Source organism: Salinicola salarius, assembly GCF_003206135.1.
In the GTDB taxonomy this organism is placed as follows: domain Bacteria; phylum Pseudomonadota; class Gammaproteobacteria; order Pseudomonadales; family Halomonadaceae; genus Salinicola; species Salinicola salarius.
The window spans coordinates 1-56,888 of record NZ_PZJT01000024.1 but is presented as its reverse complement, the minus strand read 5'-3'; the positions used below and the strand labels follow the sequence as shown (position 1 = coordinate 56,888).

54 protein-coding genes, 1 tRNA gene, 1 pseudogene and 1 riboswitch (1 of these 57 running past the window's edge) are annotated in these 56,888 nt (G+C 60.0%); of the genes and pseudogenes, 22 read left to right on the top strand and 34 right to left on the bottom strand.

Annotated features, from left to right (window positions below; translation table 11 throughout):
• The 4 genes from DOM32_RS17115 to rpiB all read right to left on the bottom strand — a co-directional run.
• On the bottom strand, positions 1 to 1,147 hold the 5' portion of the coding sequence (locus DOM32_RS17115) for a sugar ABC transporter ATP-binding protein (protein ID WP_110636846.1). 410 nt of this gene lie to the left of the window's left edge; only the first 1,147 of its 1,557 coding nucleotides appear in the window; it begins with the start codon at positions 1,145 to 1,147; its stop codon lies off the left edge, out of view.
• Entirely contained in the window at positions 1,147 to 1,755 is a 609-nt protein-coding gene (locus DOM32_RS17110; protein WP_244179967.1) for a DUF2291 family protein, read from the bottom strand. The genes DOM32_RS17115 and DOM32_RS17110 overlap by 1 nt, the downstream gene beginning before the upstream one ends.
• Positions 1,756 to 1,898: 143 nt before the next feature.
• Positions 1,899 to 3,011, bottom strand: coding sequence for an MDR/zinc-dependent alcohol dehydrogenase-like family protein (locus tag DOM32_RS17105; RefSeq protein WP_110636840.1), 1,113 nt, complete (start codon positions 3,009 to 3,011; stop codon positions 1,899 to 1,901).
• Positions 3,012 to 3,312: 301 nt separating this feature from the next.
• Positions 3,313 to 3,774, bottom strand: coding sequence for a ribose 5-phosphate isomerase B (gene rpiB / locus DOM32_RS17100; RefSeq protein WP_110636837.1), 462 nt, complete (start codon positions 3,772 to 3,774; stop codon positions 3,313 to 3,315).
• A 346-nt stretch (positions 3,775 to 4,120) separates the two neighbouring features.
• On the opposite strand from rpiB, the gene DOM32_RS17095 reads away from it, so the two are divergent.
• From DOM32_RS17095 to tkt, 3 genes are all read left to right on the top strand, one after another.
• Positions 4,121 to 5,845 carry a dihydroxyacetone kinase family protein gene (locus tag DOM32_RS17095; RefSeq protein WP_110636834.1) on the top strand — a complete coding sequence of 575 codons (1,725 nt, stop codon included), beginning with the start codon at positions 4,121 to 4,123 and terminating at the stop codon, positions 5,843 to 5,845.
• A gap of 69 nt (positions 5,846 to 5,914) precedes the next feature.
• Positions 5,915 to 6,682: a triose-phosphate isomerase family protein gene (locus tag DOM32_RS17090; protein WP_110636832.1), complete on the top strand. Its 768-nt coding sequence runs from the start codon at positions 5,915 to 5,917 to the stop codon at positions 6,680 to 6,682.
• A 74-nt stretch (positions 6,683 to 6,756) separates the two neighbouring features.
• Complete coding sequence (gene tkt / locus DOM32_RS17085; protein WP_110636830.1) at positions 6,757 to 8,751, top strand: transketolase; 1,995 nt, start codon at positions 6,757 to 6,759, stop codon at positions 8,749 to 8,751.
• Positions 8,752 to 8,873: 122 nt separating this feature from the next.
• Here tkt and DOM32_RS17080 read toward each other — a convergent pair whose 3' ends face one another.
• On the bottom strand, positions 8,874 to 9,860 hold the full coding sequence (locus DOM32_RS17080) for a sugar-binding transcriptional regulator (RefSeq protein WP_071231440.1): 987 nt from the start codon (positions 9,858 to 9,860) through the stop codon (positions 8,874 to 8,876).
• A gap of 148 nt (positions 9,861 to 10,008) precedes the next feature.
• Positions 10,009 to 10,176: riboswitch (FMN riboswitch) on the top strand.
• Positions 10,177 to 10,327: 151 nt separating this feature from the next.
• Between DOM32_RS17080 and DOM32_RS17075 the strand changes: the two genes are divergently transcribed.
• Positions 10,328 to 10,825 (top strand): 6,7-dimethyl-8-ribityllumazine synthase, encoded by a 498-nt coding sequence (locus DOM32_RS17075; protein ID WP_071231441.1) that lies wholly within the window; start codon positions 10,328 to 10,330, stop codon positions 10,823 to 10,825.
• Positions 10,826 to 10,897: 72 nt separating this feature from the next.
• Here DOM32_RS17075 and DOM32_RS17070 read toward each other — a convergent pair whose 3' ends face one another.
• The 4 genes from DOM32_RS17070 to DOM32_RS17055 all read right to left on the bottom strand — a co-directional run bounded on the left by DOM32_RS17070 (position 10,898) and on the right by DOM32_RS17055 (position 15,339).
• Complete coding sequence (locus DOM32_RS17070; protein WP_110636828.1) at positions 10,898 to 12,400, bottom strand: tripartite tricarboxylate transporter permease; 1,503 nt, start codon at positions 12,398 to 12,400, stop codon at positions 10,898 to 10,900.
• 32 nt (positions 12,401 to 12,432) lie between these two features.
• Positions 12,433 to 12,876 (bottom strand): tripartite tricarboxylate transporter TctB family protein, encoded by a 444-nt coding sequence (locus DOM32_RS17065; protein WP_110636825.1) that lies wholly within the window; start codon positions 12,874 to 12,876, stop codon positions 12,433 to 12,435.
• Positions 12,877 to 12,970: 94 nt separating this feature from the next.
• Positions 12,971 to 14,023, bottom strand: coding sequence for a type 2 periplasmic-binding domain-containing protein (locus tag DOM32_RS17060; RefSeq protein WP_110636822.1), 1,053 nt, complete (start codon positions 14,021 to 14,023; stop codon positions 12,971 to 12,973).
• A gap of 263 nt (positions 14,024 to 14,286) precedes the next feature.
• Positions 14,287 to 15,339 (bottom strand): class I fructose-bisphosphate aldolase, encoded by a 1,053-nt coding sequence (locus DOM32_RS17055; protein WP_087720179.1) that lies wholly within the window; start codon positions 15,337 to 15,339, stop codon positions 14,287 to 14,289.
• A gap of 522 nt (positions 15,340 to 15,861) precedes the next feature.
• Between DOM32_RS17055 and DOM32_RS17045 the strand changes: the two genes are divergently transcribed.
• From DOM32_RS17045 to DOM32_RS17035, 3 genes are all read left to right on the top strand, one after another.
• Positions 15,862 to 16,245, top strand: coding sequence for a CidA/LrgA family protein (locus DOM32_RS17045; protein WP_110636817.1), 384 nt, complete (start codon positions 15,862 to 15,864; stop codon positions 16,243 to 16,245).
• A complete protein-coding gene (locus DOM32_RS17040; protein WP_110636813.1) occupies positions 16,238 to 16,966 on the top strand; it encodes an LrgB family protein in 729 nt (242 codons plus the stop codon). Before DOM32_RS17045 ends, DOM32_RS17040 begins: the two co-directional genes overlap by 8 nt.
• 164 nt (positions 16,967 to 17,130) lie before the next feature.
• Positions 17,131 to 17,889 (top strand): alpha/beta fold hydrolase, encoded by a 759-nt coding sequence (locus DOM32_RS17035; protein ID WP_110636810.1) that lies wholly within the window; start codon positions 17,131 to 17,133, stop codon positions 17,887 to 17,889.
• 31 nt (positions 17,890 to 17,920) lie between these two features.
• Here the strand turns inward: DOM32_RS17035 and DOM32_RS17030 are convergent, their stop codons facing one another.
• Positions 17,921 to 18,874 carry an aconitase X swivel domain-containing protein gene (locus DOM32_RS17030; RefSeq protein ID WP_157957112.1) on the bottom strand — a complete coding sequence of 318 codons (954 nt, stop codon included), beginning with the start codon at positions 18,872 to 18,874 and terminating at the stop codon, positions 17,921 to 17,923.
• 261 nt (positions 18,875 to 19,135) lie between these two features.
• Here DOM32_RS17030 and DOM32_RS17025 point away from each other — a divergent pair, with 261 nt between their 5' ends.
• From DOM32_RS17025 to DOM32_RS17015, 3 genes are all read left to right on the top strand, one after another.
• On the top strand, positions 19,136 to 20,191 hold the full coding sequence (locus DOM32_RS17025; RefSeq protein WP_110636803.1) for a type I glyceraldehyde-3-phosphate dehydrogenase: 1,056 nt from the start codon (positions 19,136 to 19,138) through the stop codon (positions 20,189 to 20,191).
• Positions 20,192 to 20,335: 144 nt separating this feature from the next.
• Positions 20,336 to 21,514, top strand: coding sequence for a phosphoglycerate kinase (locus DOM32_RS17020; protein ID WP_110636801.1), 1,179 nt, complete (start codon positions 20,336 to 20,338; stop codon positions 21,512 to 21,514).
• A 30-nt stretch (positions 21,515 to 21,544) separates the two neighbouring features.
• Positions 21,545 to 22,465, top strand: coding sequence for a DMT family transporter (locus tag DOM32_RS17015; protein WP_244179966.1), 921 nt, complete (start codon positions 21,545 to 21,547; stop codon positions 22,463 to 22,465).
• 65 nt (positions 22,466 to 22,530) lie between these two features.
• On the opposite strand, the gene DOM32_RS17010 is transcribed toward DOM32_RS17015, so the two are convergent.
• The 6 genes from DOM32_RS17010 to DOM32_RS16990 all read right to left on the bottom strand — a co-directional run bounded on the left by DOM32_RS17010 (position 22,531) and on the right by DOM32_RS16990 (position 26,656).
• Positions 22,531 to 22,620 (bottom strand) — tRNA-Ser (locus DOM32_RS17010).
• A gap of 146 nt (positions 22,621 to 22,766) precedes the next feature.
• The gene (locus DOM32_RS18300) at positions 22,767 to 23,138 is read right to left on the bottom strand and encodes a type 2 periplasmic-binding domain-containing protein (protein WP_208625409.1); all 372 of its coding nucleotides are present in this window, start codon (positions 23,136 to 23,138) and stop codon (positions 22,767 to 22,769) included.
• Positions 23,084 to 23,497, bottom strand: a complete 414-nt coding sequence (locus tag DOM32_RS18295; protein WP_208625408.1) for a transporter substrate-binding domain-containing protein — start codon at positions 23,495 to 23,497, stop codon at positions 23,084 to 23,086. Before DOM32_RS18295 ends, DOM32_RS18300 begins: the two co-directional genes overlap by 55 nt.
• A gap of 202 nt (positions 23,498 to 23,699) precedes the next feature.
• The gene (locus tag DOM32_RS17000; protein WP_110636798.1) at positions 23,700 to 25,211 is read right to left on the bottom strand and encodes a tripartite tricarboxylate transporter permease; all 1,512 of its coding nucleotides are present in this window, start codon (positions 25,209 to 25,211) and stop codon (positions 23,700 to 23,702) included.
• Positions 25,212 to 25,670, bottom strand: coding sequence for a tripartite tricarboxylate transporter TctB family protein (locus DOM32_RS16995; RefSeq protein WP_071230786.1), 459 nt, complete (start codon positions 25,668 to 25,670; stop codon positions 25,212 to 25,214). It abuts the gene before it with no gap.
• Positions 25,667 to 26,656: a Bug family tripartite tricarboxylate transporter substrate binding protein gene (locus DOM32_RS16990; RefSeq protein WP_071230787.1), complete on the bottom strand. Its 990-nt coding sequence runs from the start codon at positions 26,654 to 26,656 to the stop codon at positions 25,667 to 25,669. The genes DOM32_RS16995 and DOM32_RS16990 overlap by 4 nt, the downstream gene beginning before the upstream one ends.
• A 189-nt stretch (positions 26,657 to 26,845) precedes the next feature.
• Between DOM32_RS16990 and DOM32_RS16985 the strand changes: the two genes are divergently transcribed.
• The 5 genes from DOM32_RS16985 (at position 26,846) to DOM32_RS18155 (ending at position 31,815) form a co-directional block, all read left to right on the top strand.
• Positions 26,846 to 27,550 carry a response regulator gene (locus DOM32_RS16985; RefSeq protein ID WP_071230788.1) on the top strand — a complete coding sequence of 235 codons (705 nt, stop codon included), beginning with the start codon at positions 26,846 to 26,848 and terminating at the stop codon, positions 27,548 to 27,550.
• Entirely contained in the window at positions 27,547 to 28,965 is a 1,419-nt protein-coding gene (locus DOM32_RS16980) for a sensor histidine kinase (RefSeq protein ID WP_110636795.1), read from the top strand. Before DOM32_RS16985 ends, DOM32_RS16980 begins: the two co-directional genes overlap by 4 nt.
• A complete protein-coding gene (locus tag DOM32_RS16975; protein WP_244179965.1) occupies positions 28,962 to 30,002 on the top strand; it encodes an ABC transporter substrate-binding protein in 1,041 nt (346 codons plus the stop codon). Before DOM32_RS16980 ends, DOM32_RS16975 begins: the two co-directional genes overlap by 4 nt.
• Positions 30,003 to 30,155: 153 nt before the next feature.
• Entirely contained in the window at positions 30,156 to 31,550 is a 1,395-nt protein-coding gene (gene shiA / locus DOM32_RS16970) for a shikimate transporter (protein ID WP_110636792.1), read from the top strand.
• Positions 31,432 to 31,815 carry a LysR substrate-binding domain-containing protein gene (locus DOM32_RS18155; RefSeq protein WP_338095142.1) on the top strand — a complete coding sequence of 128 codons (384 nt, stop codon included), beginning with the start codon at positions 31,432 to 31,434 and terminating at the stop codon, positions 31,813 to 31,815. The genes shiA and DOM32_RS18155 overlap by 119 nt, the downstream gene beginning before the upstream one ends.
• A 554-nt stretch (positions 31,816 to 32,369) precedes the next feature.
• Here the strand turns inward: DOM32_RS18155 and DOM32_RS16960 are convergent.
• The 6 genes from DOM32_RS16960 to DOM32_RS16935 form a co-directional block, all read right to left on the bottom strand.
• The gene (locus DOM32_RS16960) at positions 32,370 to 33,194 is read right to left on the bottom strand and encodes an alpha/beta fold hydrolase (protein WP_110636790.1); all 825 of its coding nucleotides are present in this window, start codon (positions 33,192 to 33,194) and stop codon (positions 32,370 to 32,372) included.
• Between the two features lie 193 nt (positions 33,195 to 33,387).
• A complete protein-coding gene (gene pcaF, locus DOM32_RS16955) occupies positions 33,388 to 34,593 on the bottom strand; it encodes a 3-oxoadipyl-CoA thiolase (RefSeq protein WP_110636787.1) in 1,206 nt (401 codons plus the stop codon).
• Complete coding sequence (locus DOM32_RS16950; protein WP_110636784.1) at positions 34,590 to 35,399, bottom strand: CoA-transferase subunit beta; 810 nt, start codon at positions 35,397 to 35,399, stop codon at positions 34,590 to 34,592. Before DOM32_RS16950 ends, pcaF begins: the two co-directional genes overlap by 4 nt.
• A complete protein-coding gene (locus DOM32_RS16945) occupies positions 35,396 to 36,214 on the bottom strand; it encodes a CoA transferase subunit A (protein ID WP_110636781.1) in 819 nt (272 codons plus the stop codon). Before DOM32_RS16945 ends, DOM32_RS16950 begins: the two co-directional genes overlap by 4 nt.
• A 699-nt stretch (positions 36,215 to 36,913) precedes the next feature.
• Positions 36,914 to 37,942 (bottom strand): cyclase family protein, encoded by a 1,029-nt coding sequence (locus tag DOM32_RS16940; RefSeq protein ID WP_110636778.1) that lies wholly within the window; start codon positions 37,940 to 37,942, stop codon positions 36,914 to 36,916.
• Positions 37,939 to 38,844, bottom strand: a complete 906-nt coding sequence (locus DOM32_RS16935; RefSeq protein ID WP_110636775.1) for a 3-hydroxyacyl-CoA dehydrogenase NAD-binding domain-containing protein — start codon at positions 38,842 to 38,844, stop codon at positions 37,939 to 37,941. Before DOM32_RS16935 ends, DOM32_RS16940 begins: the two co-directional genes overlap by 4 nt.
• 170 nt (positions 38,845 to 39,014) lie before the next feature.
• On the opposite strand from DOM32_RS16935, the gene DOM32_RS16930 reads away from it, so the two are divergent.
• The 4 genes from DOM32_RS16930 (at position 39,015) to DOM32_RS16915 (ending at position 41,841) form a co-directional block, all read left to right on the top strand.
• Positions 39,015 to 40,349 (top strand): short-chain fatty acid transporter, encoded by a 1,335-nt coding sequence (locus DOM32_RS16930; RefSeq protein ID WP_110636772.1) that lies wholly within the window; start codon positions 39,015 to 39,017, stop codon positions 40,347 to 40,349.
• 26 nt (positions 40,350 to 40,375) lie between these two features.
• Positions 40,376 to 40,672, top strand: a complete 297-nt coding sequence (locus DOM32_RS16925) for a YciI family protein (protein WP_110636769.1) — start codon at positions 40,376 to 40,378, stop codon at positions 40,670 to 40,672.
• A gap of 43 nt (positions 40,673 to 40,715) precedes the next feature.
• A complete protein-coding gene (gene catC, locus DOM32_RS16920; protein ID WP_110636766.1) occupies positions 40,716 to 41,006 on the top strand; it encodes a muconolactone Delta-isomerase in 291 nt (96 codons plus the stop codon).
• Between the two features lie 91 nt (positions 41,007 to 41,097).
• Positions 41,098 to 41,841, top strand: coding sequence for an SDR family NAD(P)-dependent oxidoreductase (locus DOM32_RS16915; RefSeq protein WP_110636763.1), 744 nt, complete (start codon positions 41,098 to 41,100; stop codon positions 41,839 to 41,841).
• On the opposite strand, the pseudogene DOM32_RS16910 reads toward DOM32_RS16915, so the two are convergent.
• The 12 genes and pseudogenes from DOM32_RS16910 to DOM32_RS16860 form a co-directional block, all read right to left on the bottom strand.
• Positions 41,840 to 42,022 (bottom strand): annotated as a pseudogene (locus DOM32_RS16910) (IS3 family transposase); the annotation flags it as partial. The gene DOM32_RS16915 and the pseudogene DOM32_RS16910 overlap by 2 nt on opposite strands.
• A 50-nt stretch (positions 42,023 to 42,072) precedes the next feature.
• Entirely contained in the window at positions 42,073 to 42,558 is a 486-nt protein-coding gene (locus DOM32_RS17955; RefSeq protein WP_208625407.1) for an integrase core domain-containing protein, read from the bottom strand.
• On the bottom strand, positions 42,485 to 42,844 hold the full coding sequence (locus DOM32_RS17950; protein WP_208625406.1) for a hypothetical protein: 360 nt from the start codon (positions 42,842 to 42,844) through the stop codon (positions 42,485 to 42,487). The genes DOM32_RS17955 and DOM32_RS17950 overlap by 74 nt, the downstream gene beginning before the upstream one ends.
• Positions 42,845 to 42,879: 35 nt before the next feature.
• Entirely contained in the window at positions 42,880 to 43,191 is a 312-nt protein-coding gene (locus DOM32_RS16900; RefSeq protein ID WP_110636760.1) for a DUF1153 domain-containing protein, read from the bottom strand.
• Between the two features lie 174 nt (positions 43,192 to 43,365).
• The gene (gene hglS / locus DOM32_RS16895; RefSeq protein ID WP_110636757.1) at positions 43,366 to 44,727 is read right to left on the bottom strand and encodes a 2-oxoadipate dioxygenase/decarboxylase HglS; all 1,362 of its coding nucleotides are present in this window, start codon (positions 44,725 to 44,727) and stop codon (positions 43,366 to 43,368) included.
• A gap of 81 nt (positions 44,728 to 44,808) precedes the next feature.
• Complete coding sequence (locus DOM32_RS16890) at positions 44,809 to 45,825, bottom strand: NAD(P)H-quinone oxidoreductase (protein WP_208625405.1); 1,017 nt, start codon at positions 45,823 to 45,825, stop codon at positions 44,809 to 44,811.
• A complete protein-coding gene (locus DOM32_RS16885; protein WP_110636754.1) occupies positions 45,822 to 47,330 on the bottom strand; it encodes a tripartite tricarboxylate transporter permease in 1,509 nt (502 codons plus the stop codon). Before DOM32_RS16885 ends, DOM32_RS16890 begins: the two co-directional genes overlap by 4 nt.
• A gap of 32 nt (positions 47,331 to 47,362) precedes the next feature.
• Entirely contained in the window at positions 47,363 to 47,863 is a 501-nt protein-coding gene (locus tag DOM32_RS16880; protein ID WP_110636751.1) for a tripartite tricarboxylate transporter TctB family protein, read from the bottom strand.
• A 76-nt stretch (positions 47,864 to 47,939) separates the two neighbouring features.
• Positions 47,940 to 48,926 carry a Bug family tripartite tricarboxylate transporter substrate binding protein gene (locus DOM32_RS16875; RefSeq protein WP_110636748.1) on the bottom strand — a complete coding sequence of 329 codons (987 nt, stop codon included), beginning with the start codon at positions 48,924 to 48,926 and terminating at the stop codon, positions 47,940 to 47,942.
• 297 nt (positions 48,927 to 49,223) lie between these two features.
• On the bottom strand, positions 49,224 to 50,630 hold the full coding sequence (locus tag DOM32_RS17840; protein ID WP_157957111.1) for a hypothetical protein: 1,407 nt from the start codon (positions 50,628 to 50,630) through the stop codon (positions 49,224 to 49,226).
• Between the two features lie 307 nt (positions 50,631 to 50,937).
• Complete coding sequence (locus DOM32_RS16865) at positions 50,938 to 52,092, bottom strand: acyl-CoA dehydrogenase family protein (RefSeq protein ID WP_110636742.1); 1,155 nt, start codon at positions 52,090 to 52,092, stop codon at positions 50,938 to 50,940.
• A 52-nt stretch (positions 52,093 to 52,144) separates the two neighbouring features.
• Positions 52,145 to 52,963 carry an IclR family transcriptional regulator gene (locus DOM32_RS16860; RefSeq protein WP_208625404.1) on the bottom strand — a complete coding sequence of 273 codons (819 nt, stop codon included), beginning with the start codon at positions 52,961 to 52,963 and terminating at the stop codon, positions 52,145 to 52,147.
• A 281-nt stretch (positions 52,964 to 53,244) separates the two neighbouring features.
• Between DOM32_RS16860 and DOM32_RS16855 the strand changes: the two genes are divergently transcribed.
• The 3 genes from DOM32_RS16855 to DOM32_RS16845 are packed head-to-tail and all read left to right on the top strand — an operon-like array spanning position 53,245 to position 56,831.
• Positions 53,245 to 54,036, top strand: a complete 792-nt coding sequence (locus DOM32_RS16855) for an enoyl-CoA hydratase (protein ID WP_110636736.1) — start codon at positions 53,245 to 53,247, stop codon at positions 54,034 to 54,036.
• A complete protein-coding gene (locus DOM32_RS16850) occupies positions 54,036 to 55,565 on the top strand; it encodes a 3-hydroxyacyl-CoA dehydrogenase (protein WP_110636733.1) in 1,530 nt (509 codons plus the stop codon). Before DOM32_RS16855 ends, DOM32_RS16850 begins: the two co-directional genes overlap by 1 nt.
• A gap of 42 nt (positions 55,566 to 55,607) precedes the next feature.
• The gene (locus tag DOM32_RS16845; RefSeq protein WP_110636731.1) at positions 55,608 to 56,831 is read left to right on the top strand and encodes a CaiB/BaiF CoA transferase family protein; all 1,224 of its coding nucleotides are present in this window, start codon (positions 55,608 to 55,610) and stop codon (positions 56,829 to 56,831) included.
• The last annotated feature ends 57 nt before the right edge of the window (positions 56,832 to 56,888 follow it).

Below are 56,888 nucleotides of genomic sequence, written 5' to 3'. Positions count from 1 at the left end.
GGGTGAACGCCTTGATGCTGGCCAGCGACAGGTTCTCGCCCACCGACATGGTCTGCACCAGGCCGTCCCGCTGGCGATCTTCGGGCACCAGCACCAGGCCCTTGGCAATGCGTTCGGCGATGCTCAGGTGCGAAACATCCTCGCCCTCGAGCAGCACCCGCCCGCCGCTCAGCGGCACGCGCCCGGCCACGCACTCGAGCAGCTCGGTCCGCCCCGCGCCCATCAACCCGTAGATACAGACGATCTCGCCGGCGCGAACGTCCAGCGACAGGCGATCGACCACCGACCGCTCCGGCATGGCCGTGTCGGCGACGCTGACATTCTCGAGCGACAGCGCCACCTCGCCCATGGCGTGTCCGGTCGGCGGCGAGCCGAGATCGAAGTTCTCGCCGACCATGTTGCGCACGATCCACTCCAGATCGATGTCCGCGCGCCTGGCGTAGGCGGTCATCACGCCGTCCCGCAGCACCACCGCGTGATCGGTGATGAGCAGCGCCTCTTCCAGATGGTGGGAGATATAGACGATCGACACGCCGCGGCTCTTCAGATCGCGAATGACCCGGAACAGGACTTCGACTTCGGTCGCCGACAGCGCCGAGGTCGGCTCGTCCATGATCAGGATGCGCGAGTCCACCGATAGCGCGCGGGCGATCTCGACGATCTGCTGCTGCCCCAGCCGGAGATCCTCCACCGGCGTCAGCGGGTCGATCGGTTCGTCGAGTTCTTCCATCAGCGCCCGGGTCTGACGCGCCTCTTCGGCATAGTCGATGCCCATCGGCCCTTTCAGCTCGCGACCCATGAAGATGTTGTCGCGAACGCTGAGATTGGGCGCCAGGCTGAGTTCCTGGTGGATGATCGAGATACCCAGGCGCTGGGCATCGGTGGTCGAAGCAAACCGCACCGGCTCGCCTTCCAGCAGGATCTCGCCGGAGGTCGGCTGGATCACGCCGGAGAGGATCTTCATCAGCGTCGACTTGCCGGCGCCGTTCTCGCCGAACAGCGTGGTCACCTGGCCGCGGTAGACGTCGAAGTTGACGGTCTTGAGCGCATGCACGCTGCCGAAAGACTTGGCGACGTCCCGCGCCGAGAGCACGATGTCATCGCCCCGCTCGCTCGCGGCCGTCGGTCGAATCGAAGCGGAAGCCATTACTGCACCTCCATGCTGACCGGCGTGATCAGCCAGTTCTTCGGATTGATCAGCTTGAAGACCCCGGTCACGCCGACGGTCTTGCCGCTCAGGCTGGCCGTGTCGATGTCCGCCAGCACCTCAGCCTTCATCGCCTCGTTGATCGACGCGCCCGCGTTCTGGTATTCGATCTGGTTGGTGAACTCGCCGAACGAGATCTCCCCGGTGGCATCGCGCAGATCGGTGCCGTTGATCGCCGGGCCGGTCTGCACACGGATCGTGATCTCGTCGGGTACGCCCTCGGCCTCGACCGTATAGATGCCCGAGCGGGCTTCACCGAACGTCCCGGTGAAGGTCACCGGCACCACTGGCCCGAAGCTCTCGCCGACGCCATATTTCTGCCCGGCCGCGGTCGAGTCCTCGAGAACGGCGGACGCCAGCTCGCCGGCCTCGACGGCACGCGCCTCGACACTGTCCCGAATCGCCGGGAAGTGCTCTCCGCCATAGGTTTCGGCGGAAAATCCGCCGGCCAGCTCGGCCTCGGTACCGATCTCGACGACCTTGGTATCCCAGGCCATCGCCGCCAGCACCACGACCACGCAGGCGCCAATGGCCAGACGTCCTTTCATCTTCTTCGGCGCCGCAGGCCGACTGGCAACTGTTGCACTCATCACTGCGAGCCCTCTTCTGCGAAATCTCTGCCACGAAACTTCTGCTGCCGCTCGTCTGCGCCGGGCGGCGAAACCGATCGTCGCCCGGCACGAATCACAACTCAGGGAATCAGTACGATCTTGAGTGACTTCGAACCGCTCTTCATGAGCTCGAAGCCTTCCTCGTATTTCTCCAGCGGTAGCTTGTGGGTGACGACGCCCTCGGTGGGGAAGTCGCCGTTGCGGATCCCCTCGATGACCAGCGGGTAGCAGTAGGGACCGAGATGCGAGCCGAGCACGTCGAGCTCCTTGCGGTCGGAGATGATGCTCCAGTCGACGCTGACCGGGTCCTTGAACACGCTGAACTCGACGAAGCGGCCCAGCTTGCGGATCATCGACAGCCCTTGCTCCACCGATTTCGGATGCCCCGTTGCTTCGATGTAGACGTCGCAGCCGTAGCCTTCGGTCATCTCCTTGATGATCGAGACCACATCGTCGCGCTTGGGGTTGAGCGTCAGATCGGCGCCGAACTGCTTCGCCAGCTCCAGACGTTCATCGAACAGGTCGAGCACGATCAATTTCTCGGCGCCCGCCTTCTTGGCTGCCCCTACCATGCCGAGGCCCAAGGTGCCGGCGCCGGAGAGCACCACCACGTCGCCCAGCTCGATCCTGGCGCGCTGCACCGCATGCAGCGAGCAGGCGTAAGGCTCGATCAGGATCGCCTTCTCCAGCGGCAGTTCCTCGGGAACGTGGTAGTTGATCGCCTCCTTGGTGAACTTCATGTACTCGGCCATGCCGCCGTTCACGTTGTTCTGGAAGCCATAGAGATCGTGCTTTTCGCACATCCAGTACTGGCCGCGATTGCAGAAGCGACACTGCCAGCACGGCACGATCTGCTCGGAGATCACGCGGTCGCCGACCGCATACCCCTCGACCTCGTCACCGACCTTCACCACCCGGCCGATGAACTCGTGACCGGGGATCATCGGCGCCTTGATATAGGCCGGCTGCGTCTCGTCGCCCCAGAAGCTGGGCGCGCCATCGTAGGACTTGATATCCCCGGCGCAGATACCGCATCCCTCGACCTTGACCAGGATCTCCTTGGCATCGATGTCGGGAACCGGCACTTCCTCGTAGCGATAGTCGCCGGGGGCATAGGCGACCACCGCCTTCATCGTCTTGGGGATATCGCCGGTGGAAGCCGTTTGCATGGACGTGGCGGTGGACTCGCTCATGGAAGATCTCCCGTGGGTAAACACATGTTCAAACTTAGGTCATATGTTTTTAGCTTTCCTACCCATTGAATATCAATAGCCAAGCCTCTAAGACTTTAGCCAAAACGAATTTTATTATTTTAAAAACAATAGCTTATTAATATTCAGGTAAAATATATAAGACTAAAGTCACTGCTTAAATTTTAACCATGCCAAAACATATCAGGTCTAATTAGCCGATCAAAAAAAGACTAAATCGATCATATGTTCAAAAGAAACTAAAAAGGCGCCAACCGGGCGCCTTACCTCACAACAAACCTGCTCAGCGATGATCGCGCTCGTAAGCCTCGATCCGGTCCACCTTTGGCTGTGATCGCCCACCCGGGTCGAACTCGCTGCTCAGGAACGTCTCGGCAACCGTCTTGGCCAGCTCGATGCCGATCACGCGCGCGCCCATGGTGACGATCTGCGCATCGTTACTCTTGCGCGCCCGCTCTGCCGAGTAGGTGTCGTGCGCCTGGGCCGCCCGGATGCCCGGCACCTTGTTGGCCGAGATCGCCACGCCGATACCCGTGCCACACATCAGGATGCCGCGGTCGAAACGCCCGTCGGCGATGGCTTGCGCCACTTCGAAGGCGATATCCGGATAAAGAACCGGCTGTGCATCGTGGGTTCCGAAGTCCTCGACTTCGTGCCCCAGCGACCTGACATGCTCGATCATCGCCTGCTTCATCTCGTAGGCCGCTTCATCACATCCCAGCGCTACCCGCCATTTCTGAGCCATTGCTCGCCTCCTGTTCAGTCGACGACGCCATCATAGACCCACTCCGCTCATATGAACAAATTTTATTCATATGCTCATCACGGCAGCGCAAAAAGCGGACGAAAAGGCCCTGAATGCCATGGTGGCGAGGGGCGTCATCGCTCCTTGAGCGTATCAAAACCCGCCGCAATGGCGTCCTCATCCCCACCAAAGTCGCATACCTTCGCCTTCTGGCATCGCTATGATGGTCGACATACCGCACACAAACCAAATGTGCATCAAAGGATCAAATACTCAACAGCTGAAAAGTCGAAGCACAGCGGGACTTTCCAGCGCGGCATTTACCCAACCTGTGGGAGCGTCGGTCATGACACGCCTTTACAACGACCCAGTGAATTTCGTCGACGAAGCGACCGAAGGCTTCGTCGCGGCGCACGCGCAACGCGTCTGTCAGGTTCCTGGCGGCGTCATTCGCAGTACGCGCAGCAAGCCGGGCACCGTGGCAGTCGTGATCGGTGGCGGATCGGGACACTACCCCGCTTTCGCCGGGCTGGTCGGCCAGGGCCTGGCCCACGGCGCGGTGATGGGCAACCTGTTCGCCTCGCCGTCGGCGCAGCAGGTCTACAACGTCTGCAAGGCAGCCAACAACGGCGCCGGGGTGCTGCTCAGTTTCGGCAACTACGCCGGTGACGTCCTTCACTTCGGCCAGGCACGGGAACGCCTGATTCGCGAAGGCATTCCCTGCGAGATCGTCGCCGTCATCGACGATGTTTCCAGCGCAGACCAGGAAGAGATTCACAAACGCCGCGGGATCGCCGGTGACCTGACCGTGTTCAAGGTCGCGGCAGCAGCGGCCGAGGCCGGTTATTCCCTCGAGGAGGTGGTTCGCGTCTCGCGCGCGGCCAATTTCCGCACGCGCTCGATGGGCGTGGCATTCGATGGCTGTACGCTGCCGGGGGCGAAGGATGCACTGTTCCATGTGCCAGCGGGCAAGATGGCGGTCGGGCTGGGCATCCACGGCGAGCCGGGCATCAGCGAACAGGATGTACCCACTGCCGATGCGCTGGCGGAACTGCTCGTTTCTCACCTGATGGAAGAGATTCCCGATGGCATCGACAGCGTCAAGGGGGCTCGAGCTTCGGTACTGCTCAACGGCCTGGGGTCGATCAAGTACGAAGAGCTGTTCGTGGTCTATCGTCGGGTCAATCAATTGCTGACGGAAGCCGGCCTGGAGATCGTCGAGCCGGAAGTGGGCGAGCTGGTGACCAGTCTCGACATGGCCGGCGCCTCGCTGACCCTGTTCTGGCTCGACGAGGAACTGGAGCGGCTGTGGAAAGCGCCGGCGGATGCCCCGGCCTATCGCAAGGGCAGTCTCGAAGCCGCGCCACCGATCGATGCTTCCGAGCTGGACATCCCCGATGCCGACGCCATCCCGCCCGCGAGCGAGGTATCGATCGCCGCCGCTCGCTGCCTCTACCAGGCCTTGAGCGCGACGCGCAAGCTCATCGACCAGAAGGCCGAGCAGTTGGGTCGACTCGACGCCATCGCCGGAGACGGTGATCACGGCATCGGCATGCAGCGCGGCGCCGTCGCGGCCGAACTGGCCGCAGAAGACGCCGTCAGCCGCAACGCTGGCGCCGGCACTCTGCTACGCTTGGCGGCAGAAGCCTGGGCGGATCGCGCGGGCGGCACCTCCGGCGCCATCTGGGGCGTCATGCTCAACGCCCTGAGCGTGACGCTCGGCGACGAAGACGAGCCGACCCCGGAGCGCTATGCGCAGGGGATCACCAAGGCCAGAGAAGACGTCATGACCTTCGGCAAGGCCAGGCTCGGCGACAAGACGCTGGTCGATGCGCTGGTACCGTTCAGCGAGACGCTCGAACGAGCCGTCGCTGCCGGCGACGATTTTCCGCAGGCCTGGCGCAAGGCGGTCAACGCCTCGGCCTCCGCGGCCCAGGCCACGGCCGACATGAAACCGAAGATGGGCCGCGCACGGCCGCTGGCCGAGAAGAGTCTCGGTACGCCCGATCCGGGGGCGATCTCGCTGTCCCTGATCGTCGGCGCCATTCAGCCCGTCGTCGATCGGCACTGAACCAGACGCCAGCGCACCGGGCGGCGACGAACCGATCAGCGACGAATCAAGGAGCGACTCGATAACCTCATGGCAAAGCCTCCGATCACGCTGGGCATCAGCTTCAAGATGTATTTCGGCTACGCCCAGACGGTGACCTGGTGCCGCCAGGTCGCCGATAACCTTTCTCGCCACCCGGCCGTTCAGGACGGCCGGGTGGCGCTGTTCGTGCTGCCCAGCTTCCCCGCCCTGCCCCCGGTCCTCGAATGTTTTGCCGGTACGCCCGTCGGTGTCGGCGGCCAAAACCTGTATCAGTCGCCGCACGGTGCTTATACTGGCGAGGTGAGCGGGGCCATGCTGGCCGAAATGGGATGCCGCTACGTCGAGATCGGCCACGCCGAACGGCGACGCCTGTTCGGGGAAGATGCCGATATCATCGCCGCCAAGACCCAGGTGGCTCTGGCGCATGACTTGATACCGGTGCTGTGCATCGGCGAGTCTGACCGTGGCGATCCGTTGGATGCCGTTGCCGACTGCCGTGACCAGATCGATTCGGCGCTGTCGTTGGCGACGCCCGCGCAGCGGTCTCAGCCACTGGTGATCGCCTACGAGCCTCACTGGGCCATCGGTGCAGCACAACCGGCATCGCTTGCGCACATTGCGGCAGTCTGCCAGGGGTTGCGCGAGCATCTGGGCGCGCATCCTTCAGCCAGCGTGATCTATGGCGGCAGTGCCGGCCCCGACCTGTTGACTCGGCTGGCAGGACAGGTCGACGGGCTGTTTCTGGGGCGGTTCGCACATGATCCAGCCGCATTCGAGGCGATCGTGAACGAAGCCTCGCTGCTTAAGTCGAATTGAGCGCCAGATCGCGTCTCGCTCCATCATCCATTTACGACCATCATTCATTGACAACCCAGGGGATCCGAAAGCCAATGCCATCTCGTCGTCAGCTAGCCAACGCTATCCGCGCGCTTTCCATGGACGCCGTGCAGAAGGCCAACTCCGGCCATCCCGGCATGCCGATGGGCATGGCCGATATCGCGGAAGTCCTGTGGAACGACCATCTCAAGCACAACCCGGCCAACCCGGACTGGGAAGATCGCGACCGTTTCATTCTCTCCAACGGTCACGGCTCGATGCTGCACTATTCGCTGCTTCATCTGACCGGTTACGACCTGCCGATGAAGGAGCTCGAAAACTTCCGCCAGCTGGGCTCGAAGACGCCCGGCCACCCGGAGCACGGTTACACCCGCGGCATCGAGACCACTACCGGTCCGCTCGGCCAGGGTCTGGCCAACGGTGTCGGCATGGCCATCGCCGAACGCACGCTGGCCGCGCAGTTCAACCGCGACGGTCACGAGATCGTCGATCACCGCGTATGGGTCTTTGCCGGCGACGGCTGTCTGATGGAAGGCATCAGCCACGAAGCTTGCTCGCTGGCCGGTACGCTCGGCCTGGGCAACCTGGTCGTGTTCTACGATGACAACGGCATCTCCATCGACGGCGAAGTCGAGGGCTGGTTCACCGACGATACCGGCAAGCGCTTCGAGGCCTACCACTGGCACGTGATCCGTGATGTCGACGGCCACGACGCTGAGCAGATCAACAAGGCGATCGAGGAAGCCAAGCGCGTCACCGACAAGCCCACGCTGATCATCTGCAAGACCGTGATCGGCTTCGGCTCGCCCAACAAGGCCGGCAAGGAAGAGAGCCACGGCGCCGCCCTGGGTGAAGACGAAGTCGCGGCCGCGCGCAAGGAACTGGGCTGGGAATACCCCGCGTTCCAGATCCCCGACGAGTACTACCAGGCGTGGGACGCCCGCGACAAGGGCCGCAAGCTCGAAGCGGAATACGACGAGAAGCTGGCCGCCTATGAAAAGGCGCATCCGGAACTCGCCAAGGAGCTCAAGCGCCGCTACAACGGTGAACTGCCGGCCGGCTTCGACGGTGATGCTCTGATCAAGGCTGCTCAGGAAAAGGCCGAGACCACCGCTTCCCGCAAGGCCTCGCTGGGCGTGCTCAACGAGCTGGGGCCGAACCTGCCCGAACTGTTCGGCGGCAGCGCCGACCTGGCACCGTCCAATCTGACCCTGTGGAAAGGCGCCAAGGCGATCACCAAGGAAGACTTCAACGGCGGCTACCTGCACTACGGCGTGCGCGAGTTCGGCATGGGCGCAATCGCCAACGGTATCGCGACCCACGGCGGCTTCATCCCCTATGACGCCACCTTCCTGGTCTTCATGGAGTACATGCACAACGCCGTGCGGATGTCCTCGCTGTCGCACACCCGCATCATCCACGTCTTCACCCACGACTCCATCGGTCTGGGCGAAGATGGCCCGACGCACCAGCCGGTCGAACAGCTGGCCGACCTGCGCAACCTGCCGGGTCTGGCGACCTGGCGCCCGTGCGATGCCACCGAAACCACCGCGGCATGGGTCGAGGGTCTGAAGCGCGAGACCGGGCCGACCGCGCTGATCTTCTCGCGTCAGGATTTGCCGGCGCAGTCGCGTGACGAGGCTCAGCTGAAGAACATTCGCCGCGGCGGCTATGTGCTGAAAGATGCCGAGGGCGGCCAGCCGGAGCTGATCCTGATCGCTACCGGCTCCGAAGTCGGCTTGGCAATGGACGCCGCCAAGGAACTCGAAGGCAAGGGCAAGAAGGTTCGTGTGGTTTCCATGCCGTGCACCAGCGCCTTCGACGAGCAGGACGAGAGCTATCGCGAGTCCGTGCTGCCGCGCTCGGTACGCGCACGACTGGCGGTGGAAGCCGCGATCCCGTCGACCTGGTACAAGTACGTCGGTCTCGACGGCGACGTCATCGGCATGACGACCTACGGCGAATCAGGCAAGGCCGGCGATCTGTTCAAGCACTTCGGCTTCACCGTCGACAACGTCGTCACTCGCGCCGAGAAGCTGCTGGGTTGATCGTCAGCCTCTCGATCGCACGTTGAAGATCGTACGTTGAAGCAAGCAATGAAACGCCCGGCCTTTGGCCGGGCGTTTTTCGTTGGCGAATCCGTTACACGACGGGTCGCGCGTCGTGGCGATCAGGCTGGCTCGTCGTCGACCCGCGTCGCTTCATCCAGGCGCAGAATCGTGTGCGCATTGGTGACGCTGGTCGCCAGCGTATCGATCACGCCGGTGCGCAGCGCCCCGAGAATGCCGGCGGCCTTGGTGTTCTCGGCGGCGATGGCGATGACATCGGGGATCCGCGCCAGATCGGTGATCGTCAGGCCGATCACGCGGCCCTGCATCGGCGTCAGCGACGGACGGCCGTAGATATCGATGAAGTCGTAACCCATCATGTCGCCGACGGTACCGGAAAGCCGCGCCTCGGCGGTCTCCTGTGGCGTGAACCAGCCCATGCGCACCATGTTGCTGTTCTCGCTGAGATCGCCGATGCCGATCAGGGCGAGATCGGCGCGCCGGGCACGATCCAGCGTCTGACGAATGGTCGGGTTCTCGTACATCGCATCGCGCAGTTCGAGATTCTGCACCAGGGCCGGGGCGTAGAGCGTTTCGCTGTCGCCGCCGAACTTGATCGCCAGCCGTCGGCAGATATGGTCCGGGTTCATGTACTCCCCGGCCCGCACCGATCCCCCGATGGCGCAGACGAAGGAACACTGGCGCTGGCCCTGCTCGAAGACGTTGTCCGCCACCGCGCCGACGTTGCGACCCATGCCGACGGCGACGATCGCCCCGTCGCTCAACTGCCGCGAGAGATGGTCGGCCACCAGGCTGGCCACGTTGGCCCGCTGGACGTCGGCATCGGCGTGATCGAGGGCGATCAAGGCGCGCTTGATGCCGAAACGCCGCTTGAGCGCCTGCTCGATTTCCGCGCTGACCGCCGGATGCTGGCGAACCCGAACGTCGACGATCCCTTCGGCCTGCGCGCGCTTGAGCAACCGCCCCGCCTTGACGCGAGAGATCCCCAGCCGATTGGCGATGACCTCCTGCGTTTCCCCCTCGGTGTAATAGAGGGTGGCAATTTCCGTCATCAGGGCGATATCGGCGTTTTCGTTGCGCTCGTTCATGCACGCTTCCATGTTTTGAGAAAATCGAATTCTGAAAGGTCGAATCCGGCTCGGCTTGGCCGCCTCACGATACCACAAGCGTCCTCGACTCCGGCTTTCTCGCGGGCCAGGAACGGCGTAGACTATCGACGGATTGCGGTTCGCCGCAATCGGTTCTCAGGGCGGGGTGAAAGTCCCCACCGGCGGTAATGATGCGGCGTGAAAAGACACGCCAGCCTCTCAGCCCGCGAGCGCTTGATGGCTAGCGCCATCAAGGTCAGCAGATTCGGTGAGATTCCGAAGCCGACGGTCACAGTCCGGATGAAAGAGAACGGTTCCACTTGCTACGACGACTCGGTCAGCCTTGCGTGGCTATCGGTGATTTTCACCAATTCACGCCCATGCCAACCGCCTCCCGTGATTTCCAAGCGGATCCGCAGCCCTGATTCTGGTTAACGTGACCTCGGTCATCTGAATAGGAAACGACCATGAATCAGCCCTATCCGCCGCAGCTCTCCTCCCAGACGCTGTCGCAACGCATCGCCTTCATTCGCGCCGACTGGCACGGCGATATCGTCGGCAACTGCCACAGTGCCTTCTTGGATGCCGTCGCCGAGCGCGGTTTCTCCGTGGAACAGGTCGATACCTTCACCGTTCCCGGTGTGTTCGAGATCCCGCTGCAGGCCAAACTGCTGGCCAAGAGCGGCCGTTACGCCGCCATCGTCGCCTCCGGGTTCGTCGTCGACGGCGGCATCTATCGTCACGACTTCGTCTCCACCGCGGTGATCGACGCACTGATGTCGCTGCAGATCGAGCAGGAAGTGCCGGTGCTCTCCGCCGTGCTGACGCCGCATCACTTCCATGAGCACGAGGCGCATGCCGCCTTCTTCCAGCAGCACTTCCTGACCAAGGGGCGCGAAGCGGCCGAGGCGTGTCTGACGACGATGGAAAACCTCAATCAGGTGCGCAAGCTCAGCGCCGATTGATCGTTCGTCATCCCGATGAAAAGCGCCCACGCCATCCTCGATGGCGTGGGCGCTTTGCGTTGCAGGTCTGGCTCAGCTTTCGACGGTCGGCTGCCGGCGATTGCGTAGACGCAGATAGATCGCGAAGGCCAGCGAGATGGCGATCAGCACCCACAGGAACATGGCGATCGGGCTCTTGGTGAAGAAGATCGACAGGTTGCCGTAGGACTCGATGCTCTTGACGAAGTAGACCTCCGCCGACTTGCCCAGGATGAAGCCGATGATCAGCGGCACCGTCTCCAGGCCGATCTTGTGAGCGACCCAGCCGAAGATCCCGAAGATCAGCAGTGTCCAGACATCGAACATGATGCCGTAATTGATCGCGTAGGCGCCGACCACGCACATCATGATGATCAGCGGATAGAGGATGTACTTCGGCACCTCGATCACCTTGGCGATGTGGCGGATCGCGAAGTACATGATGCCGAACATCAGCACGTTGGCCGCCAGCAGGGCGATGATCATCAGATACCAGGTATCGATATTGTTGCCGATGAACAGCGGACCGACCTGAATGCCCTGCAGCGTGAAGGCGCCGATCAGGATCGCGGTGGTGGAATCCCCCGGGATGCCCAGCGAGAGCAGCGGCACCAGCGCGCCCCCGGTCAAGGCGTTGTTGGAAGATTCCGAAGAGACGATCCCCTGCGGCGCGCCCTTGCCCATCTGGGAGGAGTCTCGCGAGAAGTTCTTCTCCTGGCTGTAGGCCAGCACCGAAGCGGCGCTGCCGCCGACGCCCGGCAGGATCCCGACGAAGGTGCCGATGCTCGACGAGCGCACCAGGTTGAGCAGTTGCCCCTTGAACACGTTGAACTTGAACTTGGCGCCACCCTTGAGCGAAATCGGCCCCTGGCCGGTCTCGTCCTTGAAGCCTTTCTCGGCATCCAGCAGCACGGTGGTCAGGCCGAAGATACCGATCAGCACCGGCAGCAGCGAGAAGCCGTCGATCAGGTAGTACTCCATGAAATCGAACATCAGGCGGGTTTCGCCGTTGCCGCCCTCGGTAATCGAATAGGTACCGATCAGGCTGAGCCAGACACCGAGCACGCCGCTGAAGACACCCATCAGCATGTTGGAGCAGAGCGAGGCGATCACCGTCAGCGCCAGCAGAATGATCAGGAACTTCTCGACGTAGGAGAACTTGATCGCGAAGTCCGCCAGCACCGGCGCGAAGAAGAACAGCACCGCGGCGCTGAACAGACCGCCGAAGACCGAAGCGACGATACCGATCTTGAGCGCGCGCTCGCCTTCACCGCGCTTGGCCATCGGGTAGCCGTCGAAGGTGGTCGTGATCGACGAGGGCGTACCGGGAATGTTGATCAGCACGGCGGGGACCATCCCGCCCGAAATGCCGCCGACGTAGAGCCCCAGCAGCAGCGCGATGCCATTCTCGAGCCCGAAGGCATAGGTCAGCGGCAGACAGACGGCCACCGCCATGGTGGCGGTCATGCCGGGAATCGCGCCGAAGATGATACCGATCAGGGTTCCCGCGGCGATCAGCCCGAAGAACATCGGCGTGAGGTGAGACAGGATATCCATGAGACGAGTCTCCGATGGTCAGGCTAAGAAGATCAGGGCAAGGTGATGCGGAACAGCTGTGCCAACACGTACCAGGCCAGCGCCGGCGCGATCAGCGCATTCAGTACGAGAATCACGAACAGGCGCCGCGTCAGATGTTCGACGTACAGAAGCGACAGCAGGAACACGAACACCACCGACATGATCAGGAAGCTGTAGCCGGTGTTGGGAAACACGTCGCTCAGCACGCTCATCAAGTAGAAGTAGGCCGTCGTCAACGCCAGCGTGCCGAAGAAGCGCTTGTGGTCGAATTCGCCCTCGCGCCCTGCCAGCACACGGCCGGCACGCTTCAGGCCGGGCACCAGCAGTCGATAGCGGGTGATCACGATCATCGCCAGCAGGATGACCAGGATCCAGGTGACGATACGGGGAAAGAAGAGATGCGATTGGTCGAAGTCGATGCTGACATCGAGCAGCGACAGCCATTGGCTTTCCATGGAAAGCGGCTCCTGCGCCGGGCGTCACCGGCGGCATCAGTGGTGGAAACGAATCGTGCCGGCCGACGTTCGCCGGGGCCGGCACGCGGCAGGATCAGCCCTTCAGGTCGCTGATGATGGTCTTGTATTCGTCGTTCTTCTCTTCCAGATAGCTGGCCGCTTCCTGGGTAGGCTTGTAGTCGGGCACGAAGAACGAACGCTTCAGCTGCTCCTGGAGCTCGTCCCCCTCGTACACGTCGGCCAGGGCATTGTCGATGCAGTCGATCGCGGCAGGATCCATGTCCTTGTTGTACAGCAGGAAGAACTCCTTATCGAAGGTGAAGTCCTGATCCTCGCTCATCGGCACGCTGGCGTTCGGCGTCACGTACTGCAGCAACTGCTCGCGCGTGGTATCGCCCATGCCCTCTTCGTTGGTCTGGGCAATGGTCTTCTCGCGAGCCGTGATCCAGACGAAGCGCATCGCCTTCTGGTCGTCGGCGGGCAGCTGAGTGTACTGCTCGTTGGCCTGGACCGAACCGTTGATCACGTCCACCGCCCCGTCGAACAGCAGCTGGTTCTTGTCCGCCTGGGAGCCGGTGTTGACGGCAACGATGTTGCTCTCCTTGCCCGGATACTGCATCCGCACAGCATTTTTCAATGCGGTAAAGCCGATCTCGGAAACACCGCCCGGCTGAATGGCGACCTTCACCTGCTTGCCGTTACCGGCCGCCTCGATGATGTCGCTCATCGACTGGTACGGCGAGCTTTTCGGTACCAGGTAAGCGTTGCCCGGGTTGATGGCGATGGTCGGCCCGACGACGAACTTGCTGAAGATGTCGGGATAGCCGTTCACGCCGTAGAGATGACCCAGATAGGAGCCGTCATGGAAGATCATGATCGTGTTGCCGTGGCGGCTACGCTCCAGCGCCTGGAAGCCGGGCATGACACCGACGGCGTCGACCTTGGCGTTGATGTCGAGCTGCTCGGCCAATTGGTCGACCACCATGCTGGACACCTGATAGGTATCACCGCCGGTCGACGTCGAACCGATCACGACGCGCAGGTTGCCCGGCAGCGGACAGTCCTCGGCGGCCTGGGCGGAAGCCGATACGCCGATGGCGGCACTGGTCAGCACGGCCAGACAGGTCTTACCCAAAATCGCTTTCATGATGCGTCTCCCTCATACCGTTGTCCCACATGCGAGGCGCAACCCGATGCGCCGCCCCCGGTGGGAACCAAATGATAGCGTTATCATCGAACACGCCTTGCACGGTAGAGAAAGCGACTTTGTCAGACAATTCAACTTAAGTCTCCCGACCAAAGTCGCAACCGCTCGATTTTGGCAACTTGCTGATATCGGGGCGAAAAAGAGCCCGGCTCACGGCCGGGCTTCTGCAACGATTGGCGAACGTCTAACGTTCGACGCGCCTGTCAGGCGATCGTCACGTCCTTGGAGAGGTAGACGTCCTGGACGGCGTTGAGCAGCTCGATACCTTCCTTCAGCGGCTTCTGGAACGCCTTGCGACCGGAGATCAGACCCATGCCGCCGGCACGTTTGTTGATGACGGCGGTACGCACGGCTTCGCCCATATCGGAATGGCCCTTGGAGCCACCGCCGGAGTTGATCAGCCCAGCGCGTCCCATGAACGAGTTGGCCACCTGATAGCGGGCCAGATCGACCGGATGATCGCTGGTCAGTTCGCTGTAGACCTTGTCGTGGGTATGGCCGAAACCGATCGCCTTGTAGCCGCCGTTGTTCTCCGGCAGCTTCTGCTTGACGATATCCGCCTTGATGGTCGCCGCCAGATGCACCGCCTGGCTGGTAAGGTCAGAGGAGACGTGGTAGTCGGTGCCGTCTTTCTTGAACTCCGGATTGCGCAGGTACGACCACAGCACGGTAACCATGCCCAGCTCGTGTGCGCGCTCGAACGCCTCGCTGACTTCCTGGATCTGGCGACGGCTATCTTCGGAGCCGAAGTAGATCGTGGCGCCGACCGCGATGCAGCCCATGTCGTGGGCCTGTTCGATCTGCGCGAACATGGTCTGCTCGTACATCGCCGGCAGCGTCAGGCTCTCGTTGTGGTTGAGCTTGAGCATCATCGGGATCTTGTGCGCATAGCGCCGCGCGACGGACGAAAGCACGCCCAGGGTGGAACAGACGCAGTTGCAGCCGCCCTGCAGCGCCAGTTCGACGATGTTCTTGGGATCGAAGTACATCGGGTTGGGCGCGAAGGAGGCACCAGCCGAATGCTCGATACCCTGATCGACCGGCAGGATGCTGAGATAGCCCGTGCCACCCAGACGACCAGTATTGAACAGCGTCTGCAGGTTACGCATCACGTGCGGGCTGCGGTCGGTATCGGAGAATACGCGGTCGACGAAATCGGGTCCCGGGAGATACAGGTCTTCTTTCTTGAAACCCGTACAGGTATAGCTGAGAAGGCTGTCGGCTTCCTTGCCCAGTAACTTGGCAATATCGGTCATGTTGCTTTTCCTCTGTCCTCAAGATGGGTCATCCGGGGAATCTCGACCTGGGCCGTTTCCCTTTCTACAAAGATGGCTACCCGATAATGGCTACCTGGCGTTGCCGTGCCGCGTACCGTCCGGAAAGGCTGGCGCCAGCCGATGACGTCGCACGACCGGCCCTTCGGGACCCGATCAGGCGCGCATTCACCGCCCCCACGCACAACCGTTTCACGCCGCCCAGCTCGAACTGCAGCCCCCTCTCCAGCCGCGGCGATCATCGATTAGCTGTAGAACGTCGCCAAGAATAAGCGACAATGCGTCGCAGTTCACGTACATGCACCGTTTCTGCATCGCCTGTCTCTTCTGTCGGACGCCTGACGGGGCCTCCCAGACTGTCACATTTCGTATCCGGGCGATGGCTGAAAATCGTCATGGGAAAGTCTTGAGCCATCGCCGCAGATCACGTCTATCGCATCAACCTGTGGGGAACGTTGCGCCTTTGGTATGATGCTAACCTTTCAGCGATCCGGGGTTTCAGCGATGTCCGTTCTGCGCGGCTTTCTGTGGCTGCTTGCCTTTCTGTTGCTGGGGCAGACCCTCGTGCAGCTACTTCACATTCCGATGCCCAGCGGTGTAATAGGCATGCTGCTGTTGACGCTTTGGTTCGGCTATCGCGGTCGCATGAATCCGGATGTCGTGCATGTCAGCCAACCGCTGATCGCCATGCTGGCACTGCTGATCATGCCCGGTGTCGTCGAGATATTCTTTGTCGCCGATCAATTTGCGGACCAATGGGCCGCGATTCTGACCGCCCTGATCGCCGGCACGCTGCTCAGCGTGTTGTCGAGCCTGCTGCTGATGCGCCGTTACCTCCCCGCCGACGACGAGCCGGCCAACCCTCTCGGAAGCATCGACCATGAATGACTGGCTCGCGCGTCTTTCGCAGTTGCCGCAACAGTGGTTCGAGTCGCCAATCGCAGCGATCGCGCTCACCCTCGGCGCCTACTTCTTCGGCATTCGCCTGTTCAAGCTGATGCGCCGGCCCAGCTGGTGTCCACCGATGCTGATCGCGGCGATCGTGATTGCCATGGTCGTCGCCTCGTTGCCCATCGGCATCGACGACTACAACCGGGGCGCCAGCTGGCTGATGCTGCTGCTGGGCCCGGCCACCGTCGCGCTGGCCGTCCCGCTCTACCAGCAGCTGCCGCAGATACGCGCATTATGGAAGCCGATTCTGATGACGCTCCCGCTGTCGGCGACGCTGGCCGCCTGCTACGCGGTCATCATCGCCGCCATCATGGGCGCACCCAAGGACGTGCTCGCCTCGCTGGCACCCAAGTCGGTGACCTCGCCCATCGCGCTCGGGCTGGCCGAAGAACTCGGCGGCTCACGGGCGCTGCTGATGGGAGCGCTGCTGACGACAGGCATTACCGCCATCTTCGGGGTGGAATGGCTGAGCCGAATCCTGCGTATTCGTGACCCACGGCTGATCGGCCTGGCGCTGGGCATCAACGGGCACGCCCTGGGCACCGTACGCGCGTTCGAGCTTGGCACGGTCGCTGGTGCCTTCGCCTCGCTGGGCATGAGCCTGACCGGCGCCTTTACCGCCATCGTGCTGCCGCTCGTCTGGCATCTTTTCTACTAGAAGACGTTTTCTGTCTATTGAAGCCGTTTTCGCAGGCATTTCTGCCGAATGGCTTCTCCATCGAACGGCGTGCCATACCGCGCCCGCCCCTGACAGCGGCGCAGATCGCGCTACGCTGGTAGCAGTTCGTCGAACGTTTCGATGACCTCGACAGGAGAGACCCGATGACGATAGCCAGTGACAGCGGTCAGGGAGACCCGACGCTGGTGCTCATACACTTCTTCGGCAGTTCCCATCACGAGTGGGAGGCGGTGCTGCCGCTGCTCGACGACCGATACCGGGTCGTCACGCTGGACATGCCGGGCTTCGGCCGCGCCAGCGAGGTGGCCGGGTTCGACGTCGCCTCGATGACACGGCACGTCGAGCAGTGCATCGATGCCGCCGCGCTCGACGATGTGATTCTGGTCGGCCACTCGTTCTCCGGGCGCATCGCGATGACCGTCGCTGCCAATCGCCCGACATGGCTACGCGCGCTGATCCTGATCGCGCCGTCGCCGCCGGGGCCGCAGTCGATCGGCGAGGATGAGCATCGGTTCCAGCTGGAGTTCGACTTCAGCGAAGCTCAGGCGCGCCAGTTCATCGACGGCGCCAGCGAGGTGTCACTCGCACCGACGCTCTACCAGCAGGCGGTGGAAGATGCCATCAACGCCAACCCGGCCGCGTGGCGCGCCTGGCCGACGACGACCTATGCCGAGGACTGGCGCGACACCGTCGGCAAGCTGCCCTATCCGGCCTGGGTACTGGTCGGCGATCGGGACCCGTCGTTGCCACCGGAAACCCAGCGTTCCGAAGTGATGCCGCACCTCCCGCAAGGCAGGCTCGAGGTCTTTCCTGGCTACGGCCACCTGCTTCCCATGGAGATGCCGGAAACCCTGGCCGAACAGCTCAACGCGATTGCCGCCCAGATCGGCTCGAGTCGATGAGCTTCACTAGACGAGCTCAAGTCGGTTGGCGCTAGCCGCCGAACGGCAGATCTGAACCTGGCCGGCCATCGGGTAGCGCCGGTGCCCGGCCCGTTACCGCGATGCAGAGACCGAGCAGCCAAGGCCATGGCGGGCGTTCCCCGCTCGGCTCTGCCGTGGACACGGGCGATGCACCCAGTCTCCGAGACAGCTCGATGAGCCGCGTCGACGCCCCCGGTATCGAAGCCGGGTCGGAAGGCGCCGATATACCTACCGTTCCTCCCCAGCCGGCCAGCCGCTCGGCGAATTCCAAGCCTGCCGGGCCGGTGTAGATGCAGCCATCGACATGTACCCGAGTCACATCGAGCAGTCCGAGCGCGCCCTGCAGACGCGCCATGCGCAACACGATTCGCATCGCAGCCTGGGCCGCCGGGCCCTTCTCGCCATCGAGACAGCGCCGATCCGCCGGCGAGAGCGGGAACCCGTCGTTGGCAGCGATCGCCGGTGCCGGCTCGTGCCCCAATTCCCCGCCGGCCGTCACGCTGGCCAGGCCCGCCAGGCGCGGGCCGCTCAATACCAGCCGCCTGCCCCGATGGAGCGTGATGAGATGCGCCGCCTGCGCCATGGCGAAACGCGCGTCGTCCAGCACCACGATCGGCACCGCCAGCGACAAGACTTCCTCGGCGACGATGGCGCCCAGGGCGATGATGTCATCGACCCGGTTGAGCACGATCACCGCCGGCGCCTGCCCGGCATGGATGGCCTCCAGCAGCACCACGCTGCCGGTACACGACCCCCGCCCGTGGGGAATGACCAGCGCTCGCCCGGCGATGCCTTCGCCGCACAGCGGGTGGTGGCGATCGATGATTTCGCCTCGGTCCGGGTCCACGCCGCCCCACAGGCTGAGCGGCGTCGAACTGGCCAGTACCACCCCGCTGCCCTCGCCCTCGACCAGACATTCAGTGGCGGAAATATAGAACGACAACGACTCGAGATGGCGCCTCATGACGAATGGGCCCGAGAATGCGACGCCGAACCCGACAATCTCGGCAGCGCCTTCGCAACGATAGACATCGGAGATATCACCCAGCAACGCGGAACGTCACATCAAACTATGGGGCAGCCCTGGCGTCGTCCAGCAGTTTGCCCAATTCGATCGATTTTCCCGTCCAGCGTGCCTCAGGCTCGAATTCTGCCCACCACGACCGAATGCGCTAAGATGCTCCCATTCGCTCTTCCCAGGGTTATCAGGATTCACGATTCGCCCATGACCTACCGCGTCGCCATCAACGGCTACGGCCGCATCGGCCAGAGCGTGCTGCGTGCGCTGATCGAACGCCCCGACCTGCCGCTGGAAATCGTTGCCATCAACGAGCTTTCCGATCTGGAGACGATCGCCTACCTGACTCGCTACGACACGACTCATGGACGCTTTCCCGGTCAGGTAGAAGCACGTGATGGCTGCCTGGTCATCAACGGCCGCACCATTCGGGTACTCAACGCTGCCGAACCGGAAGCGCTGCCGTGGGGCGAGCTCGGTATCGACCTGCTGCTGGAGTGTTCCGGCAGCTTCAAGGATCGCGCCACTGCCGAGCGGCATCTCCAGGCCGGCGCGGCGCGGCTGCTGTTTTCCCAGCCGGCGGAGACCGACGTCGACACCACGGTTGTCTATGGCGTCAACCACGCAGCGATCGACCGCGACATGCGCATCGTTTCGGCGGCCTCGTGTACCACCAACTGCCTGATACCGATCCTCGACGTGCTGGAAGCCAGTTTTGGCGTATCCCACGGCGTCACCACCACCATCCATTCGGCGATGAACGACCAGCCGGTGATCGACGCCTACCACAACAGCGACCTGCGCCTGACACGCTCGGCCATGCACTCGATCATCCCGGTGGATTCCGGCCTGGCCCGCGGCATCAGCCGGTTGATGCCGCACCTGGCGGATCGTTTCGAATGTCTTCACGTACGCGTGCCGACCATCAACGTCTCGGCCATGGACATGGCGATCTCGCTCGAGCGCGAGACCGACGCCGCTGCCATCAACGCCTGCCTGGCCGCCGCCAGTCGCGAACGCTACCTGGGGCTGCTCGGCATGACCTACGAACCGATGGCCTCGGTCGACTTCAACCACGATCCGCGCTCGGGTATCGTGGATGCCACCCAGACCCGCGTGGCCGGCGGCCGCCTGCTCAAGCTGTTGTGCTGGTTCGACAACGAGTGGGGCTTCGCCAATCGGATGCTCGACGTCGCCCGCCACTGGCTCGAACTGCCATCTTCCATTGCCGAACCCGTCACCTCCTCAGGAGAGGATATTTAAGAAACAGGCGAACGAAGACGAGACAAGGCGAAACCGGATGAAACAGCGGAGTTTACGAGCAGTAAATGAGCATGTTGAAGAGGGTTTCAACGCCGTATCGGCGAGTGCAGCCCTTTATTAAATACCCTCTAAGGAAAGGATCTCATGACCGTACTCAAGATGACCGACCTGGATCTCTCCGGCAAACGCGTACTGATCCGCGAAGATCTCAACGTACCCGTCAAGGACGGCAAGGTCACCAGCGATGCGCGCATCCGCGCCAGCCTGCCGACCATCAAGGCCGCGCTCGACGCTGGCGCCAGCGTCATGCTGATGAGCCACCTGGGGCGGCCCACCGAAGGCGAGCCGGCGGACGAGTTCACGTTGGCGCCGGTGGCCGAGCATCTCGCCGAGCTACTCGGCAAGCCGGTGCGCCTGGAAAAGGACTACCTCGACGGCAACGTCGAGATCGCCGCCGGTGAAGTCGTGCTGCTCGAGAACGTGCGCTACAACCCGGGCGAGAAGAAGGACGACGAAGCGCTCGCCAAGGCGTATGCCGCGCTTTGCGATGTCTACGTGATGGACGCCTTCGGCACCGCCCACCGCGCCCAGGCCTCCACCCATGGCGTGATCCGGTTCGCGCCGCAGTCCTGCGCCGGCCCGCTGCTGGCCAACGAGCTCGACGCGCTGGAAAAGGCGCTCAGCGCGCCCAAGCGTCCGATGGCCGCCATCGTCGGCGGCTCCAAGGTGTCGACCAAGCTCGACGTGCTCTATTCGCTGTCGGAAAAGTGCGATCAGCTGATCGTCGGCGGCGGTATCGCCAACACCTTCATCGCCGCGGCCGGCTACGGCGTGGGCAAATCGCTCTATGAAGCCGACCTGGTCGACAAGGCCAAGGAGCTGATGGACAAGGTCGAGATCCCGCTGCCCACCGACGTCGTCGTCGCCACCGAGTTTTCCGAATCCGCCGAAGCGACGGTCAAGCCGGTCGATCAGGTCGGCGACGACGAGATGATCCTGGATATCGGCCCGGAGACCGCCAGGCATCTCGCCAGCCTGCTGGAAAACGCCGGCACCATCCTCTGGAACGGGCCGGTCGGCGTGTTCGAGATCGACCAGTTCGGCAAAGGCACCGAAGTCTTGTCGAAGGCGATTGCCGCAAGCCAGGCGTTTTCCATTGCCGGCGGCGGCGACACCCTCGCCGCGATCGACAAGTACGGCATCGCCGATCAGGTCTCCTACATCTCCACCGGCGGCGGCGCCTTCCTGGAGTACGTCGAAGGCAAGACCCTGCCCGCCGTGGCAGCACTGGAGAAAGTCGCGCAGGGAAAGACCTCTAGCTGACTTCCCACTCACGACAGACAAGGAATTAGCGTGCCAAGGAAGGCGACGTCGTTCTCTCTCGACATCGCCAGCCGTGTCTCTCCGGCACGGCTGGCAGCGCTGGGCGTTCTGCTGGCCGGCGGGCTCTGGGGTATCTACTGGTATCCCATTCGCCGCATCGAGGCGCTTCAGCTCGGCGGCGTCTGGGGATCGCTGATCATCGCCGCCACGGCGTGCGTGGTGCTCTCCCCCTGGGCGCTGGCCCAGCGTCGCCGGCTCGCCCGTTCTTCCGCGCTGGGGCTCGCCTCGGTCACGTTGGGCGGAGCGGCGTTCATGCTCTACTCCATCGGCCTGGTTCATGGCCAGGTCGCCGTGGTCATTCTGCTGTTCTACCTGACCCCGGTCTGGAGCACGCTAATCGAACGGCTATGGTGGCGCTGGCCGCTCACCGGCCGACGCGTGGCCGTCATCCTCGTGGGGCTGATCGGCCTGGGGCTGGTGCTCGGCGCCAACGGCTCCCCGCTGCCGCACGGCATCGGTGACTGGCTGGGGCTGGCCTCGGGACTGATGTGGGCAGTCGCTTCCAGCGGCATGCGCTCCCACAACACCCTCGGCCCCGGAGAAGGCAGCTTTCTGTTCGCGGTCGGTGCGCTGGTCGCCGCCGTGCTGCTGGCGCCCTTCCTCTCTCCCTGGCCCGGCTTGCCGCCGCTGGAAACCGGATGGCGCGTAGCAGGCTGGATCCTCGCCGCGGCGATTCTGTGGTGGTCGGCATCGCTGGCTCTCATCGTCTGGGCAGCCGGCCATCTGCCCCCGGCCCGGCTGGGTATCCTGATGATGAGCGAAGTGCTCGTCGGCGTCTTCTCGGCGGCGCTGTTCGCTGACGAACCGCTGGCGACGATCCAGATTGTCGGCGCCGTTCTGGTGATTGCCGCCGCGGTCCTGGAAGTGCTGCCGGCGAGAGCAAGCGGCTGAAGGTTAGCCATGCGTGTCGTCCAGCAACGAAAAAGCCGGCTACATGAGCCGGCTTTCATCATTCGTGGCGGAGAGGGAGGGATTTGAACCCTCGATACCCGCGAAGGTATGCCGCATTTCGAGTGCGGTGCATTCGACCACTCTGCCACCTCTCCTTGGCGAGACTCGCGCCGAGCCTAGTGCCCCACGCTCATAGCGTCGGCTATCGGCTCACGATCATCCCGCGGCGGAAAAATAACAGAAAAGAATCGAAACGTTAACGTCGTGACCTGAATATTTCCGCTTTTCGACGACTGCCGGCTCAGTCCGCCGCCTGCGTCTCGTCCTGGCCGCTTTCCGACAGCGCACGCTTCACCAGGCCCTCCCGCTTCATGCGGGCCAGGAAGTCCTCGACGTAACGCGTGACCGCATCCGACGCCTGTGTCTTGGGTATCGCCATGCACTGCTCGATCGCCGTGAAGCGACCGGGCAGGACACGATAGCCCGGGTTCGACGCGGCGTAGGCCGCGAGCGGCTGACGAACGCCGGCTGCGGCATCCAGTTGGCTCTCGACGAACAGCTCGATGGCCGCGGCTGAGGTTGCCGCGCGAACCAGGCTCGCATGCTGCAACGCGCGGGTCAGGTAAAGGTCGTAGGCCGCGCCCTTGCCCACCGCGATACGGACGTCATCCACGTCCAGCTCGTCGATATCCTGAACGGTGAAGATTCCGGTACCAGATAGGTGCCTTCGATGATCACGTAGGGGGCGGTGAAATGAATCTTCTCCGCACGAACCGGATCGCGGGCGAGAAAGCCGATCCGCCAGGCGTCGTCGTCGATAGCGGCGAACACGTCGCCGGCGCCGTCGAAAGTGGCGAATTCGATCGCCACATCGAGCTCCGATGCCAACGCCCGCGCCAGCGCAACCGAGACGCCGGCAGGCTCGCCGTCCTTACCCCGCTGCGCGAGTACGATATTGCCGTAGTTGATGGCGACACGCAGTCGCCCATGCGGTGCCAGCGCTTCGATTACTGCAGACTTGTCATCACTCATCGGTTGCTCCCAGTGATCAGCATCGCCACAAGTTGGGCTATTCGGACTATAGCCGGAGTCGGTGCCAGCACGGGCACTGAATCTCGTGACATCGGCTTCTTGAGGCGCTCTCCGACGGCAACGCCTCCGGCTCAACGACGACGGCCCCGCCAGAGCGGGGCCGTCGACGCAGCACGTCATTCGATTGATCTCGATCACGGTATCAGGAAGGCTTAGCCGCCGGCAGGAACTTCGCCTTGAGCTTGCCGGCAAACATCGGTACCAGCACGACCAGCGCGGCGGCGATCCATAGCCCGATGGAGAGGCCGGACTGGAACAGGATGCCGACGTCGCCTCCGCTGATCGACAGCGCCCGACGCAGGTTCTCTTCCATCAGCCCGCCGAGCACGAAGCCGAGCACCACCGGCGCCAGCGAGAAGCCGAACTTGCGAAGCAGGTAGCCGAACACACCGATAACCAGCATCAGGTAGATAGCCATCAAATCGGAATGCAGCTGGTAGACGCCGACGAAGGCGAGAATCGCCACGCTCGGCACCAGCAGCCAGCGCGGTACTTGCAATACGCGGGCGAATACGCCGGCCAGCGGCAGGTTCAGCAGCAGCAGCATGACATTGCCGATATAGAGCGAGGCGATCAGACCGCCCACCACCACCGGCTGCTCGCGGAACATCATTGGGCCCGGATTGATGTTGTAGAGCATCAGCGCGCCAAGCAGGATCGCGGTGGTGCCGGAGCCGGGAATGCCCAGCGTTAGCATGGGCACGAACGAGCCGGCGGCGGAGGCGTTGTTGGCCGCTTCCGGCGCGGCCAGGCCGCGCATGTTGCCGGTGCCGAAGCTGTTGTCGTGATCGCTGATGCGCTTTTCGGTGGTATAGGCCACGGCGCTGGCGACGGAGGCGCCGGTGCCCGGCAGCACGCCGATGACAAAGCCGATCACGCTGGAGCGCAGGATCGCCCACTTGCAGTACAGCACTTCGCTCATCTTGACCATGACACGGCCGATCGGCGCCATCTCGCCTTCCTGGTCGTGACGGAAGGCGTGCTCGAGCATCAGCAGGATCTCGCTGACCGCGAACAGGCCGATGATCATCACCACGAAATCGATGCCGTCGTAGAGCTCGGGCATGTCGAAGGTGAAGCGCAGCACGCCGGTGCCGGAGTCGACGCCGACGGTAGAGATCAATACCCCGAGTACGGCGCCGATCAACGTCTTGATCGGATCCTTGCCCATCATCGCGGACATCGAGGCGAAGGCGAAGATCATCAGTGCGAAGAATTCGGCAGGGCCGAACTTGACGGCAACGACCGCCAGCAGCGGCGCGAACAGCGTCAGACCGACGATGGCGATAGTCGCCCCGATGAACGAACTGACCGCCGACAGACCCAGGGCCGGCCCGGCGAGGCCCTTCTTGGCCAGCGGATGGCCGTCCAGCGTGGTCATGACCGCGCCGGCGTCGCCGGGCACGTTGAGCAGAATGCTCGACATGCGCCCGCCATATTCGGAACCGGTATAGATACCGGCCAGCAGGATGAGTGCGGATTCGGCCGGCAGCCCCAGCGTGTAGGCCAGCGGCATCAGGATGGCGATACCGTTGATCGGCCCGATGCCCGGCAGGGCGCCGAACAGCGTGCCGAGCAGCGCGCCCAGGAAGGCCAGCCCCAGATTGAGCGGGGTCAGGGCGACACCGAAGCCCTGGATCAGAAAATCGAACATTCAGTTGCTCCCCAGCAGCGGCTCGATCCAGCTACCGGTCGGCAGCGAGATTCCCAATCCGTAGGTGAATAGCAGATAGCTGCCGAGCGCCAGCAGCAATCCGCCGATGATCGCTTTCATCGGCGTGGCGCCGAACAGCCAGGCGATGACGATGCTGACCAGAGCGGTCGTCACCAGGTAACCCAGATTGATGAACAGCGCCGCATAGATGCCGAGCACTGCCATGGTGATGACCAGGCGCAACAGCAACGCGCCGCTCGGCCATTGGCCGCTGGCGCCGGGACGGATGAAAAGCACGATCGCCAGAACCGCCAGAAGACCCGACAGCAGCAGCGGAAATGCTTTCGGCCCGACCGGGTCGTAGCTGAACGGCACCTGTAGCTGCCAGGCCTGGACGGCGATGAACGCCGCCAGACCGAGCAACAGCAAACTCAGGATTCGGTCGGCGGCGAGTCTCATTTCGTCAAACCCACTTCTTTGGACAGTTGCTGGAAGTCGGCGACCTGCTGCTTCACGTACTGATGGAAGTCGTCACCGAACTTGGACATCGGGAACAGCCCGCGACCCTCGCGCAACGCCTTGAAGCTCTCGGTGTCGTTCAGCTCGCGCAGGCGATCGGCCCACTGCTGATAGGCTTCGTCGCTGACGTTCGGCCCCATGTAGTAACCGCGCCAGATCGGCCATTCGACATCGTAGCCCTGCTCCTTGGCGGTGGGGATGTCCGCGTAGGGGCCGCCCATGCGTTCTTCGGAGAGCGCCGCCAGAATGCGGATCTCGCCGCTGTCGAGCTGCGGTTTCAGCTCGGCCAGGTCGCCGGTGAACACCTGGATGTGCTCGCCCAGCAGTGCCGCCAGCGCTTCACCGCCGCCCTCGAAGGAGACGTAGCGCAGCTTGCGCGGATCGACATCGTCGGCCTTGGCCATCAGCGCCGCTTTCATCCAGTCCTGGCTGCCGACGGTACCGCCGGCACCGATCACCACGCCGGACGGGTCCTGCTTCAGCGCTTTCATCAGCTCATCGAGGTTGTTCCACGGCGCATCCTTGCGGACCACGATCGCGCCGTAGTCGACACCCAGCGCACCCAGCCAGCGAACGTCGTCGACCTTGTGCTCGAGACCGAACTTGCCCAGCGCCAGGTTGAGCGCAGCGCCGGTGCTTGCGGCCACGATCAGGTTGGGATCGTCGTCGCGCACGCCGGTGACATGGTTATAAGCCACGGCGCCGATACCGCCCGGCATGTAGCTGACCATCATCGGCTCGTCGATCAGCTTGGCGTCCTGCAGGCCGTTGGCCGCCAGACGACAGGTCAAATCGTAACCGCCACCCGGCTTGGCTGGTGCGATACACTCGGGCGGCTTGGCCTGGGCCTGAACGGCGCCGGCCAGCAGCGCGCCGCCGGTCACGGCGGCAACCAGCCAGCGAGAGAGGAATCGAGAGTTGGGCATGCTGTGCGTCTCCTACCTGGGTTGTTATGCTCGCAAAATCTCGTGGCGGGCACCGGACTCGGGCCGGTTTTGCCTACCGACGGCGCGATGCTAGAGCGCTAACCTTTCATCAACCTGTCATCTAGGCCTTTGTCGTATAGGACATTAGTCGTACAAGACATGGCTAGCAGATGGCCTCGAGAAACCGCCATGCACCTGCTCGTGATCGAAGACGATCCGCTGCTGTCACGCTCGCTGAGCCAGGCAATGACTCGCCACGGTTACACTGTCGATGCACTATCACGCGTCGACGACGCCATCCAGGCGCTACGCCAGGGCCGCTTCGACCTGGTTCTGCTCGATCTCGGCCTGCCCGATGGCAGCGGTCTCGGCGTGCTCGAATGGTTACGCGCCCACGCCGACCCCACGCCGGTAATGATTCTGACCGCGCGGGATGCGCTGGAGGATCGAGTCCGCGGGCTGGATCTCGGTGCCGACGACTATCTCGCCAAGCCGTTCTCGATCACCGAGCTGGAAGCGCGGGTTCGCGCCCTGCTGCGTCGCAGCCAGCAGCGGCTGGACAACAGCGTGCGCTTCGGCGGTTTGAAACTGGACACCCGCTCTGCCAGTGCCTGGCTGAACGAGACCTCGCTGGATCTGCCACGACGGGAATTCAGCCTGCTGGAGGCGCTGATGCTCAACGCCGGGCGAATCGTGCAGCGCGAGGCGCTGGAGAACCGGCTGTTCGGCTTCGAGGCGGTGGGCGCCAACGCGCTCGATGTCTATGTCAGCCGGCTGCGCAAGCGCCTGGCGGGCTCCGGCCTGTCGATTCGTACACTGCGCGGTCTGGGCTATCGACTGGAAGAGACAGCGGACAAACATGAGCCTGGCGCACCGAAGGAACGCCCCGAGTGATACCGCCGCAGACATCGCTCAAGCGGCGCCTGGCGCTATGGCTCATCGCCATCGTCGCGGGGTTGGGGACGCTGCTGCTGATCGAGGCCTATACCAGCGCGCGCAAGGCCGCCGATCGAGCCATGGACGGTCAACTGGAAGCCGCCAGCCTGACCATCGCCGAATCGCTGCAATGGCCGGAGGGTAAGCCAACCCTGGAAATGCCCGCCTCGGCGCTGCAGATCCTCGCCACCCGCTGGCAGGAACGGGTGTTCTACTGGCTGCAGGCGGATAACGGCCTTTCCATCACCCAGAATGCCGATCTGCCGATCACCGCCTCGATGCAGGTCGAGGCCAGGCGCCAGCCGGTCTATCTCGACGCCGTCTACGACGGCCAGCCGATTCGTCTCAGCGGTCGCGAGGTGGATTCCGCCGGCTGGGACACCCAGGAGCCGGTGCAGCTGTGGGTAGGCCATACCCGTCACGGTCGCGACCTGCTGGCGCAGGAACTGTTCCGCAAGAGCGCCACCCGCTTTGCCGCGATGGTGCTGATCACTGCCGCACTGGTAGCGATCGCCATGCATACCATGCTGGCGCCGCTGCGTCGTCTGCGCCAGGCACTTCGCGATCGGCGGGCCGACGACATCAGCCCGCTCAGGCTCGGCGTGCCGAAGGAGATGCACGAACTGGTCGAGACCCTCAACCGGCTGTTCGCCGACCAGCGTCATCATCGCGATGCGCTGCTGCGCTTCATCGCCGACGCCTCGCATCAGCTCAAGACCCCGCTGGCCGGGCTGCAGAGCACCAGCGAACTGGCGCTCTCCAGCCGCGAGCCGGCCATCTGGCACCAGGCGCTCGAAGCCGTCCACGACAGCGCCGAACGCACCAGCCGCCTCGCCGGCCAGATGTTGAGCCTGACTCGACTTCAGCACCTGGGGCCGGGGCATGAGCGTCAACCGCTGGCGCTGGATCGGCTGATGCGCGAGGTCGCCACCGACTGGGCCGATCGCCAGGACAGCCGCGATCACGATCTCGGCCTGGTCATCGACATGCCCACCCCGGTATGGGTCGAAGGGGAAAGCTGGGCACTGCACGAACTGCTTAACAACCTGATCGACAATGCCTGCCGCTACACGCCGCCCGGCAGCGAAATCACGCTGGGACTCGCCCACGACGACGGCGACGACGAGCAGGTCACGCTCACGCTCGAAGATAACGGCCCCGGCGTCGATGCCGAGTCGCTCGGCCGGCTGACCCAGCCGTTCGAACGCGGCCGGCGCCAGGATACGTGTGGCTCCGGGCTGGGGCTCGCCATTGCCGAATCCATCGCCGTGCGCCATGCCGGCCAGCTAGCGGTCTCCAACCGGCAGCCGCGAGGATTCCGGGTCACCTTGACGCTGGCCCGCTGTCGGCCACCCGAGGAGAGCAGGACATGAAACGATGTCTGCAGGTGATGCTCGGCCTTGCTCTGTGGCTGGGTCTTGTCGGCACTGGCACCGCCCGGGCCGCCGAAAAGCTGATCATCGAAGCCGCGCTGGATCGCCAGATCGTCGATCCGGTACTCGACGCCTTCGCCGCCGAGAATCCGCAGATCGATCTCGACTATCGCGACCGCTCGACGCTGGAGGTCGACCGACGTGCCCGGGACCGTGAATCGCCGCCGGACGTGGTCATCAGTTCCGCCATGCCGTGGCAACTGGCGCTCAGCAACGAAGGCATGGCCCAGCCCCTCGACGCGCCGGAAGTCGACCAGTGGCCGGCGTGGGCGAAATGGCGAAACGAGGTGTTCGGCTTCACCTTCGAGCCGGTGGTGATGGCCTATCGCCTCGAGCTCGCCTCGCACATGCCGCCACCGGAAACCCATCGCGACCTGCTCGATCTGCTGACCCATTATCGTCACTGGCTCGATGGTCGCGTGGTGAGCTACTCGCCTCGAGAAAGCGGCGTCGGCTACACCCTGTTCCAGCAGGATGCCCGCTATACGCCCCGCGCCTGGGATCTGATCGCCGCCATGGGAGCGGCCAACATCAATCTCGAAACCACCACCCAGCGCATGCTGGCCGGGCTCAGCGAGGGCCGCTACTGGCTCGGCTACAATCTGCTGGGTTCCTATGCGATGCTCTGGGCGCAGACCCATCCCGACATCATCGTCCAGGTCCCCAACGACTACTCGCTGGTGCTGATGCGGATGGCATTCGTCCACCGTGACGCGCCACACCCGGCCGCCGCCAGACGCTTCGTCCGCTTCCTTCTGAGCCGGCGCGGCCAGCACATCCTGGCCGGCCAGACGCCGCTGTTCAGCGTGCGCGACGATGTCATCGGCCCCTACACCGCCCAGCGGCTGCGCGATCAGGTCGGCGACCATCTCTACCCGATTCCGATCAACGCCACGCTGCTGGCGTTCGTCGACCCGCTGCGTCGCGATGCGTTCCTGCGCCGCTGGGACCGCGAGATCCAGATCCTTTCAGAATGAGGGATGTCGGAATGGGCGATACCGATATGGCGACGGCTCCCGAATTGCCCCTGTGCCCGTCGTCGCAATGCCGTAAGATACGGCGCCGCCACATCGATACAGCGACCGAAGCAGTCGCCTCGATGCCAAGACACCGAAGACCGAGAGTTCCGGATGAGCGTAACCGCAGCGACCACCGCCCCCGCCCAGTCGACAAACCAGGCCAAACGCGCCGCCATCGGCAGCTTCGTCGGTGCCGTCGTCGACTGGTATGATTTTCTGCTCTACGGCATCGTCGCCGCGCTGGTCTTCAATTCGCAGTTCTTCCCCAACGTCAGCCCCGCCGCCGGCACGCTGGCCGCGCTGGCCACCTTTGGCGTCGGCTTTCTGTTTCGCCCCCTGGGCGGCCTGGTCTTCGGCCACTTCGGCGATCGCCTGGGACGCAAGCGCATGCTGATCCTGACCGTGATCCTCATGGGTGGCGCGACGGCACTGATCGGGCTGCTGCCGACCTACGCGCAGATCGGCGTCTGGGCACCGATTCTGCTGGTCACGCTGCGTGCGATCCAGGGTTTCGCGGTGGGCGGCGAATGGGGCGGTGCGGCGCTGATGGCAGTGGAAAGCGCACCACCTGGCCGTCGCGCGTTCTACTCCAGCGGCGTGCAGGTGGGCTACGGCGTGGGCCTGATCCTGGCCACCGGTAGCGTCTCGCTGCTCAGCTACGAATTGAGCGACGCCGATTTCACGGCCTGGGGCTGGCGCCTGCCGTTTCTGTTCAGCGTGGTGCTGGTGCTGGTTGCGCTGAAGATCCGCTCGAGCCTCGAAGAGTCGCCGGAGTTCGTCGAAGCGGTCGAGCGCAACGACCGGAAGCCGGTCAGACCACCGATACTCGAAGCACTCAAACGCCACCCCGGCGCCTTCGTGACGATCATCGCCATGCGCCTGGCCGAACTGTTCACGATGTATATCGTGACCACCTTCGCGCTGAGCTACTCCACCGGCTATCTCGATCTGTCGCGGGATCTGTTTCTGCATATCGGTCTGCTGGTCGGCGCGATCAGCTGCGTCACCATCCCGCTGTTCGCCTGGCTGGCCGACACGCTGGGGCGTCGGCGCGTCTATATCACCGGCGCCATCGTCGGCGTGCTGGCCGCCTTTCCGTTCTTCATGGCGTTGCAGGCCGGCTCGATTCTGTGGATCGTGATCTTCGCCGTAGCACTGGCCAATCTCGCCCACGACATGGTGGTCAGCGTGCAGCAGCCAATCTTCGCCGAGCTGTTCGGCGCCGCCTATCGTTACAGCGGCGCCGGGGTCGGCTATCAGGTCGCCAGCGTGGTTGGCGGCGGCTTCACTCCGTTCATCGCCGCCGCTCTAGTCGACCTCTACGACGGCAGCTGGGTCCCGGTTGCCGTCTATCTGGCCGCCGGCTGTCTGGTTTCTGCCGTAGCTGTTGTTGGAATTGACGACCGTCAATCAGGTCCAGGCGCTCAAGGCGGGGAGAATCGATATCGGTTTCGGCCGTATACGTCTGGACGATCCCGATATCGCGCAGAAGGTACTGTTCGATGAGCCAACCGTCGCTGCATTGCCGGCACATCATCCCTTGGTGGGTACCATCCCGACACTGGCTCAGTTAGCCGAGTATCCTAATGATCATCTATCCGGCATCGCCTCGTCCAAGCTATGCCGATGCCGTGTTCAGCCTGTTCAGACTCAGAGGTTTGAAAGTCAAGGTCATTCAGGAAACCAACGAACTATAGACCGCAATCGGTCTGGTCGCCTCGGATCTTGGTTTCAGTCTGGTGCCGGAGCAGGTCATGCGCATGCAGCGTGACGAAGTTACCTATGTACGGCTAGCGTAGCGCAACATCACCTCACCGATCATCTGCAGCCGTCGTCGTGAACCTGTGACCCCGGCGATGCAAATGACCAACGATATATTGCGGGAGCTGGTAGAAAATCAAGCGAAGGGACGTTACCCATGACGTGAGACACGCCATAGTGTTTAAAACACCCTCGTATTGCCATCCGTCCAGATTAGCTGGCGATACCGACACTGCAGGACATTTTTATCCCCGCCCGAGCTGATCACAGCCACGATATTGGCTCCTGACCGGCATCACGCGCTCGCCGCTCGAGCCATCGCTGATAGCGCAGAATGGGCCATTTCATCAAGTGACACATCGACTCAGCCTTTGTAATCCATGCGCTACGACAAAGTTTCACAGGGCAGCCTCGCCTATCCATAAAATGTCTCAGGCCAGCCGCATGCCCGTCTGCTAGTAAGAGCGGCCGAATAATAAAGGAATGACAGTGGCGCATTCCAAGTGCACCACCATATCCAATATCCGCTTTCAGAATTTCGAAACCGGACGTGCGATCGATACCCTATTCGCTGACGTCCTGACCTTCGACATCATCACGCCCTGCCCAGTGCCTCAAAAGTGCCGCGACGAAGCGTGCCGGCGCTTCGATAGAGGGCACATGCGCCACCCCTTCGAAGATCTCGAGCGGCGCCTGATCGCACTCCTGCGCCAATGCCTCGAGCGTGGCCGGCGGCGTGGCCGCATCCTCAAGACCACCGAGCAAGAGGATAGACACACGCTTGCCATGCAGGCGTCCTGTGAACGTGTCCCGCCCCAGCATCTCACACAGCCGGGCGTAGGACTCGGCATCGCCGCGTCCCATCTGAACGCACCATCCGTCCTGCAGCGCCGGTTCGGCTTCGATCCGGGCTGGCGCAAACCAGCGAGGCACGATCTCCCTTGTCATGGCTGCGAGCCCTTCGGTACGCACGCGGCCGGCTCGGGTATTCCACAATTCAGCGTTTCCGATCACCACACCGGTGTTGGTCAACGTGGCGGTCAGCAGACGTTCGCCATGCGCGGCGATCAGTTGCTGGCCGATCACCCCACCGATCGAGGTGCCGACGAAGTGGAAGCGTTCGGCACCGGCGATATCGGCCAGCGCCAGCGCTTCAGCGGCCAGATCGGCCGGCGTTATCGCGCCGCCCTCCGTCGGCCAAGCCTGACTAGCCCCGTGTCCCGGCAGATCCCAGGTCAGCACACGATAATGCGGCAGCAGTTGCGATAATATCTCGTCCCATACTGTCTGTGTCATCCCGAGCGGGTGAGCGAAAACGACTAGCGGGTTGGCCTCGGCACCTAGCAATCGGTAAGCAACGGTACGCTTTTCAATGTTGGCAAAAGGCATTGTCACGTTCCTTGAGAAGTCAGTGTGTGCGGTCAAGCAAAGTGTTTCCACATAATGCCGAAGGCAGACACGATAGCGGTAAGTATTACAGCCAGCACGAATGCGCTGGGCAGATAGCTTGGACAATGCGTACGGAAAATTGAGTGACCGCTTCTATCGTAAATACCTTATCCATGCAATGTTTCGACGTCGATCACACTCGTTCGATGACGATGGCGATCCCTTGTCCAACGCCAATGCACATGGTGCAAAGCGCGAAGCGTTGATTATTACGGACCAACTCATTGGCCGCAGAAGCGACGATACGCGCCCCGGACATGCCCAACGGGTGCCCTAGCGCGATGGCGCCGCCGTTGGGGTTGAGCCTCGGGTCATCATCGTCAATACCGAGTTCGCGGGCGCAGGCGAGCACCTGAGCGGCGAATGCCTCGTTGAGTTCGATCACATCCATCTGCTCGAGGGTCATGCCGAGCTTGCCGAGCAACTTACGCGTTGCCGGCACAGGGCCGATTCCCATGATCCGGGGCTCGACACCGGCCGTGGCCATACCGTGAATGCGCGCGACAGGTTCCAAGCCGAACCGCTCGACGGCTGCCTGGCTGGCGACGAACATCGCCGCTGCACCGTCGTTGACGCCGGAAGCGTTGCCGGCGGTCACGGTGCCGTTTTCACGGAACGGCGTCGGCAACCTGGACAGCTTCTCCAGCGTGGTGTCCGGGCGTGGATGCTCATCGGTATCAAAGATAATCGGTTCCTGCTTACGCCGAGGTATCTCGATCGGCACGATGCCGTCGCCGAGCCGTCCGCTCTCCTGGGCAGCTTTGGTCAGTTGCTGCGAACGGTAGGCGTAGCGGTCCTGATCCTCTCGCGAAATGTCGAACTGCTCAGCGACGTTCTCGGCGGTTTCCGGCATCGAGTGAGTGCCGTAGCGTTTATCCATCAGCGGATTGACGAAACGCCAGCCGATCGTGGTGTCCTCCATCTGCTGACTGCGCGAATAGGGCGACTGCGCCTTGCCGATGACGTAGGGCGCCCGCGACATCGACTCGACGCCGCCGGTCAGGATCAGGTCGGCTTCGCCAGCCCGGATCGCCCGCGCCGCCGTACCGATGGCATCCATGCTCGAGCCGCACAGCCGATTGCTGGTCGAGCCAGGCACGGAAGTCGGCAGGCCGGCCAGCAGCGCCGCCATACGGGCCACGCTGCGATTGTCTTCTCCAGCTTGGTTGGCACAGCCCAGAATCACGTCATCGATCGCCTCTGGATCCACCTGTGGATGCTGGGCCAAAACGGCTTCGAACAAGCGCGCGGCGAGATCATCGGGACGCACACTGGCGAGCGCGCCACCAAAGCGGCCCACCGGCGAGCGCAACGGCCGACATAGAAAGACGTCGTTCATGCTTTGCTCCCTCTGTCAGTTTGATCGGCGGCCTGACCACCCGCGTGGTGGCGATCGGTGCGCGCCTTGAGCTCGCGCAGGATCGTCAATTCGTTATCATCCGGCTCCGGGGTCGACTCGAGAACTTCGGCGAAGCGAATCTCCCAGCCGGTCGCCTCCCGCACCTGCTCGCGGGTGACGCCCGGATGCAACGAGATCACCACCAGATCCTTGGTCTCAGCATCCGGCTTCATCACACATAGATCGGTAATGACACGAGTCGGACCGCGGCCAATGTTGGGCACGCCGTCACGCGCAGTCCCGTCACGCCCGAATCCGACCGTGGTGACAAAATCCACCGCCTCGACGAAGGTGCGCGTCGAGTGTTTTACGGTGATGAACACCTCGCGGGCATTGGTTGCGATCTCCGGCGCTCCGCCACCGCCCGGCAAGCGCACCTTGGGCTCGCGGTAGTCGCCAATCAGAGTAGTGTTGAGATTGCAGTAACGGTCGATCTGCGCCGTGCCGAGAAAACCGACATCGACATGGCCGCCCTGCAGCCAGTAGCGGAACATCTCCGGCACCGAGACCGTGGTCAGCGCGGTCTCGCACAGCTCGCCATCACCAATTGAAAGCGGCAATACGTCCGGCTTGGTCTGCAAAGTGCCGGACTCGTAGATCAGCACGACTTCCGGTGCGTGGGTCAGGCGAGCGAGATTGGCCGCCTCACTGGGCAGGCCGATGCCCACGAAACAGGTAGAGCCGTTGCTCAGCGCTCGGGACGCGGTCACGGTCATCATCTCGGCAGCGGTATAACGGTCACTCATGTGTCGTCTCCCTGAGTGAAGACATTGTCTTGAAGCCACACATCGAAAGCGTCGCGGTCACGGGCGATGGCATCCCAAGCTTTGTAGAAGGCGTTGTCGCGGGGATAGTAACCATGGGCATAGGATGGATAGGCTCCGTGCTTGGTCACCGAGATAGCATCGATCGCCCAGGCCGGAATCACGCAGGCGTTGGGACCCGCGGCGAGATCATCGACGACCTCTTCGACCGTGACAATGCTACGACCGGCTGCCAGCACGACTTCCTTCTGCACACCGACAATTCCTTCGACCAGCACGTTGCCTCGTCGATCGGCGCGCTGAGCGTGGACGATGCCCACGTCAGGCCGGATCGACGGCACCGCCGCCAGACGCTCCCCGCTGAACGGACATTCGATGAACTTGATCTGTGAATTGACCTTGGGCAGATCGCTACCGACATAACCACGCAACACCGCCAGGGGCAGCCCAGCAGCGCCAGCTTCGAAGGCGCAGGCCATGGCAGCGTGACTATGCTCGAAGATCTCGACTGGATAGGGATAGCCCTTCTCGACCGCATCGCGCAGCCGATGCAACGAACCGACACCAGGATTCCCACCCCAAGAAAAAATCAGGCGCTTGGCGCAACCGGCACCGATCATCTGGTCATAGAGCAGATCCGGCGTCATCCGGATCAGCGTGAGATCACGCTTCCTCTGGCGAATCACCTCGTGGCCAGCGGCAAAGGGAATCAGATGGGTAAACCCTTCCATGGCAAGGGTCGCGCCATCTTCGACATAACGCGCGACGGCGTCGTGCAGAGAAAGAAATTCAGCCATGTAAGTTCGACTCTCGACAATGTTCGCAAGGCGAACATGGGTTTGTGATACGAACAATATTATCGCTTTGACATCGGTTGGTCAAACGAAGAGAGTGATTAGCAGCTCCTCATCAAATAATCAGAGGAAACAAAAATCATTAAAAAAACAACAACTTAACTAAGGTCGTTAAATTATCAGCTGTTACCTCAAACGGATAAATTACGACCAAGGTATAAAGGCGTAACGTGGTTTTAGCATCCCGAATCACTAGTGCCATGTCATACAGTCAGTGAAGAAAGATGCCGGCACTAATGTAAGTCCCATTACCCATCCTTTGACAAACAGGCTTATCAGCGAGAGCGTCTATTTAAGATCAGAAAGAGTAAGGTCAGGCCCATTCATGCCGATCACAGCTGCTCGCCTGCCGATGTCCGAATGATGGGATCCCAATATCATATTCGTATGCGGTGCCGCCGCCCTGTCGAGTAGCTGCGTCATTCGCGCCACGTCAACATCGGGAAATCGAGGCAGCGACGACAGACGCAGCCCTGAAAACAACTGCCTGAAGATCGTCAGGTTGGGCATCAATGATGCCTATGATAAGCAGATAAATTTTTGATATTTATGGCAACTGTATGCGACAGCACCGGTATCGCGTCCCAGATCGATACGCTACAAACTCTTGTCGGTGCTTCCTCGTTACGGGTCCTATTCCATTTATACGGTTGCCAACGGGGTCACAGGTGAACCAATGGCTCCCGGTAGACGCAGCGGTGGTGCCGTTAGCAAGAACCGGTTTCGCTCGCGGTTATGCAGCCACTCCGCTAAGTCTTTCAGATACCACAGTTCTGCCAGCGGCAAGCCTAGCTTGAAAAGACAGTGATGATGTAATGGAAGTTTGGAACAACAATCCGGTTCCAGTTCGCGATCCAAATCTTCCACCGCATAGTTATCTGCACAGATCGCCGCGATGCCGCTCTCGGTGATCCACTTCAGCAGGTCCGAATCGCTGCCATCGAGTACCGCCCCTGTATTTTTCAGCACGTCAGGCTGCGGCATGCCCTGCATATCCAATAACGTTTCGGCGAACCCAGTTCGCAATACCAGCATATCGCCGCGTTCCACTACCACGCCCAATTGCTCCAGCGCCCCCATCAAATTCCTGTGCCCTACCACTGTTCTGGCCGTGCCGAAGACCTGTACCAGGTCCACCAACACAGCCCGCCCCTGCATACCATGCACTGCCAGCGTCTCGATCCCCAGACGCTCGGCATAGGAGCCGTGCCGCTGGTTCAATGCCCTGCTCAGATTGAGCACATCCTGCTCTGCCAAGTAGCCATTGTAATAGCGGCGCTCCGGCGTGCCATCGTCATCTCCATCGAACAGAGCCCCCACATGGGCAAGGGAGTCCCACTGAGTAGAGTACTGCAGAGACAACTGGACTTGGTCATCACTGATAACGTCACAAAGCGTGGGGCTTTGAGTGGCCAGGGGAAAGTTTATATATTGGTCGTCACCTAGAGCCGTCGGAGTCAGCTTTGGCGGCGAGCGACGGGGGTTTAGCACACTGCCTCCGGGGATATCCAAGGGTAACGACAAGCAAAATGTCACTCCCTCTTGCACTTCCTTGATGCCTTTGAGCACTTGTTCAGGCCCGATCAGGTTGACCCGCCCCAGTTGATCTTCAGGGCCGAACTCGCCCCAATTACTACCTTCGGGACGCTTCATCCAGCGCGGCTGGTTCATGGTTCGCCTCCACTTGAGTGTTGAGTAGCTATTTCAATAATGCGTTGCAGGCTTTTCCGCTCCTGAGCCTGGTGTCGCGCACGCGATTCATCGGTCCAGTAGTAGAAGCCTCGCCCCACCTTGGCTCCCAAGCGCCCTTGGGCAACATGCTCTTCGAGGAGAGCCGCAGGCTCCTGACGTGCATCAATATCTGGATAGAGGTAACGAGCGATATTCAGATGGGTATCCAGCCCATTGAGATCGCGTTGACATAACGGGCCGTTGAGCGCCATGCGTATGCCAATAGAGTATTGCACGATATCGTCTAGCGCTGCGGTCTCCACCACCCCTTTCTCCAACAAGGAGAGGCATTCGCGCATCACCGCGTGCTGGATCCGGTTGGCAACAAAACCGGGCACGCAAGTGTTCAACACGGCAGGCCGTTTACCCAGCCGCCTCAGCCAACGGCAAGTCTGCTCTACGACCGGCGCCTCGGTATGACTGCCGGGGACCACTTCCACGACAGGAACGATGTCCGCCGGGTTAAAGAAGTGCGTTCCCACGAACCGCTGCGGAATACGCATGGCGCTGCTGATATCGTCGATCGGAATACCTGAAGTATTGGTCATGATGACGGTGGATTCAGCTACACCGTCCTCAATTTGTGCCAATACCTTCTGCTTGACCGTCACATTCTCGGTCACGCTCTCGATCACGAAATCGGGGTTCTTCTTCACCTTCAATTCCGTGGTGAAGCTAACAGCGGCAGCATTCGCCCCCATGCGCAAACGGCTAGTTTCCAGAACTTGCGGATTGGTATCTACCACGGTGACTTTGACGCCATGCACCGCCATAAGTTTGGCCAAGGTAGCCCCCATCGTACCGGCTCCCACTACGACGGCTTGCAAAGAATCTTCCTGCATCAGCTTTCCTTCCTTTCGTTCGTTCTAGACAACACTTTTACCGAAACTAGACAAACGTCGTATTGAATAAAAACATTCGCGGGTTAACCATCTGGCCACCAAACGAACTAAAGTACGCATAACGTACATAATAGACAATGACATGCATGCCGACAATGAGGCCGCTTCCTATGAATGCGCTGGCAAATTTCTTCACCCGGCTCGTTAACCGTTACATGCCCGACCCCCTAGTCATCGCCATCCTCCTGACCGTCCTCACAATGCTTCTGGCGGTGCTCTTGCAGGATACTAGCCCATTGAATGCAGTACGCTATTGGGGCGATGGCTTCTGGGACTTGCTGGCTTTCAGCATGCAGATGACGGTCATCCTTCTGGCGGGCTACATTCTGGCCAAGACGCCATTGGTGGATGGCGCCCTCAATCGCCTCGCCGCGCGCGTCAAGACACCGTTCATGGCTATTGTCGTTGCTACCCTGGTGGGCGGCATCGGCAGTTGGTTGAATTGGGGCTTTGGACTGGTAATCGGCGGCATCGTTGCCCAGAAGCTGGCGCTCAACGTGAAAGGGTTGCATTACCCGCTGGTGATCGCCGCTGCATACTCGGGTTTCGCCCTTTACGGCATCGGCCTGTCCGGAAGTGTGCCACTTCTGATCGCCACCGAAGGACATTTCCTCGAGGACGCAATCGGACTAATCCCGTTGAGCGAAACTATCTTCTCGCCCATTCTCTTGATCACCAGCGCTCTCATTCTGCTCACTTTGCCCTTCTTTAATGCTTGGCTGCATCCCAAGCAGGAAAAAGACATCGTTGAAATCGACCCAAGTACCGTCGCCAAGCCCTCCGCAGCTCCTCTTGTCGGAGACGACAAGATCACCATTGCCGAGCGCCTGAATCGTAGCAAAGTGGTGGGTATCGGCATCGGCCTGCTAGGCATGCTGTATATCGCTTTATACATTTTTGATGGTGGCTCGCTGAATCTCAACACCGTCAACTTTGCCTTCCTGTTCCTGGGTATCTTGCTGTTTGCCTCGCCGGCCAACTACTTGGCCGCATTGGCGGACGGGATTCGCATCGTCTCGGGGATTGTCGTCCAATACCCTTTCTATGCCGGGATCATGGGGATTCTGGTGGGGTCGGGCCTAGTGGTTTCATTCGCCACTATCTTCGTTGATATCTCCAGCGCGCAAACCCTTCCTCTCTGGTCATTCATCAGCGGCGCCATCATCAACCTGCTGGCACCGTCCGGTGGCGGCCAGTGGGCGGTTCAGGGCCCGGTCATGGTGCAAGCCGCAACGGAAATCGGGGCTTCCCAGGCAGCCACGGCACTAGCGGTACAGGTCGGTGACCAGTGGAGCAACATGATCCAGCCGTTCTGGATCCTCCCGGTACTGGCCATCTCCGGCTTGAAGTTGCGCGACGTGATGGGCTACATGGTGTTGATTCTGATCTATCTGGGAATCATCTACGCCAGCGCCATGCTGATCTGGGGTTACCTCGGCGCCTGACAAAGTTTACCAACAGAGATTTGCACATGCCTTTTCTGATCGAAACCTTCGACAAGCCCGACCGCCACGCCCTGCGCTTGGAGGTACGCCAAGATCATTTGGATTATCTGAATGCCAACGTGAATATCTTGCTGGCTTGTGGCGCCAAGCTTTCCGATGATGGCAAGACGGCTTCCGGCGGCATCTACCTAGTCGATCTAGACAACCGCGAAGAGGCCGAACGCTTCATCGAGGCCGATCCATTCCATCAGGCGGCGTTATTCACCGAGGTCAAGATCGTGCGCTGGCGGCAAGCCTACCTGAATCGGAAGAACACTCTGTAGCGCAAGTACAATCTCGTAGCGCAAATACAATGGGGAAATCGCAATGTTGTTTCATGTAGAAATGACGGTGAAGCTGCCGCCGGACATGCCGCCCGAGCAAGCGGCTGACATCAAGGCGAAAGAGAAAGCCTACTCGCAGGAGCTGCAACGGCAGGGCAAATGGCGTCATCTTTGGCGGATCGCCGGTAGCTACGCCAACGTCAGTATCTTTGACGTCACTGGCAATGCCGAACTTCAGGATCTCATCAGTGGCTTACCCCTGTTTCCCTACATGGATATTCAGGTGAAGCCACTATGTCGTCATCCTTCCTCTATCCACGAGGACGATTCCTAAGAGTCCTACCAATTGCCTCGTCGTGTTTATCGAAGAGCGATTGCCTACCATACATATGTTCAACCGGCATTGAGCCATCGAGGATACCTGAATGAGCCAAGACGCTGCGCAAAGCCAAACTTCTCGACGCCACTGCGCCGTGGTTACTGGAGGAGCAAGGAATATCGGCCAGGCCATCGCACTTCGACTCCAGCAGGATGGCTATCAAGTCATCGTGGTGGATATCGTCGAGCCGGGAGCGGACTCGCTGAAAGCGGAGGCACGTCAGGTGGACCTTGCCGATGCCGACGCCACCCGGCAGGCAATGGAGGAGATCGCCGCGCATTATACGGTAACCCGGTTAGTCAATAACGTGGGTATCGTCGCCCCGGCACTGCTTGAGGAGGCAAGGCTCAAGGACTTCGACAAGTTGATGCACCTGAACGTACGCTCGGCGCTGGTCTGCACCCAAGCGCTACTGCCCAGTATGAAGGCTTCCGGCATGGGTCGTATAGTGCTGAATACCAGCCGTGTGGTACTGGGCAAGGAGGCGCGCACTATTTACAGCGCCACCAAAGGAGCACTGCAATCCATGGCCAGAACTTGGGCGCTGGAGTTGGCAGAGTACGGCATTACCGTCAACTGTGTCGCACCTGGCCCCATAGCCACTAGTGCCTTTTGGCAGAACAACCCACCCGACTCCGAACGCGCTCGTCACATCATCGATAATATTCCGCTAGGTCGCATGGGCCAGCCTGAGGATGTAGCGCAAGCCGTTAGCTTTTACTGCGACGAGCGCAGCAGCTTTATTACCGGCCAGACCCTCTTCGTATGTGGCGGCGTCACGGTCGGCTAGCAATGTAGTGCCATTCGATTCGATGCTCGGCACCCCAGCGTGGGGAAGTCAGTTCGGTACCATTGTCCGATACGATCATGCCGGGCTTTACCCTCTGTTCGAGAAACGCTGTCAATTCACGCGCGACTCGTCGCCCGGATATCAAGGTTTCCGGGATCATGGCGAGGCATTGACCTGCCACCGAACTTTCATCCAGCGACTATTGTAATGACCCCCTGGTTTCTGCACACCCTACGCAGCTAATGCGGGGTGTGCCCTGGGTGCCACATAGTCCAGCGACTGATGTGGCCGCTCTTCGTTGTAGTATCGGATCCAACGGTCGATCACGGCCCTGGCTTGGCCCAGCGACTCGAAGCGATGGAGCCAGATGCACTCCTCCTTCAAGGATCGGAAGAAGCGCTCCACGAGCCCGTTCTGTTCCGGTGTATACGGCATCGTGAACTCCTGGATGAGACCATAGGCCTTCACCGTGCCCTTGTAGTGCCGGCTGCTGAAGACCAGGCCGTTGTCGGAGCGTAGTGCCAGCGGTTGCTGAACACGTCCCAGTGCCCCCAATCGATAGATCAGCGCTTCCTCCAGCGCGGCCTCAGCGGTCTTGCTGCTGTCCGATAATCGCCAGCCGAGGATCTCTCGCGTACAGCAATCAATGATCCGCCAGACTAGCCCGCCGATCCTTGCCGCACCACACGTGCGTAAGATCCGTTGCCCAGCGTTCATCAGGCCGTGACGCGACAGACGGAAGGCTCTTGGCACGCGGGCGGAAGCCCTGTGGCCGCTTGCGCACCTGCCAGTCTTTCAACTGCAGGATGCGCTGTATTGGCTTGCGGTTCTCACCCAGAACACAAGCCAGGCGGCCATAGCCATAGGTGGGGAACCGCTCCAGGGTCAGCTTCACCCGTGCCGCCAGATCGACATTGATGATACGCTGCCGCAGCTTGGGCCGGTAATACAGGCTCCGCCGGGGGAACCCCAGCCAGCGGCAGAGCTTGACGAGCGATACCACATGGCCTTCCTCGGCCAGTTGCGCCTGCAGCGACCTTATGAATTCTCGTCCTCGTCGAGCAGGCGCTTGAATTTTTTTAGCGCATAGATCTGCAGATGAGCTTCGCCCAGTGCCTCCTTGGTCTCTCGGAGCTCGGACTCGTACTGCTCACGGATGTCCTTGGGGCGGGCCTTGAACCCGTTCTCCATGCTGCGCTGGGCTTCATCGATCCAGCCCTCGATCTCGGAGACAGTGAGATCGTACTGGCGAGCCACCTCAGCAGCCGTGGTCTTGCCCTTGAAGATATCCATGACCACGGCGGCCTTGCGCTTCGCGGTCCATCGCTTGATGGAGTTGTCGTCGCTCATCCTGTCCCCCTGATGGCTGCACTATAACCCTGTGCAGTTCTGGAGGGGGTCACTTCATGCCGATAATCTGCTCTTCCGTGAATCTTGCTCGTTTCATCGTCCGTCCTCCGGTTAGATCGGACTCTAATCGACGATGGAGGAAAAATCCCGTGGCAGGTCAGGTGTGGCCGATGCTCAACCCAACGCCACTTTTAATTGAGCCAATGCGCGCTCGAGCGATGCCTGCTGGCGACGTTCATAGAGCTCAATTTCATCTATTACAGTCTCGCCAAGCGCCTGTTCAAAAAGGTCTTGTCTAGACCGACTGACATATTGATCGCGCATCCCATCGTTCAAATTCGACTGGAAGATGCCTGCTGCGCTGACCGGAAGGAAGTCTTCGTAGGTCATTGGCGTAGCGATCAGGACACCCTGTTCGATCAATGCCTCGATCCGGTCGAAACCGGCTTCCTCTAACGTTTTGGCACCCGGCACAGCACGATAATGAAAAAAAGCCAAGCCATCTCGGCGCAGTGTCGCTTCATCGTCGGGAATAGCAGCGAAGACCTCACGCAAGTGTTCCTGGTGGGCCTCGTTATCGTCGCCCCCCTCACATGAAGCGGCTAGTATATGGTCATAAAGTTCTCTGCCCTTGCGAGTCAATGCCACGCCGCGCTGTTCAATTTCCCCGAACCGAGCAGCATGTCGCCCTTGGGATTCGTCGGCGAAGAAGATCGATTCCTCCAGCGCCTTGAAACTCGTCTGTCGAAGCAGGATCGGGCAGCACCGCCACGGAGGACCTTCGATGATAGCCTTGGGCGTGATGCCAGTAGCTGGCATACGCCGCTGCACTTCATCAATATCCAGTGTGCGCGGGGTAAGATGGTTAATATGTGGGCCACGAAAGCAGACCACATCAGCAACCAGGCGGTGCTCAGCATGTAATTTTTCATAGGTGGCTAGATCAACGGTCGCATCGCGATGCCAGCGAAAGGTCTCCAGCGCCTCCGCAACGAAGCATTTGGCCTCTGATTCGGTTAGCCCGCCCTTCGCCTCGTACCGCTCTATCAGCGCCATTGCCTGCGAAGTGACAATCTTACGCGAGGCTATGATGTTGGCTGCTCGCTCACGCAGCTCGGTATCGGCGATCAGCTCCAAGCGCAACAGCGAAGTAAATAGGCGAAAAGGATTTCGGCGTAAGGCCTCATCGTCGACGGGGCGAAATGCGGTAGAATGTACCGGTACACCGGCCATAGAAAGGTCGTAGTAGCCTACCGGGAACATGCCCATTACGGCGAACATACGTCGAAGCAGTGCCAGCTCTTCTGCGCTGCCCACACGGATCGCGCCATGTCTTTCGATTCCGAGTCGCTCAAGTTCTCCATCTTCAGCCATTGCCTTCTGTTGGGCCGGGTGGCGCTCAAGCGTGGCACGGTTAACCTGCTCGACTAGCTCCAGCAGAGTGCCGTACTGAGGCACTTCCTCCCGATACATGTCAGAAATCGCACGTGAGAAGCAATCCCGAATCCGGTCAGGGCTGAGAAAAGAATCGTTCATATGGAGTACCTCGCTACAGATAAAAAGGATCAGGTCAGTTGCCTCACGACATCGGCAGCAGCCTGATAACGATCGCCTAGATTAATCCCAGCTCAGCATGATCTTTCCCTTATGCTTGCCCGCTTCCATCATTTGGTGCGCCTCGACAATACTCTCCGCCGACAAGACAGTCTCTATAATCGGTTTAATGGTTCGGCTGGCCAGCAATGGCCAGACTTCAGTGTGCAGTTCCCTGGCGATCGCCCCTTTAAAGGAAGCACCCTGCGGGCGCAGAGTAGAGCCAGTCATAGTCACGCGGCGGCGCAGGATGTCAGACAGTGGAATAGTTGCCTCCTTCCCACGCTGCAACGCAATGATCACAATCCGCCCATCGTCGGCAACGCAGGCCAGCTCGCGCGGCAGATAATCACCGCCCACCATATCGAGGATCACATCTACACCACGACCGTCAGTCAACGACATAACCTCGGAGGCAAAATCCAACTCGCGATAGTTGAGCGCTCGTTCGGCGCCCAGTGATTCGCAGAAATTGCATTTTTCACGCGAACCCGCCGTGGCGAAAACGCGATGCCCCCGCTGTGCCGCCAACTGGATAGCCACCGTGCCGATACCGCTACTGCCACCTTGTACTAGCAAGCTCTCATCCTGACCGAGCGGTCCCTGGCCTAAGGCGGCGCGTTGAAAGACATTGCTCCATACCGTGAAGTAGGTCTCGGGTAAAGCCGCTGCCTCGACATCATCAAAACCCTCAGGATAGGGTAGACACTGCACCAATGGGACAGCGCAATACTCAGCGTAACCACCTCCCTGCAGCAAAGCACAGACCCGATCACCTAGTGCCAGACCAAAAGGGTTGTAGGTGTGGTCGAGGTCGCCCGCAACAATTTTGCCAGCCACCTCGAGTCCCGGAATGTCGGTGACGTTGGGAGGTACCGGGTAATTGCCTCGACGCTGGAAAATATCGGGTCGATTAATGCCGAAGGAGGCAACTTGAATCAACACCTCTCCCTTACCGTGCGTCGGTACGGGACGTCGCGTCAGGCGCAGTACCTCTGGTTCGCCCGACGCTATAATCTCGATAGCACGCATAGTGCTCATGGCGCCTCCTGGGAGGTGTTGTCACCGTGCGAAGAGTGACGACGCGAGGAGACAAAGCGATAGAGAGCTAGCAGAATCGACCCTACAGTCAGTGCGATGAAGAACCAAGTGATAGGTCCACGAACGAAGACCGACAAGTCATTCTGACCGATCAATAATGAGCGCCTTAAATTGTCCTCGAACATTGGCCCAAGGATAAAGCCAATAAGGAAGGGAGCCGCCGGAATCGCAGCACGATTGAAAACATATCCCATGACACCGAATCCCAGCATCAGCCAAACATCGAAGATATTGTTATTCACGGCATAAGCACCGTAGGCGCAAAACATCAATACGATAGGAAAGAGAATTTCCTTAGGAATCTCAGCAATAAGTGAGAAGTATTTAATGGCTCCATTGCCGACAATCAATAGCACTAGCGAGCTGCACATGATACCCATGAACAGCGCGTAGATTAAGGGTAAGTTCTCTTGAAACAGAACAGGGCCGGGCGTTAAACCATGAACCATAAAGGCCCCCAAGATAATCGCAGTGATCACGTCCCCAGGAATGCCCAACGACAACAGCGGGATCAAGGTGGCACCGGCCACACCGTTATTCCCAGCTTCTGAGGCGGCCACCCCTTCCACCTCACCCTTGCCGAAATTTTCTCGGCGTGGAGAACGTCGGCGAGCATCACTATAGGAGATGAAAGCGGCTGCGGTGGCCCCGGTACCGGGAATAGCTCCGATAATCACTCCGATCAGGCTGCCACGCACTATGCATTTCATGGAGCGCTTGAGTTCGGCAAGTGATAGCCCAGCCCCACTAGCCTTAGCCCGAACATGTGGGACCGCCTTCTTGCGATAGAACTCGATTATCTCAGGTATCGCGAACAGCCCAATCAATAACGGAATAAACGAGATGGAGTCCATCAAATTGTAGTTTCCGAAGGTTAGACGCTGCGAACCAAAAACTTCATCCAGCCCCACCAGCGAGAGCAGAATTCCCATCAGCGCCGCCAACAGCCCCTTTATCATCGACCCACTAGCAAGCGAAATGATAATGGTCAGCGAAAAACAGATCAGCCAGAAAAACTCCGGAGCACCGAAGTTAAGGGCAATTTTAGCTAAATAAGCCGCAAAGAATATCAATGCGATATTAGATATAAAATCGGCAATAACCGAAGAATACAGCGCTGTCTTTAGCGCTTTCTTGGCGTGCCCCTGCTGAGCCATCGGATAACCGTCAAGCAATGTGCATGCCGATGCAGGCGACCCCGGAGTGCGAATCAGAATAGCGGTAATCGATCCCCCGTACATACCGCCTTTATAGATGCCGACTAGTAGCAGAATAGCGGCGACCGGTTCCATCGAAAATGTGAACGGCAGCGCCAGCGCTACTGCCATGGTGGCTGTCAGACCGGGTATAGATCCAACGACGACACCAATCACGACCCCCAGCGCAATAGCTAGAAAGTTCTCGTAATGAAAAACAAGCTGAAGAGCTTCCGAAACTATTTCCATACGTCACCTAGAACCAAGTTAAATGATATGTCTCAAAAAGGCACTACAGGAAGTGGCACATTCATGAGATTGACGAATATTAAGGTAACGACTATCGGAAAGGCGATGGCCAAACTGTAGGGCCAGTAAGCACGTATCGGGTGGGCGGCAAAAAGAATTAGCGTAGCCAGAATGCCAGAAATTACAGCACCCAACGTCTCAAATAGTACTGAGTAGACCAAGAGTGCCACGATCATCAGAGCGAAACGAGGGTGGGACCCTTTTACAATGCGCCGCCCATCCTCTTTAGCAGTATTATCAATCAGCATACCCTGTACAATCAACAAAATGGATAAGCCAAACATTAACCATCCCACTATGCGCGGCAGCCAACGCGGTGACATCATAGGATTCTGAAGTATGGGCGGTTCACCGATATAATTGGGAATCAAACAGAACAACAGCACAACAGAGGCGATCAGTAGAATACCGCCTGTAAGGATATCGCCGGAGTCTCGAAACGGCAGACCTCGCTTTTGGATAGGAGTCGACATTTCTATCACCTCTATGTAACGGGAAAGGCGAGGATGAATCCTCCTCGCCTCACTAGCATCGCTGGGTTGCGATGACTTACTGGCTAATGCCCGCTTGGTCCGCCACCGTCTGCCATCGTTTCACGTCCTCGGCAACGAACTGCTTAAACTCATCGCCAGCGACCTGGCCAGGTTTGGCACCCAACTGATCAGCGAAATCAAGGAATTCCTTCCGTTGCATTACGCGCTCAAGAGCTGATTGCATAGCTTCCTGCGCCTCCAGAGGGAAGGATTTATCAGCGATCAGGCCGAACCAGGCGGTAGTGACAAACTGGTCAAGGTTGTAATCGCCTATTTCGCGAAGAGTCGGCACGTTCGGCAGATCCTTGGAGCGCTCAGCAGAGGTTACTGCTAGCGCTTTCAAGTCACCTGACTTGATGTGTGAGAGTACGGTCGGCATGTTTTCGAAGGAAACGTCGACATCGCCGCTCAACAACGCTGGTAAAGCTGCGCCGCTGCCAGCGAAGGGAACTGCCGTCATGTTGGTCTCGGTCAATGATTTAAAGAGCTCGCCGGACATGTGGATTGAGCTCCCTACACCGCTGTGACTGAATGTCATGTTTTGCTTCTTGGCCGCCTTAATAAAGTCAGTAACACTGTCATAAGGACTGTCAGCTGGAACTACCATCACATTGGGGATATCGATAAGTTTTTGCAGGAAAACAAAGTCTTCAACTGGATCATACGTCAAGTTGGGATAGATTGCCGCGCCGATGGTGTGTCCCGGCGAAGCCATCAGAATGGTGTGATCAGCATCACGACCGCCACGCGCTAAACGCGCGGTCGCTACGGTAGAACCCGCGCCGGGTCGATTCTCTACGATGATATTGGTGTCGAGCTCGCTCTGCAGTAGATCAGCCACGCGGCGCGAAAGTACATCGGTAGTGCCTCCAGGCGCATAGGGTACGACCAAGCGGATATCTTCGGTCGGCCACTCGCTAGCGAGGGCCGACGACACGAAAACGCCAAGGGCAAGCCCACTGCTACAAATTGCCCAACATGCTGCTTTTAAAATGCTTTTCATACGCCACCTTGATTTGACCAATCATTTTGTCCGCTTGGCGAACTTTAATTCGCAAACACAAACAGAGTACAGCGATCCGTCTCATTACAGAACCCGACTTTGGTCTCAACGGGGCGATGTCAAAATCTTGTTAGTGAATGCGATCCAAGTCTGTCCTTGGGATGGATACCTATACCGCGGCACGTCGGGGCATAATTGATACTCTTCACGTATAATGCTCTGCTCTCGCTCTCTCGGTTCCCGCTGCTGCGCTTGAACCAGCCCGAGGCCGAGCGACGTATAACCAACACCCTCTGCTCAGCCCACCAACCGAAGCAGCAAGACGGCCATCGCCAGCGAGATTGTCAAGAATGCTCCATTCCAACTCAGGCAGATCTGCCTCGCTGTCATGCCCGTGAAACGCGACATGATCATCATCGCCGCAGTGAACGGAGAGGACATCATGGTCAAAGACCAGCCCGCTAACATCGCTGCCGCCAGTAGAGGCAGCGAGAGTTCGGCTGGCCCTGCCTGGGCCACCATACTGGTCAAGAAAGTCACACTGATGATGGGGTTTACTCCCAACTGGGCCAGCAACACGATAAGCATCATTGCTAGTACTGGCAGCCAATTGCCTATGTACACCAGTATTTCTGCAATATCTCTCAACTGGGCGGGATTCAGTAGTGCTACGCTCAGATACCCCAGATAAGCTCCTGAGCCCAGTGCCACAATCTCGTTGCCAATGCCTTCGAATACATCTGGTAGGCGACGGCCTAGTATTATGCTAGCCGGTATCACGCCCACCCACCCCAGCGCACGACACTGCCACATCAGCCACAGCCAAGCCCCCATTGGTACTGCTATCAGCACCGCCTGCGGCAGGCGCAAGGAGAGCCAGACGGAAATCGCGAACACTAAGGAGATCAAAGCCAGAAGCAACAAGCTTAATATTACCAGCGGCATTAGCGATGGCTGAGCGGTGGATAAACCGTGGGAGGCCGACTGTGGCACCGACAGCTGATCACAGGCCCAGCCGAGCAGGAATAAGCCAATCGCAGTTACCAACACATAAGGAAATAGCTCCGCCCAAGTAAGTGGGTGGAGATTTCCTAGCACAACGGCCACCCCAATCCCCAGCGGTGATACCAGCGGAGCCAGCGTAAAGCCCCGCAGAGTGGCAAGCAGCATGCGACGGCGGCGCGCTTCTTGTAGCCATGTTCGGCCTTGGGCCGAAGCTAATGTGTTTGCCTTGTCTATCATCGTTATAAATAAAGTCAACACGCCGAAGTTGAGTACGATGCCGAATAGAGTGGAGCCCAAGGAGAGTAAGGGATAACGCCAAGCAGGAGGTTGCTTCAGTAGACTCTGCCCGCAGCGACGAATCAGGCGGGAGCGATAGGCAGGTAGCCGCAGCAGCGCCAATGCAGTCATGAAAGCAGCCAAAAAAGTGAAACTATTAGTAGCTTCATATAATTTGGCCCAGGGAGACGCTAGCTGCATTAATGTTAATAGTGTCGCTCCCACACACACCAGCGCTAGCAGACGTGCCATAGGACTGAAGCGCGGCCAACCCAATATCAGAAAGCCTACTAGCAGCAAATTAGATATATAACCCGCGACGTCTGAGCCGGCAAGCTCTCGCCATACAACCAAGACAGACAATGCGGCAAGTAGCCAACTGGACCACATGTTCATGGCAGGCAGGACTTTTGTGAATATCATAATCCAGCCACCCTCTGCTGATGTAGCTCAGTGGATTTTAGAAACATATCGAATGAGTTTATATGGGTCGACGTTGCCACATTAGTCACAATTGACACGCTTAGCCCTAGGCACTGTCTGAAAAGTACTGCGCTCGCCCATGCGGCGTTAAAAATCGGCTCAAAATGCTTATTTACACCCTGTAAACTCCGCATTTTCGCCGATTTTTGCCTTGCCTGGCCTTCGCTCGTCGACTTTTCAGACAGCACCTAAGATGTTGGTTGCGTGGCCAGTTGGAGTCCGCAGTTATGGTTGGCAGTCAATTGAGTTATGCCTCCGCCTCTCGGATCATATTACGAGAGATGATCACCTGTTGGATTTGGGTAGTACCTTCATAAAGCCGGAAAAGACGTACATCGCGATAGAATCGCTCAACGGCATATTCGCTAATATAGCCAGCGCCGCCATGGATCTGAACCCCCTTGTCGGCGACTCGACTACACATTTCAGTGGCGAACATCTTGGCACAGGAGGCCTCGGTGCTAACGTCCAAACCTTCGTCACGTTTACGCGCTGCATCCAGTACCATGCATTTGGCAGCATAGATTTCAGCCTTAGAATCAGCCAGCATGCCTTGAATCAACTGGAAGTCAGAAATGGTGCGACCAAATTGCTTTCTTTCCATGGCGTACCGTAGGGAGTCCTCCAGCACGCGTTCGGCGGCTCCTACAGCTATGGCAGCTATGTGTAGACGCCCCTTGTCAAGCACCTTCATAGCAGTTTTGAACCCGACTCCTTCTTTCTCACCTATCAAAGCACTGGCCGGGACACGCACATTATCGAAGATTACATCAGCTGTGTGTGCGCCTTTCTGGCCCATTTTTTTGTCCCGTTTGCCAATGGTGATTCCTTTTACATCGGAGTCTACAATAAATGCGCTTATACCCTTGGCACCTTTGATATCGGGATTGGTACGCGCCATGACGGTAAAAATTCCAGCATGTGGGGCGTTGGTGATGTAGCGCTTGGTGCCGTTAATAATATAATCATTCCCATCCCTGACGGCGGTGGTTCTCAGTGACGCCGCATCGGATCCTGAATCGGGTTCCGTTAGACAGAAAGCGCCGAGAATATCGCCGCTCGCCAATCTAGGCAGATAGGTAGATTTTTGCACATCAGTACCGTCCAGCAGAATGCCGATAGAGCCGATGCCATTATTTGTACCGATGAAGGAACGGAACGCTGGGGACGTGTGACCCAGTTCAAAGGCAATATTGACCTCTTCTTCCATGGTAACGCCGAGTCCACCAAACTCCTCAGGAATGGTGAGTCCAAAGAGTCCCATATCACGCATCTGAGATACGATATCCTCAGGGATCTCATCTGTCTCGGAAACCTCCTCCTCTCGGGGAATGAGGGCTTCATTGATGAAGCTTCGAATGGAATCCAGAAGGATCTGCATTGTTTCCTGGTCGCGAATCATAATCTTTCCTCGCTGATTTTATTTTTGATTACTACCTAGTATATCTCGTAGTTCACGAGATCTGCGTTTCTATATCATTGACCATCTGTACCAGTCTTGGGCCGATGGACTCTTCAAGCTTTTCGCGGGAAATCTGAAATTCTGGACCCCCACAGTTGAATGACAGTATGCCCAGTTGCGGATGGCTAAGAGGGACTGCAACCGCATTCACTTTTCGTTGCCACTCGCCGATCGAAAGACAATAACCATAGTCTGCGTAATCCCTAAAGGCACGCTCCAGCGCTCTGCGTATGCTTGGCCACTCCTTTGGGCTGCTCTCCTTGATATGTTCCATTATCACCTCGGCTTCATCTCGAGGCATGGCTGCTAGGCAAGCTCGTCCCGCTGAACTCTGATGAATAGGGAGACGTGTCCCTATCTGGCGGCGAATGGTCGAACGTAGGGCGCTCTGTACCACGTCCAAGTAGACCATATCGAGACGGTCTCGGGCGGACATGGATACGGTTGCGCCTACCTCGTTAGCGAGGTTGATCATCAATGGCTGTGCAACCGAGCGAATCGGCAGATTGGATATCATGGAGTAGCCAAAGGACATAACGCCTACATCCAGTTGATATTTCCCGCGTGGTAGAGGGCGTAGATAGCCTAGTCTAGCTAGCGTGTGCGTCAGCCTGCTCACGGTAGGACGCGGAAGCCCCGTCTTTCTTGCCAGATCGAGATTGCTAAGCATGCTGTCACGCGGGGTGAAGCAACGTAGCAGCTCCAGCCCTCTTGCCAGCGATGTCACGAACTGTCGGTCTTTCTCCTGTTCTTCCTCTGTATGGATTAGGTCCACCACGATCTGGAAGTCGCCACTGTCTCTTTTTTTCACCGAGCCTCGCTCCGGCCGCAAGTAACTGGGGAAAGAGTTTGCGTGCATTGCTCTGAAAATGTCAATCCGTCGAACGAAAAGCCCGCACTGCAGACATAATAATATTTTTTGTACTTTCGTAGCATGCCATGGCTACTGCTTGCTCCTCTTTGCCTTGAGATGAATAGAGGGGTTGCTCCGGGACCTAGGGTTTCATTGACAGTCTTTCAGGAAAGTGTGTAATTTAATGATATAGCAAAATAAAAGTCCGTATAGCGGACATATTAACAATTAGGTGCTACATGAATGAAAAGCAACAGCTAGCCGAGGCTTACCTGGCGTCACTAGTCGATGGTGTAGCCGTGGTTCGAATCGATCGACCAGAGGCCAAGAATGCGCTCAATGCTGCGATCAGGCGTCAGTTAGCCGAACATTTCTCGTCTCTGGCTCACCGAGATGAGGTGAGGGCCATTGTGCTGACGGGCGGCGAGCACGTCTTCGTGGCTGGGGCCGACGTCAAGGAGTTCGCTACGGTGTCCCCTGCCGAGATGCATCAGCGCCACAATGAGCGCTTTTGGGAGCCTATTGCGCTTTGCCCCAAGCCGGTAATCGCCGCGGTGAACGGATTCGCCTTGGGCGGTGGCTGCGAACTTGCCATGCACTGCGACATTATCGTGGCGGGAGAGACGGCTCGATTCGGTCAGCCTGAGGTCAAACTGGGCCTAATGCCCGGGGCTGGCGGGACGCAGCGCCTCGTTCGGGCGGTAGGCAAGTTCCAGGCCATGCGCATGCTGATGACCGGGTGCCTGGTTTCGGCGCCTGAGGCTCTACGTATGGGGCTAGTCAGTGAAGTTGTGGCAGACGACCAGACCTTGGAGCGCGCCAAGGCACTGGCCCACGAGATTGCGTCTCTACCCTCGCTGGCGCTGGAACAGATCAAGGAGACGGTACTCGCGGGTGCCGATTTGCCTTTGGATAGCGCACTGGTCCTTGAGCGGAAAGCCTTCCAAATGCTCTTCGATACTGCGGATCAGAAGGAAGGGGCGGCTGCGTTCATAGAGAAGCGCAAACCGAATTACCGGGGAGAGTCGTAATGTCAAGAGAAGTGAACCGGGTGGGAATCGTCGGCACCGGGGTAATGGGGGTGGGGATTGCGCAGATTGCTGCCCAGGCTGGCTTGCAAGTCGTGCTGTTTGACAAGCGAGACGGGGCGGTGAGCGCTGCGCGCGATGGACTACAGGCAACCTTCGACAAGCTGGTGGGCAAGGGCAAGGTCTCGCGTGAATCCGCCGATGCCGCCTTGTTGCACCTCAAGGTCGCCGAATCGATGGCGGACTTGGCAGATTGCGATGTGATCATCGAGGCGATCGTTGAGGATCTGGAAGCCAAGCAAGCCCTGTTCACCGACCTGGAGGCAATCGTTTCCAGGGAGTGCATCTTGGCGACGAATACCTCGTCCCTGTCTGTCACGGCCATTGCTTCGGGATTGTCGTGTCCTGGCCGGGTGGCCGGTTTCCACTTCTTCAATCCCGTGCCCCTGATGAAGGTCGTCGAGGTAGCCGACGGGATCGACACCGATAATGCAGTTGTCGATACGCTGCTAGAGTTGGCGAGCAGGCTAGGCCATGCCGGCGTGCATGCCCAGGACACCCCTGGGTTCATCGTCAACCATGCCGGACGCGCCTACAGCACGGAAGGGCTGATGATCTTGGAAGAGAGCGTGGCGGCGCCTGAGGATATCGACCACATACTCCGCGAGGAGGCTGGTTTCCGGATGGGGCCCTTGGAGCTGCTCGACTTGACGGGGTTGGATGTGTCCCACCCCGCAATGGAATCCATCTTCGAGCAGTTCTATCACGATCCGCGCTATCGGCCTTCCTACGTTACCCAGCAGATGCTGAAAGGTAACCGCCTGGGGCGCAAGACGGGCGTTGGCTTTTACCGCTACGAAGGCGGACGAAAAGCCGATGCCTTTGCTACCCAGCCGGTGCCCAAGGTGAGCCATGTTCCGCCGATCTGGGTAGGGTGTGAAGACGCCGCCGAGCGCGATCAGGTGATGGCACTGCTGGAGTCGCTTGGCGGTCGAGTGGAGTCGTCCGGCTCACCTTCGGAGGAGGCGCTCTGCCTATTGCTGCCTTTGGGTGAAGATGCCGTCAGTGCCAGTGCGCACTTCGGTGTCGCCCCTGAGCGAACGCTCTGCCTCGATGCGTTGCAGAGCCTTGACCGTCACCGGACCCTGATGATGACGCCGGTCACGCGACAGGACATGCGTGAGGCGGCTCACGCCCTGTTGGCGTCGGATGGCGTCGGAGTCACTGTGATTCGTGACAGTGTGGGGTTTGTCTCCCAGCGAGTGCTTGCCTCGGTAGTCAACCTGGCCTGTGACATTGCCCAGCGTGGGATTGCCACGCCTATCGATATCGATAATGCCGTAAGACTGGGGCTCAACTATCCGCATGGCCCACTGGCGTGGGGGGATGCGTTGGGTCCGAAACGATTGCTGGCCATCCTTGAGCGTATCAACGCGCTGACGGGGGATCCGCGGTATCGCCCAAGCCCGTGGCTGCGCAGGCGCGCCACGCTAGGGGTATCCCTGTTGCACGAAGCATCCAGTATTCGGTGATGTCGGGAGGTTTATCATGTTGGACGAATCGAGGTGGACGTAATGGGCGCGCTGACGGGAATTCGTGTGCTCGACTTGAGCCGAGTGCTGGCTGGTCCCTGGTGCAGCCAGGTGCTGGCTGATCTCGGGGCCGATGTCGTCAAGGTGGAGCGTGTTGCAAGGGGAGATGATACCCGGGCCTGGGGGCCTCCTTACATGAAGAATGCGCAGGGTGAGGATACTCAAGAGGCCTCATACTACCAGTCCTCCAATCGTAACAAGCGTTCCGTGGCCGTCGATATTGCCAGCGAGAAAGGGCAGGAAATCGTCCGGGCTCTGGCCGCTGAAAGCGATGTGCTGATCGAAAATTTCAAGGCGGGGTCTTTGGAGAAGTATGGGCTGGATTACGCGTCGCTTTCCCGTATCAACTCCTGCTTGGTCTATTGTTCCGTCACGGGCTTCGGTCAGACGGGACCACGTGCTCAGGAACCCGGCTACGATTTCATCATCCAGGGGATGGGTGGACTGATGAGTATCACCGGTGAGCGTGATGGCGTCCCCGGTGGCGGGCCACAGAAGGTGGGGGTGGCTGTGACCGACGTAATGACTGGGCTGTACTCAGTCATTGCGATTCAGGCAGCTCTCTTGGCCCGTGAAAAGACTGGTCGAGGCCAGTATTGCGATATGGCGCTCCTGGACGTTCAGGTAGCGGCCTTGGGTAATCAGAGCCAGAACTACTTGAGTACCGGGGTATCGCCTGGTCGCTACGGTAATGCACACGCCAATATTGTGCCCTACAACTCATTTCGGGCCAGCGATAAGGATTTCATTATCGCTTGCGGCAACGATTCTCAGTTTGTGGCCCTATGCAACGCCATAGGCCTGTCGGAGCTTGCCGCCGATCCCAGGTTTTCAAGAAACGAGAATCGCGTCAGGAACAGAGACATTATCACCCAAATTCTCTCGGACCATTTCAAGCAAGATGCGGCCGAAGTATGGGTGGAAAGAATCAGCAAGGTCAAGGTGCCGGTTGGGGTAATTAATGATATTGCCGGTGCGTTGGCGGAGCCCCAGGTGGACGCCCGTGGCATGCTGGTCAACATCCCCCATCCCATGAATCCTGACTTCAAAATGGTTGGTAGCCCGATTCGCCTCTCCGAAACGCCGGTGGAGTACAAGCGACCGGCGCCGCTACTGGGTCAGGATACCGACAATGTACTCTCAGAATATCTTGATCTCTCTGCAGATCAGTTGTCGCAGCTGAAGGACGACGGCGTAGTAGGTTGATCATTATTTTCATGACTCGAGTATTTTAGTTTAGGAGCAAATATGAAAGTACTCGTC

Coding starts and splice junctions, on each gene's coding strand:
- DOM32_RS17035 (WP_110636810.1), top strand. CDS start 17,131: ATGACGATAGCCAGTGACAGCGGTCAGGGAGACCCGACGCTGGTGCTC.
- DOM32_RS16855 (WP_110636736.1), top strand. CDS start 53,245: ATGAATGAAAAGCAACAGCTAGCCGAGGCTTACCTGGCGTCACTAGTC.
- DOM32_RS17080 (WP_071231440.1), bottom strand. CDS start 9,860: ATGAACGAGCGCAACGAAAACGCCGATATCGCCCTGATGACGGAAATT.
- pcaF (WP_110636787.1), bottom strand. CDS start 34,593: ATGAACGACGTCTTTCTATGTCGGCCGTTGCGCTCGCCGGTGGGCCGC.
- DOM32_RS16960 (WP_110636790.1), bottom strand. CDS start 33,194: ATGCCTTTTGCCAACATTGAAAAGCGTACCGTTGCTTACCGATTGCTA.
- rpiB (WP_110636837.1), bottom strand. CDS start 3,774: ATGGCTCAGAAATGGCGGGTAGCGCTGGGATGTGATGAAGCGGCCTAC.
- DOM32_RS16885 (WP_110636754.1), bottom strand. CDS start 47,330: ATGGAAATAGTTTCGGAAGCTCTTCAGCTTGTTTTTCATTACGAGAAC.
- DOM32_RS16850 (WP_110636733.1), top strand. CDS start 54,036: ATGTCAAGAGAAGTGAACCGGGTGGGAATCGTCGGCACCGGGGTAATG.
- DOM32_RS17090 (WP_110636832.1), top strand. CDS start 5,915: ATGGCAAAGCCTCCGATCACGCTGGGCATCAGCTTCAAGATGTATTTC.
- DOM32_RS16915 (WP_110636763.1), top strand. CDS start 41,098: ATGAGCCAAGACGCTGCGCAAAGCCAAACTTCTCGACGCCACTGCGCC.
- DOM32_RS16985 (WP_071230788.1), top strand. CDS start 26,846: ATGCACCTGCTCGTGATCGAAGACGATCCGCTGCTGTCACGCTCGCTG.
- DOM32_RS16950 (WP_110636784.1), bottom strand. CDS start 35,399: ATGAGTGACCGTTATACCGCTGCCGAGATGATGACCGTGACCGCGTCC.
- DOM32_RS16880 (WP_110636751.1), bottom strand. CDS start 47,863: ATGTCGACTCCTATCCAAAAGCGAGGTCTGCCGTTTCGAGACTCCGGC.
- shiA (WP_110636792.1), top strand. CDS start 30,156: ATGAGCGTAACCGCAGCGACCACCGCCCCCGCCCAGTCGACAAACCAG.
- catC (WP_110636766.1), top strand. CDS start 40,716: ATGTTGTTTCATGTAGAAATGACGGTGAAGCTGCCGCCGGACATGCCG.
- DOM32_RS17065 (WP_110636825.1), bottom strand. CDS start 12,876: ATGGAAAGCCAATGGCTGTCGCTGCTCGATGTCAGCATCGACTTCGAC.
- DOM32_RS16925 (WP_110636769.1), top strand. CDS start 40,376: ATGCCTTTTCTGATCGAAACCTTCGACAAGCCCGACCGCCACGCCCTG.
- DOM32_RS17030 (WP_157957112.1), bottom strand. CDS start 18,874: ATGAGGCGCCATCTCGAGTCGTTGTCGTTCTATATTTCCGCCACTGAA.
- DOM32_RS16990 (WP_071230787.1), bottom strand. CDS start 26,656: ATGCCCAACTCTCGATTCCTCTCTCGCTGGCTGGTTGCCGCCGTGACC.
- DOM32_RS17020 (WP_110636801.1), top strand. CDS start 20,336: ATGACCGTACTCAAGATGACCGACCTGGATCTCTCCGGCAAACGCGTA.
- DOM32_RS17060 (WP_110636822.1), bottom strand. CDS start 14,023: ATGAAAGCGATTTTGGGTAAGACCTGTCTGGCCGTGCTGACCAGTGCC.
- DOM32_RS17105 (WP_110636840.1), bottom strand. CDS start 3,011: ATGAGCGAGTCCACCGCCACGTCCATGCAAACGGCTTCCACCGGCGAT.
- tkt (WP_110636830.1), top strand. CDS start 6,757: ATGCCATCTCGTCGTCAGCTAGCCAACGCTATCCGCGCGCTTTCCATG.
- DOM32_RS17075 (WP_071231441.1), top strand. CDS start 10,328: ATGAATCAGCCCTATCCGCCGCAGCTCTCCTCCCAGACGCTGTCGCAA.
- DOM32_RS17070 (WP_110636828.1), bottom strand. CDS start 12,400: ATGGATATCCTGTCTCACCTCACGCCGATGTTCTTCGGGCTGATCGCC.
- DOM32_RS16945 (WP_110636781.1), bottom strand. CDS start 36,214: ATGGCTGAATTTCTTTCTCTGCACGACGCCGTCGCGCGTTATGTCGAA.
- DOM32_RS16875 (WP_110636748.1), bottom strand. CDS start 48,926: ATGAAAAGCATTTTAAAAGCAGCATGTTGGGCAATTTGTAGCAGTGGG.
- DOM32_RS16865 (WP_110636742.1), bottom strand. CDS start 52,092: ATGATTCGCGACCAGGAAACAATGCAGATCCTTCTGGATTCCATTCGA.
- DOM32_RS18295 (WP_208625408.1), bottom strand. CDS start 23,497: ATGAGTGATGACAAGTCTGCAGTAATCGAAGCGCTGGCACCGCATGGG.
- DOM32_RS16890 (WP_208625405.1), bottom strand. CDS start 45,825: ATGAGCACTATGCGTGCTATCGAGATTATAGCGTCGGGCGAACCAGAG.
- DOM32_RS17055 (WP_087720179.1), bottom strand. CDS start 15,339: ATGACCGATATTGCCAAGTTACTGGGCAAGGAAGCCGACAGCCTTCTC.
- DOM32_RS16900 (WP_110636760.1), bottom strand. CDS start 43,191: ATGAGCGACGACAACTCCATCAAGCGATGGACCGCGAAGCGCAAGGCC.
- DOM32_RS16940 (WP_110636778.1), bottom strand. CDS start 37,942: ATGAACCAGCCGCGCTGGATGAAGCGTCCCGAAGGTAGTAATTGGGGC.
- DOM32_RS16975 (WP_244179965.1), top strand. CDS start 28,962: ATGAAACGATGTCTGCAGGTGATGCTCGGCCTTGCTCTGTGGCTGGGT.
- DOM32_RS16995 (WP_071230786.1), bottom strand. CDS start 25,670: ATGAGACTCGCCGCCGACCGAATCCTGAGTTTGCTGTTGCTCGGTCTG.
- DOM32_RS17095 (WP_110636834.1), top strand. CDS start 4,121: ATGACACGCCTTTACAACGACCCAGTGAATTTCGTCGACGAAGCGACC.
- DOM32_RS17840 (WP_157957111.1), bottom strand. CDS start 50,630: ATGATATTCACAAAAGTCCTGCCTGCCATGAACATGTGGTCCAGTTGG.
- hglS (WP_110636757.1), bottom strand. CDS start 44,727: ATGAACGATTCTTTTCTCAGCCCTGACCGGATTCGGGATTGCTTCTCA.
- DOM32_RS16930 (WP_110636772.1), top strand. CDS start 39,015: ATGAATGCGCTGGCAAATTTCTTCACCCGGCTCGTTAACCGTTACATG.
- DOM32_RS16935 (WP_110636775.1), bottom strand. CDS start 38,844: ATGCAGGAAGATTCTTTGCAAGCCGTCGTAGTGGGAGCCGGTACGATG.
- DOM32_RS17025 (WP_110636803.1), top strand. CDS start 19,136: ATGACCTACCGCGTCGCCATCAACGGCTACGGCCGCATCGGCCAGAGC.
- DOM32_RS17000 (WP_110636798.1), bottom strand. CDS start 25,211: ATGTTCGATTTTCTGATCCAGGGCTTCGGTGTCGCCCTGACCCCGCTC.
- DOM32_RS17040 (WP_110636813.1), top strand. CDS start 16,238: ATGAATGACTGGCTCGCGCGTCTTTCGCAGTTGCCGCAACAGTGGTTC.
- DOM32_RS17110 (WP_244179967.1), bottom strand. CDS start 1,755: ATGAAAGGACGTCTGGCCATTGGCGCCTGCGTGGTCGTGGTGCTGGCG.
- DOM32_RS17045 (WP_110636817.1), top strand. CDS start 15,862: ATGTCCGTTCTGCGCGGCTTTCTGTGGCTGCTTGCCTTTCTGTTGCTG.
- DOM32_RS17955 (WP_208625407.1), bottom strand. CDS start 42,558: ATGAACGCTGGGCAACGGATCTTACGCACGTGTGGTGCGGCAAGGATC.
- DOM32_RS16845 (WP_110636731.1), top strand. CDS start 55,608: ATGGGCGCGCTGACGGGAATTCGTGTGCTCGACTTGAGCCGAGTGCTG.